The organism is Paraburkholderia franconis, assembly GCF_009362735.1.
GTDB lineage: Bacteria > Pseudomonadota > Gammaproteobacteria > Burkholderiales > Burkholderiaceae > Paraburkholderia > Paraburkholderia franconis.
This window is the reverse complement of sequence record NZ_WHNP01000029.1, coordinates 1-57,671: the sequence shown is the minus strand read 5'-3', so window position 1 is coordinate 57,671 and position 57,671 is coordinate 1. Positions and strand designations below refer to the sequence as shown.

The following is a 57,671-nucleotide window of genomic DNA, read 5'->3' as shown; positions in this document are numbered from 1 at the left end:
TGCGCCGAGGCTGAACATGTGGTATTTGGCAGACGAGTCACCACTCGACTTCGTATAGTTATATCCCGCGCCAAGAGAGAAGTTCGGGGCGACCTGCCAGATGCCAAATGCGGATGCATTCTGGTACTTCTCGGACGACGTGAAAGCCGACGAAGCGTCAGGATTGTACTCGGTAAAGCTGTAGGCCGCGCCGAGTGTCACGCTCCCCAGTACATATTGGCCGCCGACCCGCGTGCTGTTCACGCTTCGGGCAGATGCATAAGCGCTGTTGACGGCGCTGTTGAACAAAGAATCGGCCGAGCTGGCGGGGCGCGTGACCAGACGTGCGTTGCCGTAGTCTATGTGCATGTAACCGGCAGCGATGCCCAGAGTACCGTTGTTATACCCGGCGGAAGCACTGTAGGTCTGCCCCGAGCCAACGGAGCCCGCGACACCGCCGAAAGAGTAGAGAGCTTCAACGGTAACCCCGCCCCAGGAGGGGCTCACCCACTTCACTGAATTGTTGATGCGAATGCTGTTGTCGTAGTTATCGAAGTCGCCGGGCGGAGCGAACATTGCGCCGAAGTAGTTGTCACCCGTCAACGGCTGAACCTGGTCGACGATCGGGTCATACTGACGCCCCAATGTCACGGTACCGAGCTTCTCGTCGCTGAGACCGATATACGCCTGACGTCCGAACATCCGGCTACCCTGACCCAACGTTCCATTCGTCGGGTCGAAGCCGTTTTCGAGCTGGAAAATGGCCTTCAGGCCGCCGCCGAGATCCTCGTTACCCTTAAGACCCCAGCGGGAGCCTGCGAGACTGCCGGACATTGTCGTGATCTGAGTGCTGTTTCCACCAGAGTTATGTACGTATGCAATCCCCGTGTCGATGATGCCATAGAGCGTCACGTTATTTTGTGCATGCACGGGGGAACCGAGCACTGCCAGACAAAGGGCTGACGACTGGAAAACGAACTTTTTCACTTGGCAAATCTCCAGATACTTTTTGAATGTCGTTGTTTATTGAAGTTTTGACTATCACACCTGGGCGCGCCGGAAAGACGCTTCGCATGCCCAGGCAAATCCGCTTTAATCTCTACACTTCGAGACGAATGTCGCGGCGCAGAACGCGGGTGAGGACTAGGTAATACACGATGCCTACGCCGAACCAGCTCACACCCAGCTCCCAGGTGGCTGCGCCCATCGAATAGAGGACATAACCGAGAATGCAGAAGCCAGCTACAGGGGAGACCAGGTGTTTGAACAGGGACCGGGAGTGTTTGCGGCCGACGTAGTGGACAACCACAGTAATGTGCAGGATCATGAAGCCAGTCAACGCACCAAAGTTCACGAAGTTCGTCAGCGTGTCGAGGTGATCAAGAAACCCGAGCGAGATTGCCAGCGAGATAACAGCGATCAGGATCAGCGCGACATTCGGTGTCTTATGCTTCGGATGGATGGACGCCAAAATCGCAGGCATCTTGCGGTCACGAGCCATCGAATACAGAAGGCGGGCGATTGCAGCCTGGGAGACGATCGAGCACGAGAGGCCGAACGTGATGGCGGTGGCCAGGGACGTCAGCATCGCAAGCGGCTTTCCGCCAGCCAGTTCTGCGATTTCATAGAACGCCGTATCAGCTGACTTGAACTTCATGCCGTTTGCGAGGTCACCGGCAATCCAGGTTTGCAATACGAAAAGCGCGCCGGCCAGCAAAAGTGCTGCGATAGTCGCATTACCAACGGTCTTCTTGCTATCACCCTTTACCTCTTCGGCAAGCGTGGAGATTGCGTCAAAGCCGAGAAATGAGAGTGCGCAAACCGAGACTGCAGAGAAGACGAGTTCGCTTTTAAAGACTTCAGGCTGGAAGAGCGGCTTAAGCGTGAGATGTCCAGCTCCTACGCCGTGATAGAGTGCCCAGAGGCCGACGAAGGAGAAGATGACCAACACAATCATCTGCGCATACATGAAAAACTTGTTGACTGCAGCGGTAGCTTGAACGCCGAAGTAGTTCGTGATTGTGCCAATCCCCAGAAACACGACAATCCATACCCATCGGGGAATCATCTCGAACATCTGCGAAAGAGCAGCTGCCGCGACGACATAGGTGAGAGCTGGAATCAGGAGGTAGTCGAGGATGAGCATCCAACCCGCGATAAAGCCCGCGGTTTCGCCGATACCGCGCTGAGCATAGGCGTAAGCCGAGCCGGCGATCGGGAAATCTTCGGAGAGTACTTTGTAACTCAGTGCGGTGAAGAACATGGCGACCATCCCGATGATGTACGCGAGCGGAACCATCCCGCCCGACGCATCGGAGACATAGCCGTAGATCGCAAAGGGCGCAATTGGGATCATGAAGACGATCCCGTAGATGACCAGGTCAGCGAAGGTAAGGCTTCGCTGAAGTTCCTGCTTGTAGCCGAAAGAATCTGTAGACATGATGCGTTCCTTCAAGGAAGGTGAGTCGAATTACGACGGTGCTGGATCGTGCTCAGAGTGGTGCGATGGCAAATACCCGTGCGGGGAAGCCGGTAGCCCCCGCGACTTTCGGGAATGCGACGACGACAACCCCGCCGGCCTCAGGCACATCGCTCAAGTTGGCAAGCAGTTCGACCTGGTACCGGTCCTTAGATAGGACGAGAGTCTCGAGAGAAAAGTCCGAGCGGGAGGTTGCTGCGCCAGGGTCTGTATCGAGAGTTTCATGACCGCAAGCCGTCGCGTCCCGACTGTCAAACAGGTAGTCGATGACCTCGCGACTCCATCCTGGTGTATGCGAGACACCGTCCGCGTCGAGGTTCATCATGCTAACGTGGTCGGGCCAGCGTTTCGACCAATCGGTTCGCAGAGCAACAAAGGCTCCGCGCGGGATCGCGCCATTGCGGAGCTCCCAATCCTTGACGTCATCCATTGAGACCGTGTAATCGGGGTTCGCAGCGACTTTAGCGTGGATGTCGATAACGACTAGCGGCAGGAACTGCTCACGAACCGCCAACTGATCCAGAGACCTCAAATCGCCGTGGAAATGCGAGGGCGGATCGACGTGCGTGCCCCATTGTCCGACATGGGTAAAGACATGTGCCTGAAAGCCGTGCTCCTCCAGATTGAAAAGCGTACTGCGGCTCATTTTGGTGAACTTGGACCAGAGCGGGGTCGATTCATCTGCCGTGTGGCTCAAGTCGACCCAGCGGCCAGTCTTCAGGATTTCGTGAAGCGTCCAAAACGGATTGGTACCGAGTGACGCGAGAATTTCGGTGGCGGTGGTGGATCCCATCTTTGTCTCCAAGACTTCAGGTATTGAATGGCTGTTTCGACGATGTCTTTGCCAGTCTGATAATAGGACTACTAACTACGGCTACTTTAACGCTACATCTGATCGTGCTAGGGGTCGGAAGTCATCGCGCGCTGGGATGTGGTCTGAAGCCGAAAATGCTTCTACAAACGAACGTTTTGAACTGACGTCGCTTTGTTGGTCACCGTCGAGGGGAAGCAGCGACTCTTTGCTTACAGCATTCGAAGATTTATTGCCGCCCGAGCAGTGGAATTGAACTTAGAGGATGGCGACGAAGCGCGTCAATGTGCCAAAAGGCATTTTTTGAAAACGACGTCCAGGATGGCTGAAACGTCAAAATGACGACCGTTTTAAATAAATCGGAAGTTAGGGAAGACCATTATTTCCCTATATTTGGTAAAAGGAAAACGTAAGATAAACCTTTCAGTTCATACGTTGCGGTTTTAAGTAGTATGTAATCGACACGGCGGTGAGCAGGCGCTTGACAGCTTTCGTTGGCTGTGTTGCGATTCGCCAGGGTGGTGGATTCCCGCGCCACATAGGAACAGGCATCATGAGGCAAACCGAAGACTGGATTCGATATGCTGACTTCTACCGGAAGTCGCCGTACTCAATATTTCCACAAGAACACCGTGACTCTCCGGGTCGTTTGAACTTTCACATGATCACCGTCGAACAGGGGGATCATGAGTTTGTTGATCCTAGCGTTCCAGAGACAGTAGTTGCGTTGCCGCTCTCGGCTTCACCCAACAACACTTGGGCGTGGGACATGGGATATGGCTGGCGCAATGACGCAGCGGCCCCGGGTCGGATGCTTGTTCTTCCGGCAGACAACACCAGCCGATGGAGAGTTACAGGCTCGCGCCGATTGCTCCTCCTGACCATCCCGTCGTCAACGGTTCGTCGGATCCTCGGTCCCGCCGCACCCGACCAGCTTACTGAAACGTTCCTTCCTCTTTCGCAATCGACCTGGGAAGACTCATTTATGCCGCCTTTGATGACGCGGCTGTGGGAGGGGACTGCTAGAGGTCACGCCACTGATCGGCTTTTGGTTGACGGCGCGTTGACCACACTGGTTGCACACCTTTTGCAACTGGCTGGAGCTCTTGATCGTCCGATGAAGTACATTTCGCTTCCTAACTGGCGGCTGAAACGTATCTTCGAGTATGTCGAAGCACACTTGCATCAGGAGATTGATATTGCTGCTTTGGCGGAAGTCGCGGGCCTTAGCGTAAGACACTTTGCGCGCGCGTTCAGGGAGGAAGTCGGTGAAACGCCGCATCGCTGGCTGATGGCGCAGCGCACGGAACGGGCGATGACCTTACTGAGAGCAGATCAGTTACCGCTTGCGGAAATCGCAACTGCTTGTGGATTTTCAAGCCAAAGCCACTTCTCGAAGGTGTTCAGGCAGGTCACCGGGGATACGCCGACGCGCTGGTCGCACGTAATGAAAGGGAACTGACGACGCGCCGTGACTCGTGCCTTTGCGTTTTTCTGACGGAATTCACCCACCGAACGGCGCGCGCCGAGCGCTACGCCCATTGTCTTCCCGACTTCATTTGGCCTTACGGACCGAGTAGGCACGGCTGAGCCGGCTTCGTGCCCGCGTCTCGCGTGATCCTGCCCACTACCAGTGCAGGCCGACCGGGCGAGTTCCGGAGTGAAAAATTTGCATGTAATGATGAGGCGGCCTTGATCGTACTGAAAATAGTCGCCGCTGTCGCGAGCATTGAGTTGCGCGGCATCCCGTGCTGTATCTGCGTCGCTCGATAGAGGCCGAGATTAGGGTTAGTATCTACCGACGGCTTAGATGCAACTTTTGCATCTATAGATAAATTTAAATCTCTTTTTCCCATGATGGAGCGCCCGTAAGATTTCTTCGCGAGGTGGCGAAGTCCTCCTGCAAGCGAAAGTGCAACGCAGCGCGCGGGAACGCGGCGCTAATGGCGGAACGGATAGGAGAGAGAGTGAACGCAATCAGTGCAAATGCCCAAACCTACGATTATGTGATCGTCGGCGGCGGGTCAGCCGGATCAATCCTGGCGGCTCGGCTCGCAGAGGATCCGCAGGTCAGGGTTTGCGTGCTCGAGGCCGGACGAAGTGATCTGCGGCCGTACGTTCGAATTCCTTCAGGTTTCGTCAAGACGTTGACACAACCGGAAATTACTTGGCAATTCAAAACGGAGCCGTCGGAAGGCAGCGGCGGCCGGAAGATCTCCACCACGCAAGGGCGCGTCATCGGCGGGTCAAGTTCGATTAACGGCATGATGATCGTACGCGGCCAGCCCGAAGACTTTGACCACTGGGAATCGCTGGGCAACCGGGGGTGGGGCTACAACGACGTATTGCGCTACTTCAACCGATTCGAGCGCTATACCGGCAATGGGACGAATGGTACAACTCGCGGTCGGTCGGGGCCGATTCCCGTGACGCCCATGGATTGGTTTCATCCTATCTCGGAAACGTTCATAGAGGCGGCCGTTGCGGCCGGTCACAAGCGCAACCCGGATTACAACTCGGGTGATCAGGAAGGCGTCGGCTATTTCCAGCGCACGATCGAGAACGGCTACCGTGTGAGCGCAGCCGTAGCATTCCTGGCGCCGGCACTGAAGCGCGGCAACGTTGAACTGCTTTCGGGCGTGCGTGCAAAGCGCATCCTGTTCGAAGGTAAGCGTGCTGTCGGCGTCGCGTTCATTCGGCGTCAGGGTGAGGAAGAAACAGTCGTAAAGGCACGCCGCGAGGTGATCATATCGGCGGGCACGGCAAACACGGCGCGCCTGCTGCAGATCTCAGGAGTGGGGCCGGCTGCGCTACTGTCGGAGCTGGGCGTTCCCATCGTTCATGACCTGCCGGGCGTTGGCGCAAACTTGAGCGACCACTATTCTGCGCGATTAGTCATGCGCGCCCGGCCGGGTACCACGACCCTGAACGAAATGGCGCGCGGGATACGATTGGGCTGGCAAGTGATGCGCTGGCTGGCGAAGAAGCCCAGCGTGCTGACCTTGACGCCTTCCCAGGCTCATCTCTTTTGTAAGTCAGCGGCGAACGTAGAGACGCCCGATTTGCAGTGTGTATTCGTTCCCGGTAGCTATAAGGAAGGCAAACACTATGTACTGGACGATTACCCCGGGGTCACTGGCGGATGGTGGCAGCACCGCCCCTTGAGCCGTGGCTACGTGCACGCTCGATCGACCAATGTATTTGAGGACCCGGTCATTCAACCCAACTATCTTCAGCACACTGTGGATCAGGAGGTGATGGTCGCGGGGATGAAGATCATTCGCGGACTCCTTCATTCTTCAACGCTCTCGAAATATCTCGTCGAAGAAACTGTCCCGGGAATTAACGTAAGCACCGACGAGCAGATGTTGGAGTTCTGCAAGCACAACGGATCGACAGGCTATCACCTGGTCGGAACTGCCCGTATGGGCCCGAAATCCGATCCGATGGCAGTCGTCGACGATACGCTGTGCGTACATGGGCTTGAACACCTCCGCGTAATCGACGCTTCGATCATGCCGTCGATTACATCTGGGAACACCTACGCTGCAACGTTGATGATAGCGGAGAAGGGCGCGGACCTGATTCTAGGCGTGCGTTCATAGGGCAAGCAACCCTTCCTCAATTTGAAAGATCGCCGCGATGATCCTGGCACCCATTCGAGGCACATTTCACGGGCTCAGCGAACATCGCCGCGACGAAATAGAGCAACTGCGGTCGTTGATGGAACGATGACTGGCTAGCAGTTCTGCCGCGTGCGGAGAGATTCGCTACGCAAACCAGGCTTCTCAGTCGACAGAGCTCGGTGAGCTCATTCACACGCCAACCGGCGATGAAATTTGGCGGACGCGCGATAAGGCTGCACGCGCTGTGCACTCTTCGGCCGAGCGCGCTCGCCCATCTGCAAAATAATTATCCGGAGACGGCATATGAAAAGTGAGCATGGCGCGTTGCACCGCGGCCTCGGAAATCGACATATTCAATTAATGTCCATTGGCGGGGCAATTGGAACAGGGCTATTCATGGGGGCAGGAAAGACGATCAGTGTATCTGGGACGTCAATCTTGCTCACGTACATGGTTATTGGCTTCTTCCTTTTCTTTACAATGCGGGCGATGGGAGAGATTCTGCTCTCCAACCTGCAGTTCAAATCCTTTTCTGACTTTTGCAGCCATTACATCGGGCCGTGGGCCGGGTATTTTATCGGTTGGTCATACTGGATGACTTGGGTTGTCGTAGCCATTGCAGACTGTACGGTGATCGGCGGCTATCTGCGCTTCTGGTTTCCGGATCTACCGTTGTGGCTTCCAGCACTGGTCGTACTCGCTACGCTTCTTACCCTAAACCTAGTGGCTGTCCAACTGTTCGGCGAACTTGAGTTCTGGTTTGCCCTCATCAAGGTGCTTGCTATCACTGCGCTAATCGTGGCGGGTGTTGTGATGGTCGGGAGCGGCTATGTTGCTCCTACCGGCGTTCGTGCGTCGCTGACCCACGTCGTTGATCCAGGAGTTGTCTTTCCATTCGGTGCGTCGGGTTTTTTCGCAGGTTTTCAGATCGCTATTTTCTCCTTCGGTGGTATCGAGCTAATTGGCACTACTGCAGCCGAAACGCGTGATCCCGGCCGCACGCTTCCACGTGCGATCAATGCTGTTCCCCTCCGAGTGATATTTTTCTACGTACTTTCGCTGGCGTGCATTATCTCTGTATCCTCGTGGCCGGCGATCGCCGCAAACAAAAGCCCGTTTGTGCAGCTGTTCTTACTGGCAGGATTCCCGGCGGCAGCGGGAGTCATCAACCTAGTCGTCATCTCGTCGGCTATGTCTGCTGCGAACAGTGGTGTCTTCGCCACCAGTCGGATGCTTTTCGGACTAGCAGCCGGCCAGCACGGGTCAAAATACTTTATGAAACTCTCGCGCTCGTCGGTTCCGGTTCGTGGGCTACTCTTTTCTTGCGCCTGCATGCTTGCCGGATTATCCGTGATTCATTTCATGCCTGAGGTTATGGGCGCTTTTACGGTCTTAACGACAGTTTCCGCAATTCTCTACATCTTTGTATGGGGCATGATTCTGGTTGCCTATCTGCGTTATCGGAGCCGAGATCCACAACTCCACCGTGAGTCCGCCTTCAAGATGCCGGGTGGTCGTTTGATGGCTTGGGCTTGTCTCGGCTTCTTTGCGTTCATGATCTATCTTCTCGCGCTTGAGCCCGATACCGCGGAGGCACTTAGTGTAATGCCCGCGTGGTTCGGTGGGTTGGCCGTCATGTATCGCTGGCGGAAGGTGAAAAAGAGTCGACCGCAGACGATCAAGGTGCTCAACTAATATATGGCCCGCAACGAAAGAGATCTTCACTGCAAGATCTCGCTTTCGTGATCACGAGTATTCTTAAAAAAGAGGGGCGAAGCGATGGGTAATCGCGACGCCCCTAAACTCTCGTGGACCGCAGAGAGGAGACAACTGCTGAAGGACGAAAAAGGGTTCGTGAAACTACGAGATGATTGTCGACTGCATGCGACGCATCTCCGTTCTTCTTCGTTTGGATCGTTGAATTAGTGTTGGGATAGATAGTCGCTCTTCCGGAGAAGCATGGAAGTTGCGTTCGGCACGCTGATGTGCCGCGACCAATTCAACGAGCGGGGCCGTCTGAAGTTGATTATCGTAGACCGCGAGCAGTCGAGCGGTAGGCTCCTCCGCATGTGCTCCCAAACTGTAGTGAGCGTCAAGCTTCGCGGACGTTGCAAGCTCACTCAACATGAGATCCACTTCAGAATATATCAACACATTCTCGTCACCGTAGCCGGCGTCGAACAGAAAAAACGATGCAAACATCGTGCGAACGATTGTTCCCAGATGGAATGCGGCGCCATGCTCGGTCCGCAATGTACTGAGGCAAAGGTGATTGCGAAGCGATAAATCAATAAGGGCAGCAGTGGAAAGCGTGCCATGCCCCCTTTGCGGGATGCTTCGAACGCGTAATGCCATGTCGAGGTGAAAGGAAAAGTTGCGTGATGACAGAGGCTCAATTTACGACACGTTATGTCTATCGCCCATTTGATCGTGTTCCGAACTCTTGTGCCGCCCGCTGCCGCCAGGACACGCACGCCTCCTACAGGAATCGCAGGTCCTGGCTGTCGACGGACACCGGGACACGAGGGGCCAACGCGCACATAAGTTCATAGCCGATCGTGCCGGCGGACGAAGCTACGTCGTCAATCTTCACTCGTTCACCCCAAAGCTCGACTTTAGAACCGATGGTCGCGGACGGACACGGGGTGAGGTCGATGGTTAGCATATCCATCGATACTCTGCCAACTGTGCGTGTCAATATTCCGTCCACAGCGATGGGTGTACCGGTTGGCGCGTGTCGAGGATATCCGTCGGCATATCCGCACGCGACGACACCGATGCGCATTTCACGGTCGGCCGTGAATGTTCGTGCATAGCCAACCGTATCATTGGCTTGCATTGTCTGAATACCGATAATTTCACTGGACAATGTCATGGAGGCGCGCAACGGAACCTCCGCGATGTCACACGCACGGCCTGAGGGTGATCCGCCATAAAGAACGATCCCAGGCCTGACCCACTCGCGATGTGCTCGCTTGTGCCACAGCACACCGGCGGAGTTTGACAGACTACGATCGCCTGGGATGTCTTTCGTTGCCGCGTCGAAGCGATCCATCTGCCAGTCGACTTCGCCCTCGTCGGCGTTCGCAAAGTGACTCATCAGCGTGATAGCACCGACTCCGTCGGATGTGCGCGCGCGCTGCCACGCTCTGCCAAATTCTTGGGGTGTGTATCCGAGGCGATTCATGCCTGAGTTCATCTTCAGGTTAATGTCGATGCAACGGGCTGGATTGGCTGCCGCGATGAGTTCAAGTTGCTCGTCGCAGTGTACTGCCACAGTCAAGCCAAATACTTCAGCCGTCTTTACATCATTCTGCTTGAAAATACCCTCCAAGAGGAGAATCGGCTTCTCCCAGCCCAGTTCGCGAACGCGTACTGCTTCGTCGAGATCGAGAAGTGCGATGCCATCTGCTGCATCAAGGGCTGGATAGATGCGTTCGATGCCGTGTCCATAGGCATTCGCCTTGACGACCGCCCAGACACGCGATCCGGATGCTTTCTGCCGGGCAATCTGGAGATTATGTCTGACAGCTTCAGGGTGTATATATGCGGTGATCGGGCGCGGCATAACTTCCTCATTTGCGGGACGCAACCTGCAATGAGAATTGCGTTCCGTTGTACTTCGGTCGAGATGTGAATGTGTTGCTCTGCCGGCATTCGGTGATTCGCGATGTCGACAACGGCGCTCAGCTGAACTGGAAGCCGGCGGGGACCGGCTTTTCGTCCATGTACCGGAAGACATTCAGGTCGTCGTAACGGATTGTCGGTTTGTTGCCGGAGATCAGGTCCGCAAGTAGTTGCGCAGAACCACAGGACATTGTCCATCCGAGTGTCCCATGTCCGGTGTTGAGGTAAAGATTCGGCAGCGCAGTATTGCCGACGATCGGGGTGCCGTCTGGGGTCATGGGTCGGAGGCCCGTCCAGAACGAGGCGTTTGCCGTGTCGCCACCGCCTGGGAATAGGTCGTTTACGCACATCTCGAGTGTGTCGCGACGTGCTTCGCGCAGACGCTTGTCAAACCCGACGATCTCTGCCATTCCTCCGACGCGGATGCGGTCGTCAAAACGCGTGATCGCGATTTTGTACGTCTCGTCCAGTACCGTTGAGACAGGCGCGCACGCTTTGTCGAGGATGGGTGCGGTGATTGAATATCCCTTGAGCGGATAGACGGGTATCTTGACGATGCCGGAGAGAAAGTTCGTGGAATAGGAGCCGAACGCAACGACATATGCATCGGCGTGTACGAGTTTCGCCCCGTGCCGCACGCCCATGACCTTGCCACCCTCGACCACAAGTCCGTCTACCTGCGTGTTGTATCGGAAACTGACACCTTCCGCTTCCGCCAGGCTTGCGAGACGAGTTGTAAACAGCTGGCAGTCACCTGTCTCGTCGCCGGGAAGACGCAATCCACCTGTCAGCTTGTGTGAGGTCGCGGCGAGCGCAGGCTCGGCGCGTGCTACTTCCGATCCCGTCAGCAGTTCGTATGGCACATTGGCTTCCTTCAGCACCGCGATATCTTTGGCTGCGCCATCGAGTTGCTGCTGCGTGCGGAATAGCTGGGTCAACCCACCTGTACGTCCTTCGTACTGAATGCCGGTGCTTGCCCGCAATGCTTTCAGGCAGTCGCGACTATATTCAGCGAGCCGCACCATTCGGTTCTTGTTGATCGCATATCGTTCCGCATTGCAGTTCTGCAGCATCTGCCACATCCACTGAAGCTGGAACTGCTTGTTGTCGTCGTCAGGGCGGATCGCCAGCGGGGCGTGCTTCTGAAACATCCACTTCATCGCTTTCAGTGGAATACCGGGTGCAGCCCATGGCGCCGCATAGCCCGGAGAAATCTGACCGGCATTAGCAAAGCTGGTCTCAAGAGCGGGCCCTTTCTCGCGATCTATAACGACGACTTCATGCCCGGCGCGCGCGAGATAGTACGCACTCGTTACCCCAACGACGCCGCTCCCAAGTACGACTACTCGCATATCGACTCACTCCACCGTCAAATTACTATAAGGATTGTTAATTACTGCAAGAATCAAGCTATCTGGTTGATGCTGCTATCGTATCGTCAACTGCGCAGTTTTAAACAACGAAATTGGAGATTTATTTAGTTGAATGTCCTGATAGACTGCGCGAAGTGCGAGTGAGAGAAGTGTGTTCGCATTGGTTGGTCGCGACTACGGGAAGCTGGTAGACGCGTTGCGAATGTGGCCAGTAATGAAGCGACTGCTGTACTCCCGGAAGCGAATAGAATAGACGCCTCAGTTTGCGTATTAGGCTAGGCCGCTCTCCAGTGTGAGAAGCCAGAAAGCCGCATCGCTTCAGCACGGTTCCGTGCGACGACTTCACTTGGACTCAACTACATGTTGCCGGATTTGGTCTCCCTCTCCCTGTTTCTTCGAACGATTGACAGCGGCAGCCTTTCCAAGGCGGCGGAGCAATCGCACATCGCTTTATCCGCTGCAAGCAGACGCATTGCATTGTTAGAGCAGCAGTTTTCCGTCAAATTGCTTGTGCGCACACCTCGCGGAACCGAACCAACGCCGGCCGGAGAGGCACTCGCGTTTCATGCTCGCCTGATGCTGCGGGAAGCCGATCGCCTGAAGACCGACCTGTCGGACTATGCAAAGGGGCTACGCGGCATTGTGCGCATTCACGCCAATACGTCAGCACTAAGTCAATATCTTCCATACGGACTTGCTTCATTCGCGAAGAAGTGTCCCGAGATCAAGGTGGAAGTTCAGGAGCGACTAAGTATTGAGATCATGCGTGACCTCCACGAAGGGGCGGTCGACGTGGGGGTTGCGTTTCCGGGACGACACGCAGTCGACGGGCTACGATGCTATCCATACAAGGTCGATCGGCTTGTGGCGGTCTTTCCTGGGTCACGCGATACAAAAGCAAAGGATCTGCGTCTGGCGGATCTTCTTGACGACGATCTTGTCGTCCTGGAAAGCAACACGGCCATGCTGACTCTACTCGAGGAAGCTGCAACGATTGAAGGTAAAGCACTGCGGTTACGTGTCCAGGTCAAAAGCTTTGAGGCCATTTGCAGGATGATCGAAGCCGGGATGGGGGTCGGCATACTTCCTCAGATCGCGGCCCAAACTTTTGGGCAGGGATTGAACCTAACCTTGATCCCCCTTTCGGACGACTGGGCTGTGCGGCAAATGTTCGTCTGCGTCAAGGATGAGCCGCTGTCACTATCAGTCCAACGCCTGGTTGACCACCTCCTGATTGACGAATCAGATCCTTCGGTTGCTGCACCCGGGCGTTAGAGCGATCCTGTCCAGTCATCGCTCCTACCACGCCGACATCAGCGCATAAACGGAAGCTGCTGCGCGATCGTCTTCAGCCTCGGCGGCAGGAGAACGCGTAGCAATCTTGTGTGGCCAGATGGGCATTTCTGAGCTTTCAGCCGTCGGCGCTCCTGTGTGAAGATGGACAACACGGTCGAAGGTTGTGGAGCGACTTGAAAGCATGAGTGCTGTTGTCCTGCCTGCGAGCACGCGTGTCGCTTGCCAACAGCCTGGGCGGATACAAGTTCCCAGGCCGACTGGAATCTCATATGCCCTAAGGGAGCGCATATCCGGAAGTCGGGACGTCAACGGAGCGGCGACGATTTGAATCAGTGGGGCTGTCAGGGGCACCACAACTTCTTGCGTAAGCAGACGTGTCTCCAGCGTTCGAACGAATGGGTTATCGTCGCCGATGCGGGTCCACAGGATTTCCACTTCGTTTGGCGTCCCCGTTTCGAACAGATGGGCGTGCCAGCGCTTCAAAGCACTACTTTCAAAGTACGGTACATCGCTTTGTTCTCCGGGGGGCTCTCCCAGTACCCATCCATAGGGTAAAAATGCATCGGATGTTAAGCGTTCGATGGTGAGTAAGGGGACGGTCATTGGATCTAGTCGAAAGGCGAGGGTTACACGTACAACCTGAAGAGGGGCGGGAGATGGGGATCGTTGCGTAAGCGATATCGCGCGGACCCTCTTGCGCGGTTGTGGAACATTCTATCTGGCTATCTGGCGTCGGAGATACGAAGTTCGGCAATCCGGCTTCGCGTCTTTAGAAGCTTGAGGGCCGCCATTCTTTACTGGACGCTGGGTTTCGGCGGCGTGGCGAGCACAACGAACCGGGTGGTCGGCGGAAGCAAGTAATGAAAAAGGGCACACGCAGCGGGTATGAAAGCCGCGTGTGCCAACCACCCCATGCGGGCAGGAGATTCTGTGAGTCGAACCGGTCAGAAACGGTGGCGCAACCCTACGACTGTGATTGCTTGCGACGTTTTTCCAGAATCGATGTCGTATGAGCCAACGACGGCCTGGGCTTCACCGAGACCATTCTGGCCCGAAGCGTGTGTGTAACCTGCGACCGCATAGACGTCAGTGCGCTTGCTCAGGTTGTAATCGGCGCCGACGGTGAACATATGATATTTCGCCGACGAATCACCGCTGGTTTTCGTGTAGTTATATCCGGCACCAAGCAAAAAGGTCGGTGCGACTTGCCAGACACCAAACACGGAAGCGTTTTGGTACTTTTCGGCCGTCAAGAAAGCTGAAGCCGCGTCCGGATTGTACTGGGTGAAGCTGTACCCGGCGCCTAGAGTTACGCTGCCGAGAACGTATTGCCCCGCCACTCGAGTGCTGTTGACGGAGCGTGCAGAAGCGTAGGCGCTGTTCACAGAGCTATTAAACAGCGAGTCGGCTGAGCTGGTAGGACGCTTGACGAGACCAGTGTTGCCGTAGTCGAGGTGCATGTAACCGGCAGCGATACCAAACGCACCCGTATTGTATGCGACCGAAGCGCTGTACGTTTGCCCCGACCCGACCGAGCCGGCAACGCCGCCGAACGAATAGAGGGCTTCAACCGTCAGGCCACTCCACGATGGGCTGACCCATTTCACGGAATTGTTGATGCGAATGCTGTTGTCGTAGTTGTCGAAGTCCCCCGGCGTCGCGATGATGGCACCGAAGTAGTTATCGCCGGTGAGGGGTTGGACCTGATCGACGATTGGATCATATTGACGACCGAGCGTCAAAGTGCCGAATTTGTCGTCGCTAAGGCCAACGTACGCTTGCCGTCCGAACATTCGACTCCCTTGCCCAAGCGCTCCCGTCGTCGGATTAAAGCCGTTCTCAAGTCGGAAGACAGCCTTCAGCCCGTTGCCCAGGTCTTCACTTCCTTTAAGGCCCCAACGGGACCCGGACAAGGCGCCGCCGCCAAGTGCGAGCTGGGTAGACTGTCCTCCAGAGTTGTGCACGTACGTGAGGCCCGTATCGATAACGCCGTAGAGCGTAACCGTGCTTTGAGCGTGTACGGGTGATGCGAGTGCTGCGAGGCAGAGTGATACCGAGGGGAGGGCAATTTTCTTCACTTGGCGAATCTCCAAACAGTTTTGTAACGTTCGTTATTGGTCAGATAGTCGAACTGCTTTTCATATAGGAATGCGAAGCGAGCACTGCATCTGGTGAGATTTTGAGCGGCATTGAGTTACGTCTGAACCTTGCGAATTGCCAACCACGTGCTAATTTTCGAACCCTCGTTAGGCTCGAGAGCGACATTCGATGTCGTGTTCAGCGGTCGCTGTGCTGTTCAGCGGACTCGAAGTTAGACGATCGGAACGGACAGCGTCAACGCGCCAAAAACCTTTTCGGCTGCTTGACGTTCGGGATGGCATAGAGGAGCAAAGGAAGGCCGGTTTGTGCAATGTCCCAGCCTGAATTCGTCACATGCAAAGCTTGATGGACCGTTCGTAGCGAGGTAGCGGGGCGATGGGCCACTGCGTGGCCGTGTAGGAGGGCTCGAGTCTGGCTCGGTGGGGCACTACTTGCCAGCCATGCGATTTATGATGCACAGAAGCTACTGGATTGTACTCACGATCTCGCAAATACGCGCGTGTGGCATTGGGGAAGAGAGGTTCTCCAACAATCTGGCTGCTAAGCTTGAATTCTTGACGGGCTTCCGGTCGCGAACGCAGAAAATCTGCGCATGAATGGTGTCAAACGCAGATTTTCGACGGTCAGTCGGCGCTATCATGCGGAAGAAATCGCCCGCGGAAGACTTGGGTTAGCCGGGCACTGAGATGGAGTCAGGTTCAAAAGGTCATCCATTTTTCAGAATTTTCGGCGGCATCTGGTCGGCGGTGTACTCGTAGACAAGGGTGCAGCTAGCCTGCCTGTCGGGGTGGTGTTAGGTGTTACATGGGAAGGTGCATTATGGACCACGGAGACAACTGGTCGAGATACGCCGACTTCTGCAGGAAGTCTCCGTACGCAATGTTTCCACAAGAACACCGCGCTTCTCCGGGACGCCTGCCTTTTCACATGGTCACCATCGAGCAGACGACGGACCACGACTTCATGGATCCTTGTGTTCCTGAAACCGTCATAGCTCTTCCACTGTCGGCCGAGCCAGATAACAGCTGGGAGTGGGACATGGGCAACGGCTGGCGACGGGATGGCGCAGTCCCCGGCCGCATGCTCGTGTTACCTCCGGATAATGTCAGTAGATGGAGGGTAAAGGGCGCGAGACGCTTGCTTCTTCTAACCATCCCGACTGTCACGGTGCGTCGGATTCTGGGCGGTGCCGCGCCTGATCGGCTGACTGAGGCATTTCAGCCGTTGTCGGAGTCGACGTGGGAAGACGCTCTACTCACACATCTGATGACGCGGCTATGGGACGGTACAACAGGCGGACATGTTACCGATCGGCTACTTGTTGACGGGGCACTGACGACACTGGTGGCCCAACTGCTGCAGAGAGCTGGCGCCGTGGCGGGCCCCATGAAGTATGTTGCTCTGCCGACGTGGAAATTGAAGCGTATCTTCGATTATGTCGACGCAAACTTGCACGAAGAGATCGACATTGTCGCACTGTCTGAAGTTGTCGACCTTAGTGTCCGACACTTTTCCAGAGCATTCACGGAAGAGGTCGGGGAAACGCCGCATCGCTGGTTGATGACGCGACGTGCCGAAAAGGCTATGGAGCTTCTAAAGAGGGACAGCATGACTCTCGCCCAAATCGCGGAGGCCTGTGGCTTCGCAAGCCAGAGCCATTTCACTCGCGTTTTTAAGCAGATGACGGGCGCGACGCCAAAGCTCTGGTGCAATTCTGCCAAAGTAAGCTGACCAAGGGTCACCATCGGACGACCTTGGTTGCCGACACGGCCTACCGTATTGATGGCGTGAATACCCCGCGACGCCGACCAAGCACGATTCGCATGGTGCCACCTAGCTCTGATCGCCGCCCTCGCGCTTTGTCCAGGCGGCAATTGAATCCGCGATGTGTTTATGCATCGCTTTTGCGGCCGGGGCTAGGCCTTCCTGACTGAGCGACGCCAGGACGATTGCCCGGCTTTCCGCTGGATAGAACGGAAAGGCTTGAACAGAGCTACGGTAGTTGAGCATTGCCAGTCTGGGCATGACACTGACGCCGAGCCCGCTCTCGACAATCGCGATAATGGCGGCATCGTCGATTGCTCGTGCGCTCGATTTGACCGAAATCTTATGGGACATCAATAGTTGTTGGGTTTCCTTGCCGTAGTCTTCGCCCTGCAGGACGACATTATGTTCGGCCAGTTCGGCGACCGTCATATACGCTTTGCTTCTCGGCTCGAAACCGGGTGGCGTAATGCATAGCAGCGGGTCCGCGTACAACGGAGTGACGTCAAGTCCTGGCGCAGCAGGCAGGGTAATGAAGCCCAGATCGACCTGGCTTTTGAGGATCCATTCGGCGACGTCGTCATATCCGCCTTGCTCAATCACCACCTGAATGTTCGGGTAGAGCTCGGTGAACGTTCTAATGATATTCGGCAGCCACATGACACTCACACTGCTGAACGCGCCGATGCGTACGGTTCCCGATTCCAGTCCCAACAGTTTCGAGGCCTGTTGTTTTAACTTGTCATTGCATTGCAGCACTTCCCTCACCGTTGGTAGCAGTGCCTCTCCTCCGGCCGTTAGCCGCACGCCACTGCGGTTCCTCATAAAGAGCGCGAACCCCAGTTCCTGCTCGAAAGAAGCCAGTGCGTGACTCACCGCTGACGGCGACAGGCTCAACTGATACGCCGCTGCGGCAAAGCTGCCGCGTTCAGCAATTGCCACAAATACTTCGTAGGCGTTTAAAGACATATGGTGCTCGATAGATGAAATGTTTGCATCTAATATTCATATAGAACAAATTATTGCACATAATCAGGCAAGTTGGGCTGACTCTACGCCCGGTTGATGGTCGCGATTGCGGCTCGAAGATGCCTATATTGGCTGGTTTACAGGCGTCGATGTCCCGCCGTGACCCGATACATGAAAATTGTGCATCTTTGAATAAATATAAATCTCTTTTTTTGCCGGCACGGCATCCATACCATTTGTCTTGAAGGCACAAAAGTGTCCCGTCGGGCGTGCGGTGATGCCGGCGTGCGCGCCAATCGAGCCTGCATGGATTTGCAGCCAAGATGGGGCCGCTAGCAATGATGCTGAGATGGAGTGGATCACGGATGCGGGCGGCAACGAGGAATCTCCGAAGGCTGCGACTGCGTCACCGTCGGTGCTTCGATCCTTCCATTCCCGTCCGGCGCGTGCGTGCCTCGACCGATCTAACTCAATCTTAATCCGCAGGAGACGGCAATGGCCGCAACGAATCTAGACGCACACCTCTTCATTAATGGTCGATGGGAAGAGGGTCGATCCGGTTCCCAACCGAATATTGATCCTGGTACCGGCGAAAAGGTCGGTGTCGTGACGTTGGCCGATTCGACCCAGGCTCAGTCGGCACTGGACGCAGCTCATCATGCGTTCCCTGCCTGGAGCTCGATGACGGGGCAGGCTCGCGGGGCAATCTTGAAGAAAGCTTCTGCCTTGCTGGCCGAACGCATCGAGGAAATTACGCTTGGACTGCTGCTCGAATCTGGCAAGACCAAGGCTGATGCGACTGGAGAAATTCGACGCACGATCGAGACACTGGCGTGGAACGGCGAGGAAGCGAGCCGTATCAGCGGGAAAGTGCATCAAGGGATCGTTGAAGGAAGCACGCGCCTGTCGCTGCCCACGCCTTTGGGTGTTGTGGTGGCAATCACCCCATGGAACTTCCCGGCTGTATTGGTCGGACGCAAGCTGGGTGCGGCGTTAGCGGCCGGCTGCACGGTGGTACTGAAGGCATCCGAATTTACGCCCTACAGCGCGCGTGCAATCGTCCAGACACTGGTCGACGCGGGCTTGCCCGACGGCGTCGTTAATCTGCTCTTCGGCGACCCTGCGGCGCTCAGCAAGCAATTGCTCGCTTCCCCCGTGGTTAAGGCAGTGTCTTTTACCGGCTCGACCCACGTGGGCAAACAACTGGCGGCGCTGGCCGCACCGAATCTGATCCGTCCGATTTTCGAACTGGGCGGACACGCGCCGGTAATCGTCTGGAGCGACGCGGACGTCGAGAAGGTAGTGCAGGTCACCGCGCCCGCTAAATTCGGATCAGCAGGCCAATCGTGCGTCGCACCCACCAGGTATCTGGCTCACCATTCCGTTCATGACGCGCTGGTCGAAGCGCTGGCGGCAAAAGCCACGTCGTACAAACTCGGCCACGGCGAGTTGGACGCTGCAACGCTCGGTCCGGTTGCTCATGGGGGACGGGTCGCGTCATTTCTCAGTCTCGTCGACGATGCCGTTTCCAAAGGTGCAGTGATTAAAACGGGTGGCAAGAAGGTGGAACGCCCGGGGTTCTTCGTTGAGCCCACCGTGCTGTCTTCGGTCTCACGGGATGCGGAGATTCTGACTGAAGAGCCGTTCGGACCGGTCGCAACGGTGCAGTCCGTCGAAACGGTCGACGAGGCCATAGAACTTGCGAATGCGACGCCGTATGCATTCGCCGCTTACGTGTTCACCGATTCGATACGTGTTCGTGACGACCTGGTGCGCCGTTTGAACGCATCAAACATCGGTGTTAACCAGACAGCGCCATCGTTGCCGGATGTGGCTCTCGGCGGACTCGGCAACAGCGGCTATGGCTACGAAGGCGGAACCGAAGGCGTGCTTGCGTACATGCACCTCCGTCTGGTCAGCCAATCCGCGGGCTGACCAACTCTTCTCTCCAATAGAACGTATCGATACATCAACACCATGATCACTATTCAGAAAGTCATCGCGAGCCCCGGCGTTGGTTCATTTTTCTTTGACGACCAGGCCGCCATTAAAGCCGGTGCCCAGCGCGACGGTGCAGCGTACACCGGCAAGGCGATCACGCCGGGTTTCAGTGCAGTTCGTGAACCGTCCGAATCAGTATCGGTCATGCTGGTGCTAAGCGACGGTTATATCGCGAAAGGCGACTGTGCAAGCGTTCAGTACACGGGTGTTGGCGGTCGAGAGCCGCGTTTCCATGCCGGGCAACTGGCGGCGCAGATTGAACAGCGCTTGGCCCCGCATTTGAGTGGTCTGGATGTCCGATCGTTTCGCGAGTCCGCGATGTTTGCCGAACAGATTATCGACGAGATCTTTGTGGCCAAGCGCGCAGCTGCCTATGGTGTGTCACAGGCGCTGCTTGATGCTGCAGCTCACGTTGCCGGCCATCACCTGATGGCACAAGTCATCAAGGATGAGTGGCAGATCGAGAAACCGCTGGCGGCGGTGCCGATTTACGGTCAAAGCGGCGATGAGCGCTATACGAATGTCGACAAGATGATTCTGAAGCGCGTCCCGGTTATGCCGCACGCCCTTATCAACACGCTGGACCTGGTTGGTGCTGACGGCGCGGCGCTTGAGGTGTACATCAACTGGCTTCGTGCCCGAATCGCGCAACTGCGAACGAGCGACGATTACCAGCCGGTTATCCACATTGACGTCTATGGGCTGATCGGAGCTGCCGCGAACGGTTCCATCGAGGCAACCGCCAACATCATCGAACGGCTCGAGAGTGCAGCTGGCCCGCACGAGCTGCGAATCGAGCATCCGCTGGATGCTGGCAGCCGTGACGCGCAGATTGACGCGTTGGGAAATCTGCGTCGAACGCTCAAGAAGCGCGGCAGCAAGGTGGCCATCATCGCTGACGAATGGGCGAACACGGCCGAGGACGTGCATCTGTTTGCTGAGGCCGGGGCGGTCGATATGGTGCAGATCAAGACCCCCGACCTCGGCTCTCTTCACAATTCGATCGACGCTATCCTCGATTGCCATCGATATGGCGTTGGACCGGTGCTGGGTGGAACGTGCGCCGAGACTGACCTGTCCGCGCGTGCGACGACAAATATCGGTGTGGCGACGGGTGTTACGCAGATGCTTGCCAAACCGGGCATGGGGTTTGATGAGGGTTTCAATATCGTCTTTAACGAGATGAGCCGAGTACTACGCGTCGCACAAGCGCTTTGACAGGCAGCAAATCGCCAGCCAATGGGCTGCGTTTCCTGAAAGACGAAGATAAGTCGAGTCTCCCGGAACGTGGCCCGTTCGGGAACGCGATAGTACGCGGGAAGTTCGCTCTCTCGGACGGACTTCGAGATTGTTGAAGACCAGTTGCAAAAGATAGCATTCCGGTGAGCAAAAGCACTACGTACAATTTCTAGGTTCATTGAGGAATTGTTTGACCCATATGTGCGAACTGCCTGGTCTATCAGGAGTGCAACGGTGTGGTCTGCAAGCCTCTAGGGTCAACCTGTACGTTGGTACAAGATAGTAGGGAAGGTTCGATATGAAAGGTCCGCTCGACGGAGTAACAATTGTCTCGCTGGAGCAGGCTATCGCCGCGCCGTTCGCCACTCGGCAGCTTGCAGATCTTGGTGCGCGTGTCATCAAGATAGAGCGTCCTGGGGTTGGGGATTTTGCGCGCGCATACGACGACAGGGCAAAAGGCCTCTCGTCTCACTTTGCTTGGACGAATCGGTCGAAAGAAAGTCTTACGTTGAATACCAAGCATGAAAACGCAAATGCCGTTCTGAATGCGTTGCTAGCGAAAGCTGATGTCCTCGTCCAGAACCTCGCACCGGGTGCAACCGCACGCATCGGACTCGACTTTGAATCTCTGAAGGACCGCTTTCCGGGACTCATTGTCTGCGATATCTCCGGATATGGGGAAAATGGGCCGTACACGGAGAAGAAGGCCTACGACCTGCTGGTACAGGCTGAGTCGGGATTCCTGTCCGTGACAGGCACGAACGACGAAATGGTCAAGGCTGGCTGCTCAATTGCCGACATCGCTGCAGGAATGTACGCGTATTCCAACATTCTTGCCGCGCTGATCCAACGCAGAAGAACGTGCCGAGGGGTCCGGATCGACGTGTCAATGCTGGAATCGATGGTTGAATGGATGAGCTTTCCGCTGTACTACGCGTACGACGGTGCTTCTCCGCCACCCCGTGCCGGCGCTTCGCACGCAACGATCTATCCGTACGGGCCGTTCACGGCGAACGACGGGAAGACCGTCATTCTGGGTCTGCAGAATGAACGCGAATGGGCGAAGTTCTGTCAGGTTGTCCTTCAGGCACCGGATCTCGTCGCAGATGAGCGCTTTGCGACGAACGCAAGCAGAAGCAAGAATCGCGACGAACTGCGTAGCATCATCGATCAGGTCTTTGCCGACATGGATAGTAACCAGCTGGTGGCCAGGCTTGACGCTGCCGACATCGCAAACGCAAGATTGAACGACATGCACGGTGTATGGGAACACCCGCAACTTAAGGCGCGCGATCGCTGGCGGGTCGTGGACTCGCCGAATGGCGAGATTCCGGCATTGCTGCCACCTGGTGGGACGGCCTTTGAACAACGGATGGATCCGATCCCGAGTGTTGGTCAACATACCGATAGCATCCTTGCTGAGCTTGGTTTTAACCCCGCGGACGTCGACAACCTTCGGACCACGGGGGGTATCTAGCGATGGCCGATATGAAATCCTTCGACAGCGCCGTTACCTATCTGTTTGTCCCAGGAACACGTTCAGAGCGGTTTGAGAAAGCGGTTCGCTCGGGTGCGGATGTCGTGATACTCGACCTCGAGGATGCAGTTGCACCCGCGGACAAGCCAATTGCTCGAAGTGCGGTGCTCGAGTCGTGGGCGTCGCTCAACGAGGTTGCAAATGAGATCGGTGTGGCGCTGTGTATTCGAGTTAACAGCCCGCGGGAAAAAACCGGGCGTGATGATCTCGCTCTGTGTCATTTGCTAAAACCGTCCTTGATTATGGTCCCGAAGGTCGAATCGGAGGCCGAGCTGGTATCGGTTTCCAGTGAAGTGCCCTCCGCGCGTGTACTTGCTCTTATCGAGACGGCCAATGGTGTAATGGAAGCGAGGAAGATTGCGTCGGCACCTAACGTCGCTCGACTCGTGCTCGGATCGGTCGATCTCATGGTGAACCTGGGTGTCACGGATGACCGGGAACCGCTGGACTGGACGCGCTCAATGCTTGTCCTTGCGTCGGCCGGCGCGGGAATAGCGGGTCCGGTTGACGGGGTGTGCACTTCCATTAATGATCTCGAACGCGTACGTCTGGATACCGAACGTGCACGCACTTTTGGGTTCACCTCGAAACTCTGCATCCACCCCAAACAGATACCGGCGGTAAGTGATGCGTTCAAGGTGACTGACGAAGAGGTGGCTTGGGCGAAGCGGGTGATTGATGCTTCAGAGAGCAGTGCGGGTGCCGCCACGGCCGTTGATGGAGCGATGGTCGACGTGCCGGTCCTGCTACGTGCGCAGCGGATCGTTTCGCGTCACGACGCCATCCGGCGTACTGCGCCGGACTGAGACCCGGGGGTCCTGATGTGTCGAATTGCATTGCCTCCTGTGATTGCAGTTGAGATCGGGGGGGGGCTTTTAATCCGGTCAGACGGAGGAGGCATCTAGCTCAACAGACGCTCCAGATATCGGCGAAGTCCGAAATGCTAGCTATGAATGCGGCCGCGCTCCCAAGTTGTGAGGGGAGTAGGCCGCATAGTGCATTGAGAGAGCTTTTCATTGTTCGCGGGATCTGTGCGGAGAGGCACGAGCAGTGACTGGAATGGTCGCTGGAGAGATGGCAGATAATGTTGATTCTTCGCTGAGGGAGGAATCGTATGCGTTCTGCGAAGCGAACGCGCGGCATGGCACACGTGAGTGTGTTCAAGTGAATGTTTGAACCTCGCAACTCGTTAATTGCGGTACTGTGACAATCATGGATCTCGATAAAATTGACGCTCGTCTTCTCGACCTCGTTCAACGCAACAACCGTCTGACGAGCGAAGAACTCGGTGCGAAGGTTGGACTGTCAGCAACCGGGGTTCAACGTCGCCTTAAACGACTTCGGTCTGAACGTGTGATTGAATCTGACGTTTCGATTGTTTCGCCCAAAGCGGTTGGTCGCACAGTGACCACGCTGCTGTTCATTTCGTTAGAGCGCGATCGGACAGACATCGTGGATAGGTTTAAGCAGACGATCTGCAGCATGAGCGAAATTATGAGCGCGTTCTATGTCACCGGAGAAGCCGATTTTGTTTTGCTCGTTACAGCCAACAACATGGAAGACTATGAGCGTTTCACGAGGCGTATCGTCTACGAAAATGCTGATATCAAGTCGTTCAAAACAATGGTTGTTCTGGACCGGGTTAAAGCGGGCTTCACGGTGCCGATTCCTTCGCTGATCCCGGCATAGCATAGGCTACGCGCTACCTTAAAAAAACTCCTTGACATCGGATGATGCCAAGGAGCCAACCCTTGGAGCCCACTAAACTGTCACTAAATCAGCTTAAACCCGTGCGGACATAACTTCGTTCGCAACTTGTGCAACGGCCTGGCGCGTGATGCCGACGATATCGTCGACGTCCGTTTTGGTCAAGACGAGCGGCGGCGTAAAACCGAGGATGTCCCCATGCGGTAACGCGCGAGCAATAAGACCGCGTTCACGCGCCGCTGCCGATACGCGTGCACCGATCTTCAATTTGGCGTCGAACCGTTGCTTGGTTGCCGGATCTGCAACGAACTCGATCGCTGCCATCAGGCCAACACCGCGTACTTCACCCACGATCGGCGAGTCCTTGAATGCTTCACGGAGGGACGCGAGGAAGTATTCCCCGACGCTTGCTGCGTTGCCAGAAAGGTCTTCGCGTTCAAGGATGTCGAGCGTTGCATTTGCCGCCGCGATGCCGATCGGATGTCCGGAATACGTATAGCCGTGAGAAAACACTCCGACCTTTTCGGATCCCGCATCAAGAACCTCATACACCTTTTCGCCAACCATGACCGCCGAAAGCGGAGCATATGCCGAGGTCATGCCCTTCGCCACGGTAATAAGGTCCGGCTTGATATCAAACTTGTGCGAGCCAAACATAGCACCCGTGCGACCAAAGCCCGTCACGACCTCGTCAGCAATCAGCAGGATATCGTATTTGGTCAGCACTTCCTGGATTGCCGCCCAGTAGCCCGCGGGAGGAGGTGTCAAGCCGCCGGATCCGAGCGCGGGTTCTGCGATAAACGCACCGATTGTTTCGGGGTCTTCACGCAGGATCAATTCCTCAAGCTCGCGTGCGCGACGTGCCGAAAACTCGAGCTCGGATTCGCCCGGATTCGCGCCCCAATAATAGTGAGGGGCGCCGGTCCGCAAAATGCCGGAGACGGGGAGATCCATATTGTCATGGTAAAAGCTCATTCCCGTCAGAGAGCCGGTGACAATCGTCGAGCCGTGATAGGCGCGCTCGCGTGCAATGATCTTCTTCTTCTTAGGCTTACCGCGAAGATTGTTGTAATACCAGACAAGCTTGACCTGCGTTTCATTCGCATCCGAGCCAGACTGACCGTAAAACACCTTGCTCATCTTGCCGGGGGCCATTTTGACGAGGCGATCGGAAAGCTTGGCGAGTTCGTCGGTCGTATATCCTGTGTAGGTATGGTAATAGGCGAGCTTGTATGCCTGCCGCGCGATCGCCTCTGCAATTTCTTCGCGACCGTAACCGACATTGACGCAGTAGAGTCCCGCCAACGCGTCGATAAATTCGTGACCTTGAGCATCGCGAATGCGAATTCCCTTGGCGCCCTCGATGATCACGGGATTATTCCCGTTCTTCCCGCGCGAAAAATCGTGAAGGTGGGTGAACGGGTGGAGCGTCGATCCGCGGTCCATCTCCGAAATTTTCTGGATATCCATGTCTAATACCTCAATGTCTCAATTTATCGGAGCACCGATTCCGCTCCATGGGAATTCACGCATCGGTCCCGCAAATCAAATCTCGGAGGATCGATCCTGGGTCGCAACTGCGAGGCCACTGATCGTTCTCGTGTCGAAAAATGCATCGGCGGTGGCGACATCGATAAGATTTTTACGAATCGCATTCGGTCTATCGATGTAGAAATGTTAGCTTCGATGTGCAGCCGAAAAGCCGCATTCGGAGCAATGGTCGGGCCGAAATTCTGCGATGTTTCAGAAAGACGCGAGGAATTTCTGCGTTTAGGTGAGGCGAAGCCGTGGCGACCCGGAGGTGTTCAGATTTCCCGGGCGCGCGTCGGCCCAAGCTTCGCACGAGAGGACCGCATGGGGCGGGGGTGAGGTATTGAGAATTAGTGCAATAGCTCATGCAGACCATCACGCAGAAAACCGATGATCTGGACTAGAAAAACGCAGAATTACTGCGCAAAAGCACTGCTAAACGCCGCTTTGCGTTTTTTTGACTATTGAAACTATCTAGGAGCAGCAAAAATACAGAACACGGAGAAGGAGGAAAATGAGCATCGGTCCACGTCGCAGTTTCGATCAGTTCGAGTTACCGGCGTCAGGGCAGGACTTAGACGGTGACGCAGTGACTCGGGCAGCAGATCATGTCCTGGTAGTCGAGGACATACATAAATCATTTGGTGAAAACGAAGTGCTTAAGGGTATTTCCCTAACCGCAAAAAAGCACGACGTGATCTCGATTCTGGGGAGTAGTGGCTCCGGTAAAAGCACGTTCCTTCGGTGCATTAACCTCCTCGAAACACCGGACACTGGGACGATTAGGGCGAACGGTGAAGTGATCTCCTTGCGTCGAGACGGTGGCGATCGCCAAGTTGACGCGCGAAAAGTTCGCATGCTTAGGCGGAACATGACGATGGTGTTCCAGCAGTTCAACCTCTGGGCTCACATGACTGTATTAAGAAATGTGACTTTCGCCCTGACGCATGTTCTTCAGATGTCGCGTAAGGACGCAGAGGACGTGGCCATAGCCAATCTCGAAAAGGTCGGTATGGCTCACAAGCGTGACGCTTACCCTATTCAACTTTCCGGAGGGCAACAGCAGCGCGTAGCGATTGCCCGTGCCTTGGCCATGGAGCCGGAGGTGATGCTTTTCGACGAACCTACATCTGCCCTGGATCCTGAACTCGTTCAGGAGGTTCTAAAAGTCATGCGCGCCCTAGCTGACGAAGGGCGCACGATGCTTGTGGTCACACACGAAATGGACTTCGCTCGCGAAGTAGCGAATCGTGTTTTGTTTTTCCATGAAGGGCGCATTCTGGAGGACGGATCGCCAGACGATGTGTTTAACCGACCGGCGAGCGACCGGTTCAAGGCATTCGTCTCCCGCCGGCCAATCTCGATCATCAACACCCAAGGCAAATAACATGAATATCCTGACCAAGATCCTCGCAGTGGTTCTCTGTTCGACGTTTGGCGTGCAGATGGCGAACGCAGAGCAGGTAGTTCGGATCGGCACCGTGCTGGACCAGGCGCCGTTTGAGTATCGCGACAGCGCCGGCAAGGTTGCTGGCATTGAGGTTGCCCTCGGTAATGCCATGTGCGAAATCATGAAGGTCAAGTGCCAATGGGTCACGATGGACTTCGACGCTCTGATTCCGGCACTGAAGGCGAAAAAGATCGATGCAGCTTTCGCGCAAATGACAATCACCAAGGAAAGGCAGAAAACGCTGGATTTTTCGAATCCGGTGACTTCAGCACAGGTACAGTACGTCGCGAAGACCGGTTCGGGGATTACTGAAGATCCCAAGACACTGAAGGGCAAAACGGTTGGTGTGCAGAGCGGCTCTATTCAGGAGGCATATATGCGCGCCCGGTTATCGGAGGTTAACACAAAGGTGTACCAGACCGTTAACGAGGCCTACCTCGACCTTCAGGCAAATCGGATCGACGCTGTGCTAGATGATAAATCTGCTGAATACGACTGGATACAGAAACAGGGGAAGCAGGCGGGATACGACTATGCCGGAAAGCCTATTACTGACGCGGAGATCTTCGGCCCCGGCACCGGTATCGCCGTTCGCAAGGGCGACACACAATTGCTTTCGATGATCAACGGCGCCCTCAGCAAGATTATGGCAGACGGGACGTTTGCAAAGGAAACCGGGAAGGTCTTTCCGTTCTCAATTGCCCCGACGCAGTAACGTCTGCCACGCCTTTTATAGATAACCGAGGAGCCCATGAACCCGCTTCTTCTGTACGGTGCACAGCTCGCCCAGGGCGCGCTGGTGACTTTAAAACTCGCAGTTTGTGTTCTTGTTCTGGGCCTGTCTTCTGGACTTGTTCTGGCCTGGCTTAAAGGTTCGCGGCACAGATTTGTGAGAGTCCCTGTCGACATTGCGACGAGCATTATCCGAGGTATTCCAGAATTTCTTATCATTTTGGTGATCTACTTCGGCCTCTCGATGCTCGCTGATAACTTCGGCGGAGCGCTGGAGATAACGCCGTTCATGGGCGGTGTGATAGCACTTGCTATCGTGGTCGCCGTATTCTCGTCGGAAATCTACCGGGGCGCGTTCGCCGCTGTCCCGAAAGGACAACTCGAAGCAGCTGATGCCTACGGCGTATCGAAAATCGCGACGTTCATGCTGATCCGTTTGCCGCAGGCATGGCGAATCTGCCTGCCGAGTATCAACAACATGTGGCAGTCGGTGATCAAGGACACTTCGCTCGTGTCTGTGATTGGACTGGAGGACATGCTGAAGAAGGCGGACATCGCTGCGCAGTATACGCGGCAGCCGATGCTCTTCTATTGCGCAGCGGCGGTCATTTATTTTCTTATGTTGACGCTTTCGGTTCCTCTCTTCCGACATCTGGAAATGCGTGCGTCACGTGGTTACACGAGAGGTTAATTCGATATGGACATATTTCAGGGTTATCTCGACCTCGTTAGCGATTACGGGACGAGGCTCGCGTTCGCAACGCTAGTGTCGATCGAATTGCTGGCCATCTCGGCTGTGTTCGGATTTCTGATCGCGATTCCGGTTGGCGTTGGGCGTACCTCTAGATACAAGCCATTCTACTGGGCAAGTTCGACGTATTCGTCGGTGTTCAGAGGCACGCCGCTCCTAGTGCAGCTATTTGTGATCTATTACGGAATCGCGCAGTTCGAGAGCCTACGCTCGTCGTTTGCATGGCCATTTTTTAGCAACGCGTTCTGTTGCGCAGCGCTTGCCTTGACCCTTAACCTCGGAGCCTACATGGCGGAGCACATCAGGGCGGGAATCATTTCCATACCTGAGGGCGAGACGGAGGCGGCGCTGGCGTTCGGGTTCGGGAAGTTGCGTATGTTGGCCGGCATCATCGTTCCGCGCGCACTCAGGGTGGCTACACCCGCGCTAACCAACGAAGTCATCGTCCAGCTTAAGGCCACGGCGCTTGCCAGCACAATAACCGTATTGGATCTAACGGGGCTGGCGAGACGACTTTCAGCACAGTCGTACACCTTGGATCCCTTCATTTTCGCCGCCGTGATCTATGCCAGTTTGACCCTTGTTATCGCGACAGTCTCGCGCATGCTCGAGAGTCGTGGAAATCGATACCTCGCGCTATCGCCGAAGCGCGCGTAGCTGATCCAGAATATCCCGACGCCGCGTCGGGTGTCCGCAGCCCCGCACGCAGGTAGCGTCCGGGGCTGCAGTTGCTTCTGGCTGCTTCATCTGGACAAACAATAAATAGGGGCTGACCATTCGGTAACGCCGAAGGCATAACTGATGGCATCTTGATGCAAAAGCAGTCCGTTCTGGTCAAAAGCAAATTTTTTGTTTGGTCAAGAATGCATCACAGTTGACGCGATTCGTTACTGCCTTCCTGTTGACAGGGATTGCGTCGGCTCACTGCAAATCGGACCCTTACGACGGCCATGAAGACTGTACCGCTGCTCAATATCGAACCCTTAACACCCGACGCGTTTGCTCGTTATGGTTGGGTGCTGGGAAATCCCGTGGCGTACGGTAGTGACCAGCCGTTTTACAACAGCGATACGTTCTCGATATGGCGGGAGCATTTGTTCGATGCAGGTGCGCCCAACGAAACAGAGATCCTTTGGAGCCGTTTTAAGGATGGCGATCTGACGGTCCGAAGCCTTGAAACGCGCTGGTTAACACAGGAGGCGGTGGTTCCTCTCACTGGACCCTTGATCCAGATCGTTGCGGTAAGCGACGAGTCGGGTGAACCCGACATCGATTCCGTCAGGGCATTTATCGTCCCCGTCGGCATGGGGACTTGCGTGCGACCGCAGTCGTGGTACGCGATCCGTATTCTCGGTGATGAGGTCGAAGCCTTCGTGCTTTCGCGACGCTCGGCCACAAACGATTTGATCGCGCATCGCCGCGCGGGTCGCCCGACGGCACAGAGCAAGCTGAGATCAATTGCTGCTCGGGAAGTGGTCAGATATTTGAAGTGACTTACTTGCGGAGACACAGGTAAGTGGATGTGACGTTAGTAAATTTACTCTTAATAACACCCTTTTAAGGTGATGGCATGCGAAACGTAAGTTCAATCCGATACTTCATGGCCCTCTCTGCGGTTTCTGTGGCAACTGCGGCTCTCTATTCGATGCCGGCCGTAGCTGATCAAACCGTGATAATCGGTCATGTCGCACCTCTGACAGGTCAGGTTGCTCAGCTCGGCAAGGATAACGAAAACGGCGCTCGGCTCGCGGTGGAAGAAATCAACGCAAAGGGTCTGGTAATCGGCGGTCAGAAAGTGACCTTGCAGCTGGACGGGGAGGATGACGCAAGCGACCCCAAGACGGCGACTCAGATTGCTCAAAAACTGGTAGACGAGAAAGTAGTGGCAGTCGTCGGCCACATGACGTCAGGCACGTCCATTCCGGCATCCCGCATCTATAGCGACGCAGGCATCGTGCAGGTCTCGCCGTCTGCTACCAATCCTACCTTTACGCAGCAGGGCTTTAAAACAACGTTTCGACTTGTAGCGACCGATGCGCAGCAAGGCCCGGCGCTGGCGAAATACGCGAGCGCACAGATGAAGGTAAAGACTGTTGCGATCGTCGACGATTCGACGGCGTACGGCCAAGGTCTGGCGAGTGAGTTCGAAAAGGCGGCGAAAAGCCTTGGCATCCAGGTTGTGTCGCGTGATGCCACGAACGACAAGGCCGTGGACTTTCGCGCGATTCTGACGAAGATCAAATCTGAAAAGCCTGACGCAGTCATGTATGGCGGCCAGGATGCTACAGGTGGGCCGTTCGCCAAACAGGCGGCACAGCTTGGTTTGCAGGCAAAAATTCTTTCGGGTGACGGAGTCTGTTCTGACCGACTGGCGTCGCTCGCAGGTCCAGCAGCCAATAACGTCGTATGTTCACAGCCTGGCATGTCGCCGGAAAAGATGCCGGAAGGAACTGCGTTCAAGGCGAAGTATCAGAAGCGTTTCGGGCAGCCGATGGAGATCTATGCTCCTTTCACCTACGACGCCGTGTACATCCTTGTCGATGCCATGCGCCGTGCCAATTCGACCGATCCGGCGAAAATTCTTGCTGCAATGCCGGCGACCGATTACAAGGGGGTCACGGGCGAGACGAAGTTTGACCCCAAGGGAGATATCCGGAACGGTGCAATCTCCATCTTCACGTATCGAGGCGAGAAGAAGACATTCGTCGACCAGGTTCAGATGTAAGAGAGGCGCACCGGCCGTAGCGCCGGTGGTGCTCACTTCTTCGAGCACTGCGTTTCAGCTATTCCTGCACACCGACACTTTCATGAACGAGCCCTGAGGGTTGAAGGGCAGGGCTTCGGCTTGCCAAACGAGTTGTGCAGGTAACACACTTTTAACGAAAGAGATTAGCAATGTCAGATTCCTTTTCCTCTACCGGTCAAAACATTGGGACAGGCGCACTGCCGATCTCGCTCGATTGGGTCAAGCGACTCGTGTCGATCGATACCGTCAGTCGGAATTCGAATCTCGGGTTGATTGAGGAGGTTCGCGATTACCTGACCAAACTCGGGATCGTCTGCACACTCACGTATCACAAGTCCCAGAACTGGGCGAACCTTTTCGCTACCATCCCCGCCGCAGACGGCCGCGCTCACGGCGGCGTGGTGCTCTCGGGACATACCGACGTGGTCCCTGTCGATGGTCAAAACTGGTCAACCGATCCCTTTGTACCGGAGATCCGGGACGGTAAGTTGTACGGCCGCGGCACCTGCGACATGAAAGGGTTTATCGGCGCGGCACTGGCGCTTACCCCGGACATGCTTGCGACCAGGCTGAACAAGCCGATCCATTTTGCATTCTCCTTCGACGAGGAAGTGACATGTGCGGGCGCCCCGATCATGATTCAGGAGATGATGGAGCGAGGCATCAATCCTGACGGATGTATCGTTGGCGAGCCGACCAGTATGCGTCCCATCGTCGCCCATAAAGGCATCAACGCTTATCGCTGCTGTGTGCGCGGTCACGCCGCGCACTCGTCGCTCACGCCGCGCGGTTTGAACGCGATTGAGTACGCAGCGCGTCTCATCTGTCACATCCGGGATACGGCGGACAGCTTTAAAAAGAACGGTCCGTTCGACGAACTGTACGACGTACCGTTCACGACGGCTCAAACTAGCACGATTTCCGGCGGGATCGCGATGAACATCGTGCCGGCTGAGTGCAACTTCGAATTCGAGTTTCGAAATCTTCCGACGATGGATCCGAAGCCGATTTTCGCCGAAATTGAGAACTATGCCCACTCGGTGCTGCTACCGAAGATGCGCGCAGAACATCCGAACGCGTCGATTGCTTTCGAACTCATCTCGGATGCGCCCGGTCTGGACGAGGCAGAAGAGGCCGCGGTGACACAACTGGTGCAGGCGCTGACGGGCGACAGGGAAAAAAGGAAGGTGGCTTACGGTACGGAGGCCGGCCAGTTCCAGCAGGCAGGTGTTCCGAGCATCATTTGCGGTCCAGGCGACATCGACCAGGCTCACAGGGCGGACGAATATCTCTCGCTCGACCAGTTGGGGCGCTGCGAGGATTTCATGAGGAAGTTCATGCACAGCATGTCTGTCGCCTAATAGCGAGATCATAGGGAAGAGGGCTGGAAAATAGCAAAATCAAAGACCCAGCCCGAGACATTGGGGATTGATACATAAAGGAGGGGGCATGAGGAATGAGGCAAATGCGGTAGCCTCGTCAAGCAGTTCGTTTGTGAGCGGTGTCGGACATAAACCCGGCCTGCATCGAGGGCTTTCCAATCGGCATATTCAGCTCATCGCAATTGGTGGTGCGATCGGAACCGGGCTGTTCATGGGCGCAGGAAAGATGATCTATGTTTCAGGCTCATCTATTCTGCTTACCTACATGATTATTGGGTTCTTTCTTTTCTTCGTGATGAGAGCGCTGGGTGAACTGCTCCTGTCTAATTTGGAATTCAGAAGTTTTGCAGACTTTGCGTCGTATTATCTGGGCGATTGGGCGGGATTCTTCGTGGGCTGGTCCTATTGGATGACGCTTGTTATCGCCGGGATCGCGGACTTTATCGTTGTGGGCGGATACTTTAAATTCTGGTTCCCGGAATTATCTGGCTGGATTCCGGGGATGGCCACGCTCGCGGGGCTTTTCTTCGTCAACGTCCTTGCGGTAAAGCTGTTCGGGGAATTGGAGTTCTGGTTCGCCTTGGTAAAAATTGTTGCCATCGTGGCACTTATAGTGACCGGGATTGTGATGGTCACTACGGGATTTGCTTCACCTAACGGCATCACGGCATCCTTGACTCACGTTGTTGCGCCGGGAACGATGTTCCCGCATGGTGTGATGGGGTTCTTCGCCGGGTTTCAGATCGCGATTTTCTCGTTCGCCGGGATCGAGCTTCTCGGAACGACGGCTGCGGAGGCTGAGAATCCGCACAAGACGCTTCCCAAAGCCGTCAACGCCGTGCCTGTGCGAGTGCTACTGTTCTACGTACTTTCGTTGACCTGCATTATTGCAGTGTCGTCGTGGGCGAAAGTCGCACCGAATCGAAGCCCGTTTGTGGAGTTGTTTTTACTAGCCGGTCTGCCGACTGCCGCGGGCGTGATCAACTTCGTGGTAACCACGTCTGCCATGTCATCAGCAAACTGCGACGTCTTTTCAACGAGTAGAATGCTTTTCGGTCTTGCTGAGGAGAATGATGCACCCCGCGCATTCCGTCGGCTTTCGAAAACATCGGTCCCAGTAACAGCGTTGATTTTCTCGTCACTTTGTATGCTGGTTGGAACAGCGCTCCTGCTCGCAATCCCGGACTTGATGACCGTCTTCACGATCATTTCGACTATCGCAGCGATTTTGTTCATATTTACGTGGTGCATGATTCTGATCTCGTATCTTGCGTATCGACGTAAGCGGCCAGACTTGCATTTGAAATCGACCTTCAAGATGCCGGCAGGCATTCTGATGTCATGGTGCTGTCTCATATTCTTCGCATTCGTTCTGGCTCTGCTTGCGCTTGAACCGGATACACGCGATGCCATGGCGTTCATGCCAGTTTGGTTCGCGTTCCTGTCGGTGATGTACGTGTCTCGCTTGATAAAGAAACGGCAAAGGGAGGGATTGCGCACGTCGATACAATCGTGAGAGCCTGACTTGGTACTTGACGTACGCGCTCACCGCGTTCCTGGCAGCCGGAATGCCTTCTTTGTAAATTGGCACGTCGCGACTGCTTTGTCTTAACTTGGAGTAGGGCTGATGAGTGATACCTCAGGGTCCGGCCATTTCCCGAAGCTGCGAAAGTATTTCAGCCGAGGGGAGTTTCTGGATCGATTGAAGAAAGTGCGCGACGCGATGGTCGCAAAAGACATCGAGTTACTCATCGTATCCGACCCGTCCAATATGGCATGGGTATCTGGCTACGATGGATACTCGTTTTACAACCATCAATGTGTGGTTGTTTCCCTTGATTGCGAACCTGTATGGTATGGCAGGGGCCTTGACCTTAATGGTGCCAAGGCGACGGTCTTCATGGATGATGAATCTTTGGTGGGGTATCCCGAAGAGTACGTTCAGAGAGACTTGCATCCGATGGAGCACTTTTCCAGCGAAGTGATTAAGCGTCGCGGCTGGGAAGGTCTGACGGTCGGTGTGGAAATGGACAGTTTCTATTTCTCGGCGGCTACCCTTAGGACGCTGGAAAAGTTTCTGCCGAAGAACACCTGGGTGGATGCAACTGGTCTCGTCAACTGGCAGCGAGCCGTCAAGTCGGAAACCGAGCTCGAGTACATGCGCATCGGAGGCCGGATCCTCGAGAAGATGTACGATCGGGTTGTGGAGGTGATCCAGCCAGGTCTGAAGAAGAACGAACTGGTTGCCGAGATTTACGCAACCGCCATCAGGGGTATAGAAGGCTTCGGCGGCGACTATCCTTCTATTGTCCCGATCGTTCCAACAGGTGTGGAGGCGGCTACACCGCATTTAACATGGGATGACTCGAGGTTCGAGCTGGGTGCCGGCACTTTCTTCGAGATCGCGGGCGTCTATCGGCGGTACCACTGTCCTGTCTCAAGAACCGTATATATCGGCCAGCCGCCGCAGAAATACCTGGATGCGGAGAAGGCTGTGGTCGAAGGGATTGAGGCAGGACTTGATGTAGCGAAGCCGGGGAATACGTGTGAGGACATCGCTCAAGCATTCTTTTCTGCGATGAAGCGGCACGGTATCCAGAAAGGTGGCCGGGTAGGGTATCCGATTGGGATGAGCTATCCCCCCGACTGGGGCGAGCGCACGATGAGCTTGCGTGTGGGGGACCGTACGGTCCTCGAGCCAGGCATGACGTTTCACTTCATGCCTGGGCTATGGTTCGATGACTGGGGATTGGAGATCACAGAGAGTTTTGTGATTACTCCCACGGGCTCTGCATGTCTGAGCAACGTGCCTCGAAAGCTGTTTGTTAAAGATTAATTGACTATCAAGGGGATGAGTCTGTCTCCTATGCCGGACGAGTTCGGCATGCAGATTCCGACCAGATCCGGTCGGAATCGGAATAACGGAAATTATGAAATCGGACTCGTGACAGGGCTTAATGACTCACACCGTTCGATCAGTCGACCCAACGGAATGCTGCGCTCGTCGAGGAAATTACCGCGGTATCGGAGTCGTTGAGCGAGAAAGGTTAGAGATGCAGTCGACGGTAGGCTTCTTCAAGCTGCACTGATGACGGTTGAATGTGCGTTGCGCCTTGACAATCGTCGGCCCACCCAAAGCCTCGCATAGCATTGTAAGATTAGAAACTGAAAAACATCGGGCGGGTGGCGTCTGCCCGAGAGTCTTCTTTTGAGAGTTACTGTGTCGGACAAGCCATGCCGCCTGCAGACCAGCGCCTAACGCTCCTGCGACGTCAAGTTCGTAATCGTCCCCCACGTGAAGCATTTGGGCGGGCTGCACGTTAGCGAGTCTCGCAGCTTCGAGGAAGATGGCCGGGGCCGGTTTAGCCGCGCCGAAAGTTTGGGCGCTCAGTGTCGTTTGGAAGAATTCCGCACCGCCTGTAAGTCGAAGGTCAGCATTGCCATTTGTCACGGCGACCAGTGGAAAGCGCGCTTTTAGCCAGGTCAATGTGGGAACTACATCCTCGAAAAACTCAACTTTGTGGCGGGCAGCATAGAAAACTTCGTAGGCTGCTTCTGCCAGTTGTGGGTCTTCCCCGGCGCGCAATAGGGCAAGACGAATCGAGCCCAGACGCAAGCCGCGATAGTCGGAACTCAAGTCCGGCCGACTCTGATGAAATTCGTCTCGAAATGTGCGTAGGAAGTCGGGTCCGAGCAGCACGGTTGCGATCTTGGGCGCATGCTCCAGCAACCACGAATACAGCTCTGCCTCGGCGTGCTCGACCGCCGGGAGAAACGGCCAGAGTGTGTCGTCCAAGTCGAATGAAATAGCTTTGATGTTCTCGAGATACATTGCGGTCGCCTGACTGATACGCGTAATGATACTCGCAACGGGCTGCCGCGCTGTAGTTGGCAGGGGCGTACTCGGTCATCGAGAAGCGCTTATCGATACATCGCAGCCAAACGATGGTTGGTGGCCTGGTGAGGCGGGCGCGGTTGATGCTGCGGCATGGTAAAGGTCTATCGCGCAGAGGGACCGTGATCGAATTGTGATGCGCTTCGCACTTCTTCACGACGTGGCAACTTCCCGTTCGCTTGTGAACCTCCGGGCAGCAGTATGGCAGGCACCTAGGTCGCGCGCCGCGCCGTGACTTGACCTGTATCTAAACCCGCGGTTGCACGCAGTGGTGTTCTTATGGATGAGGAAACGGCTATACAGGCACTTGATCGCACCTCCGCATCGCTTGAGTTCGAGTAGATCCCAGTGACGATGAACTGGTGAGTGATATATCGCAGCGCAAAGCTTTATTTTTGGAAAGGCATCGCGGCGACGATATGTCGCCGCGAGTCTGAAAGCCAGAGTCTGTTACTACTAGGAAATTTGCGATCCAAGATACTTCAACATTGCGTCTGGATCACTGGGCCGCCGCTTCCGTCGACAGGCTTTTCACAACGCGGCTGATGAAACGCTCGCACTCGACCAACTGCTCGAGCGAAACAAACTCGTTAGCGCGGTGCGCCTGCTCAATGTCGCCAGGTCCGCACACCACGCTCGGAATACCCGCCTGCTGGAACTGTCCCGCTTCCGTTCCGTACGCCACCTTTCGGTGCTCGTTGTCACCGGTCAGTGCCCTGACCAATTTGGTAATTGCGGCTTCTTCGGAAGCATCGAACCCTGGTGCATCCGAGATAAGCTCGAACTCGATCGCCGCGGCCGGATTTTCCGCTCGCATTTTGGGCAACAGGGTCTCTAGCGCGTAAGCGTTGATCGACTCGAAGATCGGTTTCGGATCCATCGCCGGCAGATTGCGGAACTCGAATTCGAACTTGCATTCCGCTGGCACGGTATTCATGGCGTTACCGCCGACAATGGTACTGGTTTGTGCGGTGGTGAAAGGCACGTCGTAGAATTGCTCGAAGGGCCCCTGTGCACGATACCGATCCGCCATGTCGCGGATGTAGCAGATGAGGCGTGCAGCATACTCGATTGCGTTCAAGCCCCGCGGTGTGAGCGACGAGTGGGCAGCATGACCGCGCACGCAGCAGCGATACGCGTTGATGCCCTTGTGGGCCACGATCGGACGCATGCTGGTAGGTTCCCCGATGATGCAGCCGTCGGGCTTGATACCTCGACGTCCAAGATCCTCCAAAAGCAGGGGGGCGCCCAGACAGGTCACTTCCTCATCAAAGGAAAACGCAAAGTGAATCGGCTTCGCAAGTTTGGTTCGCTGCATTTCGGGCACCAGAGCCAATGCAGTGGCAATAAAGCCCTTCATGTCGCAAGTGCCACGGCCATACAAGCGACCGTCGCGCACCTCGGGCTTGAACGGGTCGCTGTCCCAATTCTGACCGTCCACGGGTACGACGTCAGTGTGACCGGATAGGACGACACCCCCGCTTGTGGATCCATCGTGAGCAGGGATGGTGGCGAACAGGTTCGCCCAGTTTCCGGTGGAGTGATATGTGAGCAGCGATTCGATGCCGGCTTGCTTGAGATAATCACGCACGGTTTCGATGAGGCCGAGATTGGAATTACGGCTGACCGTATCAATCTCAACCAGTCGTTTGGTCCACGGGAGTGAAATAGGCGATGCCGAGTCGGCGCTCGCCGATGTTTTGGACGTATCTACGCTTGACATTTTGGAACTCCATTCAGTATTTCGACGACGCGCAAACTAGCGATGCAACATACGTGATTCGCACAGTTTGAAGTCGGGAATATCGCCCGATGCGTCATTCATCGCATTGAACAAACGGTGATTTGGACGCACCTATTCGAGATGCCCAAATACGCCTCGGTTATCAGATTTTGGCGACGCGGCGCGCCTCGGCTCGCCGTGGAAACAGGCGAGTCGGTTGATACGATTTCGATCAATTAGTTCTTGACGAAAATGTCACGCGGGAAGTTCGCGAGTGTCTCGCACCCTTTTTCGGTAATGTGAATCGTCTCGCTGATCTCGATACCCCATCCGTCCATCCACATGCCGAGGATTGTATGGATGGTGTTGCCCTTCTCGAGAACCGACGTGTCACCCTGCCGCAGGCTGATGGTGTGCTCACCCCAGTCCGGGCTGTACCCGATCCCAATCGAATAGCCGATCCGAGACACTTTCTCGAAGCCGTGCTTTGCTATGGTCGCGCGCCAAGCACATTCCACTTCCTGCGCTTCAACGCCAGGACGGGCAGTGTCAAGGACTGATGCCATACCTTCGAGAACCGCCTTCTCTACGTCAGCAACCTTTTGCTGCTTTTTGCCAAGCTGCATCGTTCGCGCGAGGCCGGCAGTGTAATGGTGACAGGCGCCAGCGATTTCAAGGCTGATAGTCTCCTCTTTATCGAAGCGTCGATTGGTCCACAAAATGTGCGGTGCTGCACCGTTATCTCCGCAAAGCAGGAGAGGGGGCAGTGCGGTGGTGTCGCCTGCGTCATCTTTGAGGCCATTTGATTGCGTAGCCTGGATGGCCGCAGCTGCGTCACACTCGCGTACGCCCGGAGCGATGACCTCATAGGCGGTACGGACCGCTGCCTCGGACAGCTTCGCTGCTTTTCGCATGTAGGCAATTTCGGCCGGAGATTTGACTGAGCGCAGCCAACTGACCAGAAGATCGGCGTCGATGAACTCCGCGTCAGGCATGGCGGCGACCAGGCGCGCATGCGCCTTGGGCGAGTAATAGTAGGCCTCAAGTTCGATGCCGACTCTGCCCTTACCCCAGCCACGCTCGACAATGTGCTGGCCCACCCAGTCCATCGGATGACGGAGGGGAGTTTGCACATATGTTTCCGGAAAGCCAACGACGTTTTCTGGCTTCATCCACGCGGTCAATCTTCCGCCGACCGCGTCAACGGAGCGGCCGATCCACACCGGCTCGCCCTCCAACGGGACAGCAACGACTTGGGGCGTGTAAAAGGACCAGCCATCATAACCAGTCAAGTAATGCTGATTTGCAACATCGGTCACGATCAGCAGGTCGAGCCCGCGCTCCATCATTTTCTGGCGGGTTTTCTCCAGGCGCGATGCGTATTCGTCGCGACCAAACGGCAGAGGCACCATCTTTAGTCTCCTTTGGACTTGTGGAAGGACTACGATGTGGGCCACTCTAATCGCGGACAAAATTGATTACAGATGATCTAGATCAATCCGGTAAATTAAACGAAATCGTGGATCTGTGGATACTGGGCGAAGACCTCTGCGATGGTCTCAAGAGCAGTTCGATAAGCGGTATCTGTAGCCTCAACGCCGACACAGACTCTGATCTTGCTTGGTCTGTCGATATCGCGTACCAAGAATGGATCCGGCGGAGTGACCGCGATGTCGCGCTTGCTCAGCTCCTGCACGAGTCGGTTCACTTGCCAATGTTCCGGCACGGAGAGCCAGGCTGACAGCCCCTGGTGGTGCGGCTCGTCGGCATATTGACCCAAGACCTCGTTGAGGATTCCATGCCTCGTTGCCAACCGTTCACGCTGGATGGCGACCAGCTTGCTCGCGGTGCCATCCAGAATCCATCGTGCCGCAATTTCCGCCAGAGCTGGGGAGGTCATCCAACTCGTGACACGAAGGACGCTTTCCGCTCGGAGAGCAAGGCGGCGCGGTACCGCGAGGTAACCTACGCGCAGGCCAGTTAGAACGCACTCCGTCATCGCGGTGAGATAACACGACAGCTCTGGAATCAAGCTACCGATCGGCGTCTGTGTATGTTCGACGAGTGGTCCGTGTACATCGTCCTCGATGACATAGACCCCGTAGCGCTCGGCGATTTTGGCGATGGTCTGGCGTCTGTGCTCGGACAAGACTGTGCCGGTCGGCTTGTGCAGTGTTGGTGTGCAAACGAGCGCGGTGATCCGATGCGTGTCACACATTTCCTCAAAATGAGCAGGACGGATCCCGTATTCGTCGATTTCGACGCCCTTGAGCGTAAACCCCAAGATATTGGCCGCTCCGATGATTCCGTGGTCGGTCAACGCCTCGGTCAATACAATATCACCGTGCTTGGCGACCGAAGCGAGCGCTACGAACAGAGCCTGTTCTCCGCCATTTGTGACAAGCAGGTTTTCGGGACTGGCCGAAAAGTTTAGCGCCTGCATCCAGGTCGCGCCCGCCCGTCGATGACGCTCAAGGCCGACTATCGGTCTGAAGGCATGTATCCACGGTTGTTCGTCCACTGCTGCGAGATCAGCACATGCACGCTGCCACTCGGCGTCGTGTGCCGGCGTGCGTATGATCCGCCCGGTGGAGAAGTCCATCCTCACCCGGTCGGCTGTGTCCAGGATGAAATTCGACATGCTGTCCGACACGCGGGCAGCCACGAAGCTACCTCTGCCGACGTCGCATCGAATAAAACCCTGGCGCTCCAGTTCCTTGTATGCGCTCTGAACGGTTTGAACGCTGACACCCAAAGTTTCAGCGAGCGTGCGCTGTACGGGTAAACGCTCCCCAATCTGCATTGCGCCGGTTTCGATGTCCGCCGTGATGGCCTTAATCAGGCGAGCGTGCTTCGATCCAGTCACATGCGATCCATTGATTGCATCTTGCCAGCTACTTCTAACCTTCTCGTCGTGTCGCACCGTTCGGACCTCCGTTTAGGGTCACGTTACACTTTGGCTGATTCGAAAAAATTGCACTAGATCAAGTCACAAAATAATTTTAGCTTCATACGCTGCGTTTACGGACTTCGCATGACCGGGCAGGTACAAAAACCTGCATCAAGCCGGTGCAGTCCGACACGCGGCGCGTCCAGGCGTCTACAAGTTATCAACGCGGGAGATCTTTCGTGAAACGCTACAAAGCAGCAGGTTCATTTGGAGTCTGTGCGGCGCTGTTCGCAATGTTCGCGACAAACGCCAGCGCGGAGACCACGCTCGAACGGATTCAGCGCACCGGAGAAGTGCGCATCGGCTACGCGAACGAAAGTCCATTCGCGTTCACAAAGCTGGACGGATCGGTGACTGGGGAGTCACCCGAGGTGGCTAAGAAAGTATTCGCAAAACTCGGCGTCAAAAAAGTAGACACGGTGCTTACCGAGTGGGGTTCCCTCATCCCAGGGTTGCGGGCGGGGCGGTTTGACGTGATTGCGTCGGGCACGTATGTCACGCCGGCACGTTGCCAGCAGGTGGCGTTCTCCGAACCGATCGACAGGATTCAGGACACGGTGATGACCCTGCCTGGTAATCCGAAGGCAATTCATAGCTATCCCGACGTCGCGAAGAATCCCGATCTCAAACTGGCAGTGATCGCTGGCTCTGTCGAACTGGTCTACGCGAAGGAAGCCGGGGTTAAGGAGGCGCAGCTTTTGCAGGTGGGCGATTCGCCCGAACTCGTCCAGGCGGTGCTTACGCGCCGGGCGGATGCGGCAGCGAGTACCAACCTGACCATGCGCGAATTCGCTGGTAAATATAACGGGAAGGTGTCTGCTGAGTCTAACTTCACGGACGACCCGAAACACAACGGCTATTCCGCGTTCGCGTTCCGTCCCGAGGACACCGACCTGCGCGACGCCGTCAACAAGATCCTCAAGGGATACGTCGGCTCCGAAGATCATCTTTCGACCATTTCGGTGTTCGGTTTCAACAAACAAAACCTTCCGGACAAGACGACCAAGGAGCTTTGCGCCGGCAAAGCTCAGTAACGCGCTAGGTCTTTTGATAAGTATCGGATTAAAGGGAGCCGTTCCATGGAAACTGTACGCGCGATCCTGCCTTTGCTGTTGCAGGGAACACTGGTGACGCTGAAGATAGCTGTCTGCGCCGTCCTAATCGCTATCTTCATGGCTGGTATCGCGACAGTCATGCGTGTCTCACCTTGGCGAATTGTGAGATGGGCGGGCACCACCTACGTGGAGGTATTTCGCGGAACGTCCCTGCTTGTGCAATTGTTCTGGCTGTTTTTTGTACTTCCGCTGCCTCCCTTCAATCTGAACTTTTCGCCGTTTACGGTTGGGATCATCGGATTAGGCTTGAACTACGGTGCATACGGGTCAGAAATTCTGCGCGGCGCGCTCGGCTCAGTCCCGTGGGGGCAGTTCGAAGCCTCTGTCGCTTTGAACATGACCGCGTCGTTGCGGATGCGCCGTATTATCCTGCCCCAGGCGATGCGCAATGCCTTGCCTCCGTCAACCAACCTTATGGTCGAACTCATCAAATCTACCTCCCTGGTTTCCTTGATCACGCTTTCGGATCTCTCTTTTCGTGCAAGTCAGGTCAACTCAATCACGGCAGATTCGACCGTGGTCTATGGTACGACCTTGGTGATCTATTTCGTACTTGCGCAGCTTCTCGTGGCAGCAATGCGAAAAGTCGAGCAGCGAACCGCGCGTGCTAACGGCTAAGGAGTTCTCCACAATGGCCCCGCTATTTGATGTTTCGTATGCAGTCAAGATTGCGCCCGAGCTTCTACGCGCGTGTACCTACACAGTGGGGATTACGATCTGCGCATTTGCAATCGCTCTGGTGCTCGGTCTCGTGCTCGCCGTGCTCCGTCGCAGCAAAAGCCGGCCGGTTGCGAAATCCAGCGCTTTCGTAATCGAGTTTGTCAGAAGCACGCCGCTTCTAATCCAGGTATACGTGCTCTTCTATGTCGCTCCGATCTATGGCCTGACGATGACGGCGCTCACGGCTGGGACCTTGGGCCTTGCCATTCACTATAGCTGTTACCTGTCCGAGGTATATCGGGCAGGGCTGAACGGCGTGCATCGTGGGCAATGGGAAGCGGCGACCGCGCTGTCGTTGTCACCCGGAAGGACCTACTCGGATGTAATTCTTCCGCAGGCAATCCGCACAATCACCCCTGTGCTGGGGAACTATCTCAACAGCATGTTCAAGGAAACACCGGTCCTCTCTGCAATCACTGTGGTGGAGGTCATGCAGCAGGCCAAGAATATTGGAGCGGAGTCGTATCGCTATCTTGAACCAATCACCATGGCTGGACTTTTCTTCCTCATGGTCAGCTTGTGCTGCGCATACGGCATACGTCACCTTGAACGACAACTGAAGCTTCCGTGATCCAGCCGGACCGTGAAGAAACTACAGATAGCATCTATTCGAGTAAAGGAGACATCAGTGAGACGTGATGCCGACACCGCAACAGTAAAGGTTGCGGATTCTTCCCAAAGCCCGGATCCGATCGTGCGTCTCATCGACGTCACGAAACGGTACGGAACGTTAACGGTTCTCGATGAATTGAACCTGGAAGTAAAGAAGGCCGAGAAGGTGGCAATCATCGGGCCCAGCGGATCCGGAAAATCCACGCTTCTGCGGGTGCTCATGACACTCGATTCGGTGACGGACGGGCGCATCGAGGTCGATGGGGAGTACCTTACCCATATGGAATCGCGCGGTAAGCTCGTTCCCGCTTCATTGCGGCATCAACGCCGGGTGAGGTCGAAAATCGGGATGGTTTTTCAGAGCTTCAATCTCTTCCCGCATATGACCGCGCTGCAGAACATCATCGAAGCACCTCAGCGGGTCTTGGGGATGTCGAAGTCGGCGGCAAAGGATCGCGCAATGGAACTGCTATCGCTCGTCGGTCTCAGTAACAAGTGTGATCACTATCCGTCGCAACTTTCAGGAGGCCAGCAACAACGCGTGGCGATTGCCAGGGCTCTAGCGATGCGTCCGAAGATCATGCTGTTCGACGAGGTCACGTCGGCGTTGGACCCTGAACTTTGCGGGGAGGTGTTGAACGTCATCCGCAAGCTTGGGGAAGAACACGACCTGACGATGCTGATGGTGACCCATCAGATGGGCTTTGCGAAGGAGTTCGCAGACCGCGTCTGCTTCTTCTCTAACGGCAAGATCATCGAAGAAGGGCCTCCCGAAACGTTCTTCTCAGCGCCAAAACATGAGCGCACGCAACGCTTTTTGAGCGCGGTGAGGGAGGCAAGCTGAGCCGCTTGTGCCAGACGAGCCGAAGGGTTGCATGCGTAAAAGCGGGATTGATCGAATAAAAATCAAAAGATCACGTCCGCTGCCTTGAACGCGAGTTTTCGATGACGGTGCGGGGCGGCCTTGGCGATAATTTCCGCCGCCATGGCGCGCGTACCCGTGCCGAGGTAATCACGGATCGCCGGTTAGGTTGCTGTTGATGTATCAGCATCCATAGTAGTAGATGCAACTCGCTAAGTGGGACAGACAGATGCAGGCCGGTGGGTCCTGAATGCGGCTCGGGAAGTATGATGTTTAAGTTTTAAAATTATCATAAGTAGTTTTAAAAAGATTTGGAGACCGTAATGAACAAAATTTTGACAGGTTTAATCATCTCCGCTATTGCGGTCCCCGCGATGGCTCAGAATTCGGTGACGCTTTATGGTGTTATCGACGAAGGCTTCGACTATACCAATAACGTCGGAGGTAGCAAGGTTTATGAGCTTCAGAGCGGCTATGCACAGGGGAGCCGATGGGGCCTGAAAGGCTCGGAGGACCTGGGGGGTGGGATTAAGGCAGTCTTCCAGTTGGAGAACGGATTTAACGTGAACAACGGCCGTCTTGGCCAGGGCGGACTGATGTTTGGTCGCCAAGCCTACGTCGGAATCGCGTCGGATCAGTTTGGTACAGTAACACTAGGTCGGCAGTATGACTCTTTAGTTGACTATCTGGCGCAGACCACAGCCAACGGAAACTGGGCAGGCTATCTGTTTTCGCACCCGTACGATAATGACAACACGGACAATACGTTTCGTGTGAACAACACGATCAAGTACGCGAGTCCGAGTCTTGCAGGCTTCCAGTTCGGAGGTACTTACAGCTTTAGCAACGACACGAACTTTGCCAATAATCGCCAGTACAGCGTAGGCATGCAATACCAGACGGGCGGTCTGCTGTTGGCCGCCGCGTATCTGCAGGCAAACAATCCGTCGGCTACGGCTGGCGGCGCAATCAACAACGGCGGCGACGAAAACTTTCTTGGCAAAAGGCTGCAGGTTGTCGGTGCAGGTGTCAACTACACTTTCGGCAGTGCGACGCTGGGCTTCGCATATACCAATACATATGTGACACAGCCAGTTAGCTCCGGGTATGTTGGCGCAATTACGCCTCCCGGTGGGGCGACGCTTTCGTCCCTCCGATTCAACAATTTCGAAGTCAATGCCAAGTATCAGTTCACCCCTGCCTTATATGTAGGAGCAATGTACACGTACACCCGGACAAACTTCGACGCGACAAGTGGCAAGGCTCATCCCAACTATCAGTCAGCGGGCTTGATGGCGGATTACAACTTGTCGAAGAGGACCGACGTGTACGTACAGGGTGCATATCAACACGTTGGGGGCGACAAGACGGGCACGGTACTCGATGTGGCCTATGTTCCGGGGGCGGACAACGTGTCATCCACCGAGAACCAGTTTGTTGCGCGTGTCGCCCTGCGACACAAGTTCTAGCGCGTGACCCGTTGTGTACGGAGCGGTCGGCGCGAGTCGACCGCGGTTGTGAAGCTGAGATGCAACACGCGATTCGCTTCGGGGCCGGCTCACAACCTCTGTAAGCGCGACATCGTCGAAAGGATGCATCGCGAGCGCTTAAAGGAGTTGTGATATGCAGAGAGATAAACCTTTTGCTCTTCAGTGAGCGGCACCTATCCACCGGTTGAATCCGCCCCAGCGTGCGGTCATTCAGCATCATTGACTGAGAGTCGGGCTCGTAAACCGGAAATGCGCAGCCTGCAATCACGGCTCGGCGTTTCATTGGCAGGCGCTTTGCAAGCCCACGAAGAAGTGCCATCGAGTCCTCCGCCACTGCCACGCTATTGCAGCCTCGAAGATTGGTGACTTGAACATTCATCGAGCTAAGACGAGCGAGCGGAAGTTCGTCACAAAACGCGTGAACCCAAACGATCATTTTGAGGTTGGGAGCAAGATCAAGGGGGCCGACTGGAAGCACATATCCTGCTATGGCGTCGACGCCATCGACCAACGAGGAAATGGAATTAAGGGTGGCATCGAACTGCGACAGGCAGTGAGATTCAGGCTGCGCGACGATGGTAGTTTCTGGCAGATCATCCTTGAATTTTATGATCTCTGATGCAGTCGCTTGCCAGGTTAGATACCGGCGCAAGCCGGGGCTTCTACTTTTTCGAAGTTGGATTGCCGATGTTGTGATGCTGGCGTGACAGTGTTCCCCCGTAGAATTTCTCACTTGGCGAAGAGAATCACACTTCGAACCTTGGGCGATGTCGGTGCTCGAGGCCGACCACGGTCATTGTGAGTGCTTTCTCCGTTTGTCGTGACGCAACTGGTCACTTCGGCTGCCGTCTTTCATCTGAATCCCGCGCGGCTCCGGTTGGGATTTTCATATGGCAACCGTTCGGACCCAAGAACCGGGCTCACGACAGTTGCAAAGTCATGTCTTGACAGACAATTCGATTTTCTGTGTTTTAAGTCTTTTCATATTGATTGGGGGATAGAGCGATGATTTGCGGTGTGGAAGGAGCGTCATGCGGCGAGAGCGTTGACTGCACTACGGAAGGGGAGGCAGGTGTTCAGAAGCCTCTGGGAATCGACAGTAGCTCCACGGGTTCACGCAATTGGGCATGGTCCAATAGTGACCGTTCTTGGGATTGGATGGATTCCCATATCCTTACCTTGGATTTTGCCTAGTTTCTCGCGTAAGGATTCTTAAGGCTTGGCCAGTCTTCAGCGCAGGTTGGTCGGAGCCGTCTTTTCCCCGTAGTTTCGATGTGTCCCGAATGACTAACCTCTCGATCAAATCCCTGTTAATCGCCAACCGGTCCGAGATAGCAATCCGTGTGATGCGCGCGGCCGCCGAGATGGACATCCGCACGGTTGCCGTCTACTCGAAGGAAGACCGGCTCGCGCTGCATCGCTTCAAGGCTGACGAGAGCTACCTGGTGGGTGAAGGAAAAAAGCCACTCGCCGCGTACCTCGACATCGACGACGTTCTGCGGATCGCACGACAGGCGAACGTCGACGCCATTCATCCTGGCTACGGCTTCCTCTCGGAGAATCCGCATTTCGCGCAGGCCGTGATCGATGCTGGCATACGCTGGGTCGGGCCCTCGCCGGACGTCATGCGCATGCTCGGCAACAAGGTGGCAGCGCGCAATGCGGCAATTGCGGCCGGTGTGCCGGTGATGCCCGCCACGGACCCGCTGCCACGCGATCTCGACGAATGTAAGCGCCATGCGGCGGGAGTTGGCTATCCGTTGATGCTCAAGGCAAGCTGGGGTGGGGGCGGGCGCGGTATGCGGGTGCTCGAAAGCGAGCAGGACCTTGAAGGCGCGCTTGCCGCGGCCCGGCGGGAAGCGCTTGGCGCGTTCGGTAACGACGAAGTCTATGTGGAAAAGCTGGTGCGCAACGCGCGCCATGTCGAAGTTCAGGTGCTAGGAGACACTCACGGCAAGCTCGTGCATCTCTATGAACGTGACTGTACGGTGCAACGACGCAACCAGAAGGTCGTCGAGCGCGCTCCCGCGCCGTATCTCGATCATGCGGGTCGCGCGGCGCTCTGTGAATCCGCGCTGCGGTTGATGCGCGCCGTCGGCTACACTCACGCGGGCACCGTCGAGTTCCTGATGGATGCGGACTCCGGCAAGTTCTACTTCATCGAGGTCAATCCGCGCATCCAGGTGGAACACACGGTCACCGAGATGATTACCGGCGTCGACATCGTCAAGGCTCAGATCCGCATTACCGAGGGTGGCGCGATTGGACTGACCGAAGATGTGCTCGATCCGGACGGCGCAGTCAGCACCCGCGCGGCAGGGGTGCCGGCGCAGGCGGAGATTCCGCTTAACGGCCATGCGCTTCAGTGCCGGATCACGACCGAGGATCCTGACAATGGCTTTCTGCCTGACTATGGACGGTTGACCGCGTACCGGAGTGCTGCGGGCTTCGGTGTGCGGCTCGACGCCGGTACAGCCTATGGCGGCGCGGTGATTACGCCGTATTATGATTCGTTGCTGGTTAAGGTAACCACATGGGCGCCCACGGCAGCCGATTCGATCCGGCGGATGGACCGGGCGCTGCGGGAATTCCGTATTCGTGGGGTCGCATCGAACCTGCAGTTTCTCGAGAACGTCATCAATCACCCGTCCTTCGGGCGAGGCGATGTCACGACGCGCTTCATCGACCTGACACCTGAGCTGCTGGCTTTCACGAAACGTCGAGACCGTGCGACCAAGCTGCTGCGCTACCTCGGCGACATAAGCGTCAATGGACATCCGGAAATGACTGGCCGGTCGCTGCCCGCGTTGCCGCTACCACGACCCGTCATGCCGAAAGTGGACACAGCGAGCCCCATGCCTGCGGGTACGCGAGATCGCTTGCACGAACTGGGTGCCGAGAAATTTGCGCAGTGGATGCTCGACCAAAAGCAGGTGCTGCTGACCGACACGACGATGCGCGATGCGCACCAGTCGCTGTTTGCCACGCGAATGCGTACTGCCGACATGCTGCCGATCGCACCGTTCTATGCGCGCGAGTTGCCACAGCTCTTTTCGATGGAGTGCTGGGGTGGCGCGACCTTCGACGTGGCGCTGCGCTTCCTCAAGGAAGACCCTTGGGAGCGCCTTACGCAGTTGCGTGAGCGGGTACCCAATATTCTTTTCCAGATGCTATTGCGCGGTTCGAATGCAGTGGGCTACACGAACTATGCGGACAATGTCGTTCGCTTTTTCGTGCAGCAGGCTGCAGGTGCAGGCGTCGACGTGTTCCGTGTGTTCGATTCCCTGAACTGGGTGCGCAACATGCGCGTGGCAATCGATGCCGTACGCGACAGCGGAGCACTGTGTGAGGGTGCGATTTGCTATACGGGTGATTTGTTCGACGCTTCGCGTCCGAAGTATGACCTGAAGTACTACGTCGGCATCGCGCGGGAACTGCAACAAGCAGGCGTGCATATTCTCGGCATCAAGGATATGGCGGGCATCTGCCGTCCGCAGGCGGCTGCGGCGCTCGTGAAGGCCCTCAAGGAAGAGACGGGCCTGCCCGTTCATTTCCATACGCATGACACCAGTGGAATTTCGGCCGCGTCGGCACTCGCCGCGATCAATGCCGGCTGCGATGCGGTCGATGGCGCGCTCGACGCGATGAGCGGCCTCACGTCGCAGCCGAATCTGTCGAGCATTGTCGCTGCGCTGGCCGGTAGCTCACGCGATCCCGGGCTCAGTCTCGAACGCCTACACGAGGCGTCAATGTACTGGGAGGGCGTGCGTCGCTACTATGCACCGTTCGAATCGGAGATTCGAGCGGGAACGGCGGATGTCTACCGTCACGAAATGCCTGGTGGTCAGTACACGAACCTGCGGGAGCAGGCACGCTCGCTTGGGATCGAACATCGGTGGACAGAAGTGTCGCGTGCGTATGCGGACGTCAACCGGATGTTTGGCGATATCGTCAAGGTAACACCGACCTCCAAGGTGGTCGGCGATATGGCCTTGATGATCGTGGCCAATGACGTGAAGGCGGCTGATGTGTGCGATCCCTCCAAGGAAATCGCTTTTCCGGAATCGGTCGTGTCGTTGTTCAAGGGCGAACTCGGCTTCCCGCCCGACGGCTTCCCGGCGGAACTGTCTCGCAAGGTCTTGCGGGGCGACGCGCCTTCGCCTTACCGGCCCGGGGATCAGATTCCGGCTGTCGACCTGGAAGTGGCGCGTGCGCACGGCGAGGCCGCCTGCGAGCTACCGCTCGACGACCGGCAACTCGCTTCGTACCTGATGTACCCGAAGCAGACGGCCGAATACCACGCACATCTGCAGGCATACAGCGACACTTCAGTGCTTCCCACTTCAGCTTTCCTGTATGGGTTGCAGCCGCAGGAAGAAGTAGCCATAGATCTCGATGCCGGAAAGACACTGCTTGTGTCACTGCAGGGACAGCACACCGATGTCGAGGATGGCATGGTCAAAGTCCAGTTTGAGTTGAACGGGCAGTCGCGGACCACGCTAATTGAGCCGCGCGTGCGCTCTGAAGCTATTGTGGCGCGCGCTGGCAGGCCGGTTGCGGACCCGTTAAATCCGCTGCATGTCGCCGCACCGATGCCTGGTTCAATCGTAACGGTGGCGGTTCAACTCGGGCAGAGAATCTCCGCCGGCAGCCTGTTGATTGCCATGGAGGCCATGAAGATGGAGACGAACATCACGGCCGATGGGGAGTATGAAGTCGCCGCAATTCACGTCCACCCAGGCGACCGCGTGGCAGCAAAGCAACTGCTCGTTGAGTTGAAAAAGTGGCCTGAAGTTGCTTAGGTGGGCGCTTGAGAATTCGGTACTTCGACGCCCCGATTTAGGGTTCTGACGACTCGCAGGCTGCCAAAAGAGGAGACGACGTCATGTCGGTCGAGGCCTTCATTTTATGTCTGGACGACGTCCTGATCGACTCAGTTGCTGAGCCAAAATCCGTCAGATTGGTCACGATCCGGGACGATATTAACGCTGCTATTGATGGGGCAGTGCAAAAAGGAATCAAGTTGGCCTTGGTTAGTGGAATGGTTTCTCACAATGTCGTGGTGGCTTGTGAGAAAGCATTCACTAGGGACTTCATCAAGATCTTTTCCGTGGTCGTTCCCTGCGACGGCTTGGGTTTGTCAGAGCTTCCTCTGATGGAGCGGGCACTTTTATATCTAGGCGTATCCGCAGAGTGTGCGATAGCAATTATATGCAACGAAGTCGATGCAATAGCTGCTAAGGACGCAGGGATCAGTCGACATTGGCATCTGGACGTTCCTGAGGAAAGGGATGCGTGGTGAGCCAATCCCGGAGTTGCTGAGAATGGGACGAATCCGTTGCTTGACTCTTCAAGACTCCGCAACTAGCGATTTATGTATGCAGGAATTGGTTCAGGGTTGCGCAGGGCAGCGAATTGAGCAGGCTCCAACACTGTTCGATTCAATAGCGCCCGACGCGCAATTCGCTGCATACCCACCCATGCCGCAACCGGTGGGAACGAATGAGCAATCGAGGAAACGATGAAACTTCATGCCGACTCTCTGAGTGTTCTTGCGCACGCTTGGCTTGGCTCCAATGAGATCTTGAGGGTCAAACGGCTGCCGAAATCGCGAGACATGCCGTGGCGCGTTGTAAGGGTCGAGGTCGTAGGTTCGTCGAGTACATTCGCTATAGTCTTCTTTCGACACGGTCTTGGATTATGGTGCGTCTATCCTCCGCCGACGCACAGACCATCAATTGCGGCGATCGCGGGATAGCCGCCTTCGCCGTTTTCGAGTTTTCAAATCTGCGCAGCGGCGTTGCCAGGCTTCGAAACTCATTCAAAGCCTTGCGCGATACAATTTATAGATGCTTCGTTGAAGCCTGCAGCGCTTGTGTCGGGATGTCGACCTGGTTCATGAGTTCGCAGACGCGCCGAGGCGACATCACGAGTGACTTGCCATGACCGTCATCAAACAGGAAGAGCTGATCCAGAGTATTGCGGACTCGCTGCAGTACATCAGCTATTACCACCCGCTCGACTACATCGAGGCGCTCGGCCGCGCGTACGAGCTCGAAGAGAGCCCGGCCGCGAAGGACGCCATTGCGCAGATCCTGACCAACAGCCGCATGTGCGCCGAAGGCAAGCGCCCGATCTGCCAGGACACGGGCATTGTCACGGTGTTCGTGAAGGTCGGCATGGACGTGCGCTGGGACGGCGCCACCATGAGCGTCACCGACATGATCAACGAAGGCGTGCGCCGCGGTTACCTGAACCCGGACAACGTGCTGCGCGCGTCGATCGTGTCGCCGCCCGAAGGCGGCCGCAAGAACACGAAGGACAACACGCCCGCCGTGATCCACTACGAGATCGTGCCGGGTAACACCGTCGACGTGCAGGTCGCGGCGAAGGGCGGCGGCTCCGAGAACAAGTCGAAATTCGCGATGCTGAATCCGTCGGATTCGATCGTCGACTGGATCCTGAAGACCGTGCCGACGATGGGCGCGGGCTGGTGTCCGCCGGGCATGCTCGGCATCGGTATCGGCGGCACGGCTGAAAAGGCGATGGTCATGGCGAAGGAATCGCTGATGGACCCAATCGACATTCAGGACGTCATCGCGCGCGGCCCGCAGGACTGGATCGAAGAACTGCGTATCGAGCTGCACGAGAAGGTCAACGCGCTCGGTATCGGCGCGCAGGGTCTGGGCGGTCTCGCAACCGTCCTCGACGTGAAGATCATGGCTGCCCCGACGCACGCGGCATCAAAGCCGGTCGCGATCATCCCGAACTGCGCGGCGACGCGCCACGCGCATTTCACGCTGGACGGCGCGGGCGTCGCGAAGCTCACGCCGCCGCCCCTCGACGCATGGCCGAAGGTCACATGGGAGCCGAACACGGAAACGAGCAGGCGCGTCGACCTGAACACGCTGACGCCGGAAGAAGTCGCATCGTGGGCGCCGGGTCAGACGCTGCTGCTGTCGGGCAAGATGTTGACGGGCCGCGATGCCGCGCACCAGCGTATCGCCGACATGCTCGCCAAGGGCGAAAAGCTGCCCGTCGACTTCACCAATCGCGTGATCTACTACGTCGGCCCCGTCGATCCGGTGCGCGACGAAGCCGTCGGCCCGGCAGGCCCGACCACCGCCACACGCATGGACAAGTTCACGGAAACGATGCTCGCGCAAACCGGCCTGATCTCGATGATCGGCAAGGCCGAGCGCGGCCCCGTCGCGATCGAGGCGATAAGGAAGCACAAGGCCGCATATCTGATGGCCGTGGGCGGCGCGGCGTATCTCGTGTCGAAGGCGATCCGCAGCGCGAAGGTACTCGCATTCGAAGACCTCGGCATGGAAGCCATCTATGAATTCGACGTGCAGGACATGCCGGTCACGGTAGCTGTCGATTCGAACGGCACGTCTGTTCACCAGACGGGACCGAAGGAGTGGCAAGCGAAGATCGGTAAGATCCCAGTGACGATGGTCTGATTCACTAATCGGGATCTGTCAGTGAGCTGGTAGGCCTTGGCGCGAGCCTCTCAGGTAAGCGCGTTCATGGCTTGTCGATGGACTTGGTGTGAGCGACAAAGCACCATTTCCTTCCAGTCGTTTGCCTCAGGATTGTAGTGAAGTTTCGCCTCTTGGCGAATCCGGACCCCAAGTTCGAGATTAATTTCGTCCCGTCGATAGCGATAGAGCCAGTGATCGTTTCGAATGACTTCCCTTCCGCGCTCTGCGCCGTAAGTACCGAATTCCAATGCCACGTACGTATGCCGATCCCCGAGGATTCGTTGCCACAATTCATCCTGTGTGCCGCGCACTACTACCGACGATGATGTTCCGAGATCCGGAGACGTTACAGACGGTCCGAATACGCTGACGGCCCTCTGAAAACCCGCGATGCCTGATGGCTGTTCGGACTGCAGTTCGCCGTAGCCGTACGGACCAAGTCCGGTGTGGTAGTCGACGATGATCACACTTTCACGACCTGCGATATCGAAGTCCTTCACGATTTGCTCGAGTGTCTGTCGAGCCTCAGTAGGACCAGACCCGCCATAGAAAACGCCCTCTGGGTGAGTGTACTGCCCAGACTTCCGCGCCTCATCAAATTTCAGCTCACCGTGCAGTTTGCGAAATGCAGAAATTGCGTCATCGGCGCGCCGAATCGTGTCTTCGGTCAAATCTGGTGGCACAAGGTGCTCGGCTAACTCGGTGTAGCCAGGATTCGTCGGAGTGGGCCGAGAATAATCGACGAAGTTGCGATTCGGTGTTTGTCAACATAGTTGTCGTGTCACTTCACGCGCACTGCTTTAATTCGACCGGCGGCATCCGCTCCGGATTGAGCCAGACTTCATCCTTCAATTCCCAATTGCGAGTCGAGCGGGACCAACGCTGCGGATTGCGTGCCTTGGCCTGAGCGTACAAGACTTCCCGTTGTGCCAGCACCGCAGTGGCGACGCCGCTATGACGCTGCGCCGGCGTGACGAATTTCAGGCCGCTGTGTTTATGCTCGTGGTTGTACCAACGCACAAACTGCTGCGTCCAGGCGCGCGCCTCTTCAAGACTCGCGAATGCCTTGCGCGGATAGTCGGGCCGATACTTGCACGTGCGAAACAGCGCCTCTGCGTACGGGTTGTCGTTGCTCACGCGCGGTCGGCTAAACGAGGCCATCACGCCCAGGTTTTCCAGTGTGGCGAGCATCGTCGCGCCCTTCATCGCGCTGCCATTGTCCGAATGCAGCACCAGCGGACGTCCCGCCAGGCCCTCTGCGAGACTCGCACGCCGCATCAGCAACGCAGCAAGTTCAGCAGACTCCGCTTCCTGCACTTCGTGACCCACGATCTTGCGGCTGAACACATCGAGCATCATGTACCAGTAGTAGTACTTCCCTTTGATCGCCGCAGGCAGCCACGTAATGTCCCACGACCAGACCTGATTCGGCTCCGTCGCACAATGGCTGGTGACCACGCGCGTCGAGGGCTGGCGCGCACGACCCCGGTGATGCTGCTGCGACGCGCTGTGCAGCACACGGTAAAAGCTCGATTCCGACGCGAGGTACACGCCGCGGTCCGCCAGGCTGGGCACGATCTGGCTGGGCGGCAAGCTGGCGAATTCGGCGCTGTTGGCCACCTCCAGAATCTGTTGCCGTTCGGCCTCGCTCAGCTTGTTGCACGGCGGCCGCCTCTCGGTCGTGGTTCGGCCATCAGCGCGCACCGCGCCATCATCTCGGCCCCAGCGCTGGAATGTGCGCAGGCTCAGGCCCAGCTCTTCGCAAGCCTTCTCCAGGCGGCAGCCCGACTGCACCGCCTCGCGAATCAACGATATACACAACAGGCGATCCGGGACGTTGATCAATCGTCCTCTTTGTCCCCCCAGACCGCCTGGGCTTTTTTTCTGAGAATCAGCAGCGCCGCCGCTTCCGCCAGGGCTTTCTCCTTGCGCTGCAATTCCTTCTCGAGCTGCTTGATGCGCTGCTTGTCCTCTTTGGACTGGTGACGCTGCTCGCGCGCCTGCTCGGCAGCATTCGCGTTGGCTGCTTGACAAGCAGCCCGCCACGCGGCGATCTGCTCGGGGTATAGACCTTTGCGACGACAATACTCGGCCAGCTCCGCTGCGTTGAGCGGGGCTGCTTCCAGCACTACGGCAAACTTGTCTTCCGAAGACCATCCTTCGGGGTTCTTCCCGTCGCCCGGCACTGCCAGCCCTTGTCCTTTCGCCTGTCGGCGCCACGTGTACAACGTCTGTTCGGTAATCCCCGTTTCTCGTGCTAGCGCCGACACCGGCGCATTCTCCGGCGGCATCATGCGACGCACCAGCGCTTCTTTTCGTTCTTCTGGGTAAGGTTTCATTCATCCCAATTCTACCGCCCCCGGACCATGTCTAAGAATCAGACAACACGACATCTATCCTGACACCGGGGGGATTCAGATCACATCCTTCCGCGGTAACGCGTCTATCCCACGCAAACCCGTAACAATTCAATGCATGGACTAAGAGTACGGCAGTGGATGCGGGCAATGCATCCTGAAGCCCGGCCCGCAAGAAAAGAAGCTGCGAGGCCGACCCTGAGTATCCTTCAGGACCGTGTGTGCCGGAGATCAAAATCAAAAGACGACTTGCATTCCGGTCGCCAAAATATGCAACGTCCGTGTAAAGAGGCTCGCCAGAGGGGCCTAAGCTGCTGCAGGCATATGGCCGGGCTGCGGGTGCTATAGCGAGAAACTTCGCTCTAGCTTCAACATAACTCTGCGAGAAAACCTCGGGAAGGATCTTATATACGCTGTCGAAGCCCATCTTGAACCTTTGGTCAGTCATTTGTAACGCGCATCTTGCCCGGTTTAGCGATAACAATGCAAGGATGCAAGCTACAGGACTATCCGTGCTGGCTGACAATCGGGCATTTCAAATTATCGTTGGCATTGAGTTGGACGTTCGCAGCCCGCTGCACTGCGCAGTGAGCTTCTTGCTTTTAGGGAACCCTAAGAGCGAAGACTTGTGCTGCAGCAAGTGTTCGAGTCCCAAGGTCGAGGCGTGCGTTTGTACAAACTGGGTTCTGAGGAAACATCCCTAAAAGTGCACAAATGCGCAGATTTTTGACGAGAAATTGAGAGCATACGCAGAAAAACTGCGAACGTTGCTCCGTATAATCGGAGCAACGCTTGTGACTGCGACTACTTGCTACGCGGGACGATCTAGCATTCGACGTCATTTCTTTGTGACCATACAGCAGTTTCGCCGGACAAGGCATATAACGACGTAGGGGTTCGGCCCTGAATCAGGTGGGTATTAGGTCGCGGCGCTTGATTGTAGACAAAGGCGCTCAGAGGCTCCCGAACCTTTGGTGTGAGATGGGGAAGTTGACCCGGCAGGTATCGTTCGCTTACTTGATCTTATATGCATAGCGTTGTACGTGGGAGAGGGCGATTTACTAATTACTCATTGGTCAGTAAGTTAGGGAACAAATTCGACGAGTGCTGATCTATCGTGTCGTGTCACTCGATGGAGCCACGGACTGTGAAACGAGACGGGAGAAGTCTGGCGCACAACATCCTCGAAGAGATGCGCATGCTGGCACTTGAGCGGATGAACGATGGGGAACATCCCGATGCGGTTTCGGCGTCGTTTGGAATGCATCGTTCGTGGGCGTACAAGCTGCGAGCGAAGGCCCGGGGGCGAGGACGAGGTGTGCGTGCGTTGAGGTCGACCCAGGCGACAGGCCGCCCGCGCA

At 56.2% G+C, this 57,671-nt stretch carries 42 protein-coding genes and 3 pseudogenes (1 of these 45 running past the window's edge); 29 read left to right on the top strand and 16 right to left on the bottom strand.

Features of this window, described 5'->3' with window-relative positions; genetic code table 11:
* From GCT13_RS26975 to GCT13_RS26965, 3 genes are all read right to left on the bottom strand, one after another.
* A protein-coding gene (locus tag GCT13_RS26975; RefSeq protein WP_087739518.1) for a porin crosses the window boundary here: on the bottom strand, positions 1–966 show its 5' portion. It extends 168 nt beyond the left edge of the window; 966 of the gene's 1,134 nt are visible here — the first part of the coding sequence; its start codon is at positions 964–966; its stop codon lies beyond the left edge, outside the window.
* A gap of 112 nt (positions 967–1,078) precedes the next feature.
* Positions 1,079–2,419 carry an APC family permease gene (locus GCT13_RS26970; protein WP_087739519.1) on the bottom strand — a complete coding sequence of 447 codons (1,341 nt, stop codon included), beginning with the start codon at positions 2,417–2,419 and terminating at the stop codon, positions 1,079–1,081.
* A gap of 52 nt (positions 2,420–2,471) precedes the next feature.
* Positions 2,472–3,251: a cyclase family protein gene (locus tag GCT13_RS26965; protein WP_087739520.1), complete on the bottom strand. Its 780-nt coding sequence runs from the start codon at positions 3,249–3,251 to the stop codon at positions 2,472–2,474.
* Between the two features lie 679 nt (positions 3,252–3,930).
* On the opposite strand from GCT13_RS26965, the gene GCT13_RS26960 reads away from it, so the two are divergent.
* The 3 genes from GCT13_RS26960 to GCT13_RS26950 all read left to right on the top strand — a co-directional run bounded on the left by GCT13_RS26960 (position 3,931) and on the right by GCT13_RS26950 (position 8,590).
* The gene (locus tag GCT13_RS26960; protein ID WP_160111833.1) at positions 3,931–4,731 is read left to right on the top strand and encodes an AraC family transcriptional regulator; all 801 of its coding nucleotides are present in this window, start codon (positions 3,931–3,933) and stop codon (positions 4,729–4,731) included.
* Between the two features lie 505 nt (positions 4,732–5,236).
* A complete protein-coding gene (locus tag GCT13_RS26955) occupies positions 5,237–6,874 on the top strand; it encodes a GMC family oxidoreductase (protein ID WP_087739563.1) in 1,638 nt (545 codons plus the stop codon).
* Between the two features lie 324 nt (positions 6,875–7,198).
* Positions 7,199–8,590, top strand: coding sequence for an amino acid permease (locus tag GCT13_RS26950; protein WP_087739522.1), 1,392 nt, complete (start codon positions 7,199–7,201; stop codon positions 8,588–8,590).
* A 165-nt stretch (positions 8,591–8,755) separates the two neighbouring features.
* Here the strand turns inward: GCT13_RS26950 and GCT13_RS26945 are convergent, their stop codons facing one another.
* From GCT13_RS26945 to GCT13_RS26935, 3 genes are all read right to left on the bottom strand, one after another.
* Positions 8,756–9,250, bottom strand: coding sequence for a hypothetical protein (locus GCT13_RS26945; protein ID WP_143811150.1), 495 nt, complete (start codon positions 9,248–9,250; stop codon positions 8,756–8,758).
* A gap of 124 nt (positions 9,251–9,374) precedes the next feature.
* The gene (alr, locus tag GCT13_RS26940; protein ID WP_087739524.1) at positions 9,375–10,463 is read right to left on the bottom strand and encodes an alanine racemase; all 1,089 of its coding nucleotides are present in this window, start codon (positions 10,461–10,463) and stop codon (positions 9,375–9,377) included.
* Positions 10,464–10,581: 118 nt separating this feature from the next.
* A complete protein-coding gene (locus GCT13_RS26935) occupies positions 10,582–11,874 on the bottom strand; it encodes a D-amino acid dehydrogenase (protein ID WP_087739525.1) in 1,293 nt (430 codons plus the stop codon).
* A gap of 381 nt (positions 11,875–12,255) precedes the next feature.
* Between GCT13_RS26935 and GCT13_RS26930 the strand changes: the two genes are divergently transcribed.
* Positions 12,256–13,170, top strand: coding sequence for a LysR family transcriptional regulator (locus GCT13_RS26930; protein WP_087739526.1), 915 nt, complete (start codon positions 12,256–12,258; stop codon positions 13,168–13,170).
* 965 nt (positions 13,171–14,135) lie between these two features.
* Here GCT13_RS26930 and GCT13_RS26920 read toward each other — a convergent pair.
* Positions 14,136–15,269, bottom strand: coding sequence for a porin (locus tag GCT13_RS26920; RefSeq protein WP_087739564.1), 1,134 nt, complete (start codon positions 15,267–15,269; stop codon positions 14,136–14,138).
* Between the two features lie 949 nt (positions 15,270–16,218).
* Here GCT13_RS26920 and GCT13_RS26915 point away from each other — a divergent pair.
* Entirely contained in the window at positions 16,219–17,022 is an 804-nt protein-coding gene (locus tag GCT13_RS26915; protein ID WP_227747027.1) for a helix-turn-helix transcriptional regulator, read from the top strand.
* A 102-nt stretch (positions 17,023–17,124) separates the two neighbouring features.
* Here GCT13_RS26915 and GCT13_RS26910 read toward each other — a convergent pair whose 3' ends face one another.
* The gene (locus GCT13_RS26910) at positions 17,125–18,024 is read right to left on the bottom strand and encodes a LysR family transcriptional regulator (protein ID WP_087739528.1); all 900 of its coding nucleotides are present in this window, start codon (positions 18,022–18,024) and stop codon (positions 17,125–17,127) included.
* Between the two features lie 495 nt (positions 18,025–18,519).
* Between GCT13_RS26910 and GCT13_RS26905 the strand changes: the two genes are divergently transcribed.
* From GCT13_RS26905 to GCT13_RS26885, 5 genes are all read left to right on the top strand, one after another.
* Entirely contained in the window at positions 18,520–19,959 is a 1,440-nt protein-coding gene (locus GCT13_RS26905) for an aldehyde dehydrogenase family protein (protein WP_087739529.1), read from the top strand.
* Positions 19,960–20,001: 42 nt separating this feature from the next.
* Positions 20,002–21,243, top strand: a complete 1,242-nt coding sequence (locus GCT13_RS26900; protein ID WP_087739530.1) for a methylaspartate ammonia-lyase — start codon at positions 20,002–20,004, stop codon at positions 21,241–21,243.
* Positions 21,244–21,562: 319 nt separating this feature from the next.
* Positions 21,563–22,741: a CaiB/BaiF CoA transferase family protein gene (locus GCT13_RS26895; RefSeq protein ID WP_087739531.1), complete on the top strand. Its 1,179-nt coding sequence runs from the start codon at positions 21,563–21,565 to the stop codon at positions 22,739–22,741.
* A gap of 11 nt (positions 22,742–22,752) precedes the next feature.
* Positions 22,753–23,607, top strand: a complete 855-nt coding sequence (locus GCT13_RS26890; protein ID WP_160111835.1) for an HpcH/HpaI aldolase/citrate lyase family protein — start codon at positions 22,753–22,755, stop codon at positions 23,605–23,607.
* Between the two features lie 406 nt (positions 23,608–24,013).
* Entirely contained in the window at positions 24,014–24,490 is a 477-nt protein-coding gene (locus GCT13_RS26885; RefSeq protein WP_087739533.1) for an Lrp/AsnC family transcriptional regulator, read from the top strand.
* Between the two features lie 93 nt (positions 24,491–24,583).
* Here the strand turns inward: GCT13_RS26885 and GCT13_RS26880 are convergent, their stop codons facing one another.
* Positions 24,584–25,978: an aminotransferase gene (locus GCT13_RS26880; protein ID WP_152763289.1), complete on the bottom strand. Its 1,395-nt coding sequence runs from the start codon at positions 25,976–25,978 to the stop codon at positions 24,584–24,586.
* 649 nt (positions 25,979–26,627) lie between these two features.
* Here GCT13_RS26880 and GCT13_RS26875 point away from each other — a divergent pair.
* From GCT13_RS26875 to doeA, 9 genes and pseudogenes are all read left to right on the top strand, one after another.
* Positions 26,628–27,425 carry an ABC transporter ATP-binding protein gene (locus GCT13_RS26875; protein ID WP_407670860.1) on the top strand — a complete coding sequence of 266 codons (798 nt, stop codon included), beginning with the start codon at positions 26,628–26,630 and terminating at the stop codon, positions 27,423–27,425.
* Between the two features lies 1 nt (position 27,426).
* Positions 27,427–28,203 carry a transporter substrate-binding domain-containing protein gene (locus GCT13_RS26870; protein ID WP_173819715.1) on the top strand — a complete coding sequence of 259 codons (777 nt, stop codon included), beginning with the start codon at positions 27,427–27,429 and terminating at the stop codon, positions 28,201–28,203.
* Positions 28,204–28,239: 36 nt separating this feature from the next.
* Positions 28,240–28,911, top strand: coding sequence for an ABC transporter permease (locus tag GCT13_RS26865; protein ID WP_087739536.1), 672 nt, complete (start codon positions 28,240–28,242; stop codon positions 28,909–28,911).
* A 6-nt stretch (positions 28,912–28,917) separates the two neighbouring features.
* Positions 28,918–29,628, top strand: coding sequence for an ABC transporter permease (locus GCT13_RS26860; protein WP_087739537.1), 711 nt, complete (start codon positions 28,918–28,920; stop codon positions 29,626–29,628).
* 293 nt (positions 29,629–29,921) lie between these two features.
* A complete protein-coding gene (locus GCT13_RS26855) occupies positions 29,922–30,464 on the top strand; it encodes an ureidoglycolate lyase (RefSeq protein WP_152763287.1) in 543 nt (180 codons plus the stop codon).
* Between the two features lie 158 nt (positions 30,465–30,622).
* A pseudogene (locus GCT13_RS26850) lies at positions 30,623–31,696 on the top strand (branched-chain amino acid ABC transporter substrate-binding protein); the annotation flags it as partial.
* A 170-nt stretch (positions 31,697–31,866) separates the two neighbouring features.
* A complete protein-coding gene (argE, locus tag GCT13_RS26845) occupies positions 31,867–33,078 on the top strand; it encodes an acetylornithine deacetylase (protein WP_087739540.1) in 1,212 nt (403 codons plus the stop codon).
* Positions 33,079–33,166: 88 nt separating this feature from the next.
* A complete protein-coding gene (locus GCT13_RS26840; RefSeq protein WP_087739541.1) occupies positions 33,167–34,615 on the top strand; it encodes an amino acid permease in 1,449 nt (482 codons plus the stop codon).
* 111 nt (positions 34,616–34,726) lie between these two features.
* Complete coding sequence (doeA, locus tag GCT13_RS26835) at positions 34,727–35,935, top strand: ectoine hydrolase DoeA (protein WP_087739542.1); 1,209 nt, start codon at positions 34,727–34,729, stop codon at positions 35,933–35,935.
* Positions 35,936–36,112: 177 nt separating this feature from the next.
* On the opposite strand, the gene GCT13_RS26830 is transcribed toward doeA, so the two are convergent.
* From GCT13_RS26830 to ehuR, 4 genes are all read right to left on the bottom strand, one after another.
* Positions 36,113–36,931: an HAD family hydrolase gene (locus GCT13_RS26830; RefSeq protein WP_087739543.1), complete on the bottom strand. Its 819-nt coding sequence runs from the start codon at positions 36,929–36,931 to the stop codon at positions 36,113–36,115.
* 562 nt (positions 36,932–37,493) lie between these two features.
* Positions 37,494–38,717, bottom strand: coding sequence for an acetylornithine deacetylase (gene argE / locus GCT13_RS26825; protein ID WP_087739544.1), 1,224 nt, complete (start codon positions 38,715–38,717; stop codon positions 37,494–37,496).
* Positions 38,718–38,953: 236 nt separating this feature from the next.
* Positions 38,954–40,129 carry a M24 family metallopeptidase gene (locus GCT13_RS26820; RefSeq protein WP_087739545.1) on the bottom strand — a complete coding sequence of 392 codons (1,176 nt, stop codon included), beginning with the start codon at positions 40,127–40,129 and terminating at the stop codon, positions 38,954–38,956.
* A 95-nt stretch (positions 40,130–40,224) separates the two neighbouring features.
* The gene (ehuR, locus tag GCT13_RS26815; RefSeq protein WP_087739546.1) at positions 40,225–41,640 is read right to left on the bottom strand and encodes a MocR-like ectoine utilization transcription factor EhuR; all 1,416 of its coding nucleotides are present in this window, start codon (positions 41,638–41,640) and stop codon (positions 40,225–40,227) included.
* Positions 41,641–41,846: 206 nt separating this feature from the next.
* On the opposite strand from ehuR, the gene ehuB reads away from it, so the two are divergent.
* From ehuB to GCT13_RS26770, 9 genes are all read left to right on the top strand, one after another.
* Complete coding sequence (ehuB, locus tag GCT13_RS26810; RefSeq protein WP_268958023.1) at positions 41,847–42,701, top strand: ectoine/hydroxyectoine ABC transporter substrate-binding protein EhuB; 855 nt, start codon at positions 41,847–41,849, stop codon at positions 42,699–42,701.
* A 45-nt stretch (positions 42,702–42,746) separates the two neighbouring features.
* Complete coding sequence (ehuC, locus tag GCT13_RS26805; protein ID WP_162849293.1) at positions 42,747–43,400, top strand: ectoine/hydroxyectoine ABC transporter permease subunit EhuC; 654 nt, start codon at positions 42,747–42,749, stop codon at positions 43,398–43,400.
* A 13-nt stretch (positions 43,401–43,413) separates the two neighbouring features.
* On the top strand, positions 43,414–44,073 hold the full coding sequence (ehuD, locus tag GCT13_RS26800; protein ID WP_087739548.1) for an ectoine/hydroxyectoine ABC transporter permease subunit EhuD: 660 nt from the start codon (positions 43,414–43,416) through the stop codon (positions 44,071–44,073).
* A gap of 57 nt (positions 44,074–44,130) precedes the next feature.
* Positions 44,131–44,958: an ectoine/hydroxyectoine ABC transporter ATP-binding protein EhuA gene (ehuA, locus tag GCT13_RS26795; protein WP_087739549.1), complete on the top strand. Its 828-nt coding sequence runs from the start codon at positions 44,131–44,133 to the stop codon at positions 44,956–44,958.
* A 341-nt stretch (positions 44,959–45,299) separates the two neighbouring features.
* Complete coding sequence (locus GCT13_RS26790; RefSeq protein ID WP_087739550.1) at positions 45,300–46,445, top strand: porin; 1,146 nt, start codon at positions 45,300–45,302, stop codon at positions 46,443–46,445.
* A 388-nt stretch (positions 46,446–46,833) separates the two neighbouring features.
* On the top strand, positions 46,834–47,085 hold the full coding sequence (locus GCT13_RS26785) for a hypothetical protein (protein ID WP_087739551.1): 252 nt from the start codon (positions 46,834–46,836) through the stop codon (positions 47,083–47,085).
* 664 nt (positions 47,086–47,749) lie between these two features.
* The gene (locus tag GCT13_RS26780) at positions 47,750–51,268 is read left to right on the top strand and encodes a pyruvate carboxylase (RefSeq protein WP_087739552.1); all 3,519 of its coding nucleotides are present in this window, start codon (positions 47,750–47,752) and stop codon (positions 51,266–51,268) included.
* An 83-nt stretch (positions 51,269–51,351) separates the two neighbouring features.
* On the top strand, positions 51,352–51,768 hold the full coding sequence (locus GCT13_RS26775; RefSeq protein ID WP_087739553.1) for a hypothetical protein: 417 nt from the start codon (positions 51,352–51,354) through the stop codon (positions 51,766–51,768).
* Between the two features lie 640 nt (positions 51,769–52,408).
* Positions 52,409–53,932, top strand: coding sequence for a fumarate hydratase (locus GCT13_RS26770; protein WP_087739555.1), 1,524 nt, complete (start codon positions 52,409–52,411; stop codon positions 53,930–53,932).
* Between the two features lie 50 nt (positions 53,933–53,982).
* On the opposite strand, the pseudogene GCT13_RS26765 reads toward GCT13_RS26770, so the two are convergent.
* The 3 genes and pseudogenes from GCT13_RS26765 to GCT13_RS51285 form a co-directional block, all read right to left on the bottom strand.
* Positions 53,983–54,696, bottom strand: a pseudogene (locus GCT13_RS26765) (DUF2817 domain-containing protein); the annotation flags it as partial.
* Positions 54,697–54,739: 43 nt separating this feature from the next.
* Positions 54,740–56,292, bottom strand: a protein-coding gene (locus tag GCT13_RS26760; RefSeq protein ID WP_227747026.1) for an IS3 family transposase whose coding sequence is annotated in 2 segments (ribosomal slippage) — positions 54,740–55,830 and positions 55,830–56,292 — 1,554 coding nt in all. Because the reading frame shifts where the segments join, the coding sequence is not laid out codon by codon here.
* A 31-nt stretch (positions 56,293–56,323) separates the two neighbouring features.
* A complete protein-coding gene (locus GCT13_RS51285) occupies positions 56,324–56,737 on the bottom strand; it encodes a DUF2817 domain-containing protein (protein ID WP_152763299.1) in 414 nt (137 codons plus the stop codon).
* Positions 56,738–57,457: 720 nt separating this feature from the next.
* On the opposite strand from GCT13_RS51285, the pseudogene GCT13_RS26750 reads away from it, so the two are divergent.
* Positions 57,458–57,671 (top strand): annotated as a pseudogene (locus GCT13_RS26750) (IS630 family transposase); the annotation flags it as partial.

What these genes read in the sequence shown, in the direction of transcription:
- GCT13_RS26895 (WP_087739531.1), top strand. Translation starts at nt 21,563, where the DNA reads ATGAAAGGTCCGCTCGACGGAGTAACAATTGTCTCGCTGGAGCAGGCT.
- ehuD (WP_087739548.1), top strand. Translation starts at nt 43,414, where the DNA reads ATGGCCCCGCTATTTGATGTTTCGTATGCAGTCAAGATTGCGCCCGAG.
- GCT13_RS26890 (WP_160111835.1), top strand. Translation starts at nt 22,753, where the DNA reads ATGAAATCCTTCGACAGCGCCGTTACCTATCTGTTTGTCCCAGGAACA.
- GCT13_RS26860 (WP_087739537.1), top strand. Translation starts at nt 28,918, where the DNA reads ATGGACATATTTCAGGGTTATCTCGACCTCGTTAGCGATTACGGGACG.
- GCT13_RS26965 (WP_087739520.1), bottom strand. Translation starts at nt 3,251, where the DNA reads ATGGGATCCACCACCGCCACCGAAATTCTCGCGTCACTCGGTACCAAT.
- GCT13_RS26870 (WP_173819715.1), top strand. Translation starts at nt 27,427, where the DNA reads ATGAATATCCTGACCAAGATCCTCGCAGTGGTTCTCTGTTCGACGTTT.
- GCT13_RS26970 (WP_087739519.1), bottom strand. Translation starts at nt 2,419, where the DNA reads ATGTCTACAGATTCTTTCGGCTACAAGCAGGAACTTCAGCGAAGCCTT.
- GCT13_RS26950 (WP_087739522.1), top strand. Translation starts at nt 7,199, where the DNA reads ATGAAAAGTGAGCATGGCGCGTTGCACCGCGGCCTCGGAAATCGACAT.
- ehuC (WP_162849293.1), top strand. Translation starts at nt 42,747, where the DNA reads ATGGAAACTGTACGCGCGATCCTGCCTTTGCTGTTGCAGGGAACACTG.
- argE (WP_087739540.1), top strand. Translation starts at nt 31,867, where the DNA reads ATGTCAGATTCCTTTTCCTCTACCGGTCAAAACATTGGGACAGGCGCA.
- GCT13_RS26820 (WP_087739545.1), bottom strand. Translation starts at nt 40,129, where the DNA reads ATGGTGCCTCTGCCGTTTGGTCGCGACGAATACGCATCGCGCCTGGAG.
- GCT13_RS26770 (WP_087739555.1), top strand. Translation starts at nt 52,409, where the DNA reads ATGACCGTCATCAAACAGGAAGAGCTGATCCAGAGTATTGCGGACTCG.
- GCT13_RS26910 (WP_087739528.1), bottom strand. Translation starts at nt 18,024, where the DNA reads ATGTCTTTAAACGCCTACGAAGTATTTGTGGCAATTGCTGAACGCGGC.
- GCT13_RS26960 (WP_160111833.1), top strand. Translation starts at nt 3,931, where the DNA reads ATGATCACCGTCGAACAGGGGGATCATGAGTTTGTTGATCCTAGCGTT.
- GCT13_RS51285 (WP_152763299.1), bottom strand. Translation starts at nt 56,737, where the DNA reads ATGGGCTTCGACAGCGTATATAAGATCCTTCCCGAGGTTTTCTCGCAG.
- argE (WP_087739544.1), bottom strand. Translation starts at nt 38,717, where the DNA reads ATGTCAAGCGTAGATACGTCCAAAACATCGGCGAGCGCCGACTCGGCA.
- GCT13_RS26945 (WP_143811150.1), bottom strand. Translation starts at nt 9,250, where the DNA reads ATGGCATTACGCGTTCGAAGCATCCCGCAAAGGGGGCATGGCACGCTT.
- GCT13_RS26855 (WP_152763287.1), top strand. Translation starts at nt 29,922, where the DNA reads ATGAAGACTGTACCGCTGCTCAATATCGAACCCTTAACACCCGACGCG.
- GCT13_RS26880 (WP_152763289.1), bottom strand. Translation starts at nt 25,978, where the DNA reads ATGGATATCCAGAAAATTTCGGAGATGGACCGCGGATCGACGCTCCAC.
- GCT13_RS26775 (WP_087739553.1), top strand. Translation starts at nt 51,352, where the DNA reads ATGTCGGTCGAGGCCTTCATTTTATGTCTGGACGACGTCCTGATCGAC.
- GCT13_RS26780 (WP_087739552.1), top strand. Translation starts at nt 47,750, where the DNA reads ATGACTAACCTCTCGATCAAATCCCTGTTAATCGCCAACCGGTCCGAG.
- alr (WP_087739524.1), bottom strand. Translation starts at nt 10,463, where the DNA reads ATGCCGCGCCCGATCACCGCATATATACACCCTGAAGCTGTCAGACAT.
- GCT13_RS26790 (WP_087739550.1), top strand. Translation starts at nt 45,300, where the DNA reads ATGAACAAAATTTTGACAGGTTTAATCATCTCCGCTATTGCGGTCCCC.
- GCT13_RS26905 (WP_087739529.1), top strand. Translation starts at nt 18,520, where the DNA reads ATGGCCGCAACGAATCTAGACGCACACCTCTTCATTAATGGTCGATGG.
- GCT13_RS26840 (WP_087739541.1), top strand. Translation starts at nt 33,167, where the DNA reads ATGAGGAATGAGGCAAATGCGGTAGCCTCGTCAAGCAGTTCGTTTGTG.
- doeA (WP_087739542.1), top strand. Translation starts at nt 34,727, where the DNA reads ATGAGTGATACCTCAGGGTCCGGCCATTTCCCGAAGCTGCGAAAGTAT.
- GCT13_RS26935 (WP_087739525.1), bottom strand. Translation starts at nt 11,874, where the DNA reads ATGCGAGTAGTCGTACTTGGGAGCGGCGTCGTTGGGGTAACGAGTGCG.
- GCT13_RS26865 (WP_087739536.1), top strand. Translation starts at nt 28,240, where the DNA reads ATGAACCCGCTTCTTCTGTACGGTGCACAGCTCGCCCAGGGCGCGCTG.
- GCT13_RS26915 (WP_227747027.1), top strand. Translation starts at nt 16,219, where the DNA reads ATGGTCACCATCGAGCAGACGACGGACCACGACTTCATGGATCCTTGT.
- GCT13_RS26885 (WP_087739533.1), top strand. Translation starts at nt 24,014, where the DNA reads ATGGATCTCGATAAAATTGACGCTCGTCTTCTCGACCTCGTTCAACGC.
- GCT13_RS26830 (WP_087739543.1), bottom strand. Translation starts at nt 36,931, where the DNA reads ATGTATCTCGAGAACATCAAAGCTATTTCATTCGACTTGGACGACACA.
- GCT13_RS26930 (WP_087739526.1), top strand. Translation starts at nt 12,256, where the DNA reads ATGTTGCCGGATTTGGTCTCCCTCTCCCTGTTTCTTCGAACGATTGAC.
- GCT13_RS26900 (WP_087739530.1), top strand. Translation starts at nt 20,002, where the DNA reads ATGATCACTATTCAGAAAGTCATCGCGAGCCCCGGCGTTGGTTCATTT.